At 31.8% G+C, this 57,671-nt stretch carries 58 protein-coding genes (1 of these 58 running past the window's edge); 6 read left to right on the forward strand and 52 right to left on the reverse strand.

Annotation, left to right across the window (positions count from 1 at the left end; translation table 11 throughout):
- Positions 1–51 precede the first annotated feature (51 nt).
- The gene (locus RWZ86_RS00390; protein ID WP_314679045.1) at positions 52–681 is read left to right on the forward strand and encodes a 1-acyl-sn-glycerol-3-phosphate acyltransferase; all 630 of its coding nucleotides are present in this window, start codon (positions 52–54) and stop codon (positions 679–681) included.
- Between the two features lie 207 nt (positions 682–888).
- Here RWZ86_RS00390 and RWZ86_RS00395 read toward each other — a convergent pair whose 3' ends face one another.
- The 6 genes from RWZ86_RS00395 to RWZ86_RS00420 form a co-directional block, all read right to left on the reverse strand.
- Complete coding sequence (locus RWZ86_RS00395) at positions 889–1,743, reverse strand: nucleotidyl transferase AbiEii/AbiGii toxin family protein (protein WP_314679047.1); 855 nt, start codon at positions 1,741–1,743, stop codon at positions 889–891.
- Positions 1,740–2,330 carry a type IV toxin-antitoxin system AbiEi family antitoxin domain-containing protein gene (locus tag RWZ86_RS00400; protein WP_314679049.1) on the reverse strand — a complete coding sequence of 197 codons (591 nt, stop codon included), beginning with the start codon at positions 2,328–2,330 and terminating at the stop codon, positions 1,740–1,742. The genes RWZ86_RS00395 and RWZ86_RS00400 overlap by 4 nt, the downstream gene beginning before the upstream one ends.
- Before the next feature lie 192 nt (positions 2,331–2,522).
- Positions 2,523–2,756, reverse strand: coding sequence for a YneF family protein (locus tag RWZ86_RS00405; protein WP_006702633.1), 234 nt, complete (start codon positions 2,754–2,756; stop codon positions 2,523–2,525).
- Between the two features lie 119 nt (positions 2,757–2,875).
- Complete coding sequence (locus RWZ86_RS00410) at positions 2,876–3,844, reverse strand: LD-carboxypeptidase (protein ID WP_314679051.1); 969 nt, start codon at positions 3,842–3,844, stop codon at positions 2,876–2,878.
- A 9-nt stretch (positions 3,845–3,853) separates the two neighbouring features.
- Positions 3,854–4,357 (reverse strand): hypothetical protein, encoded by a 504-nt coding sequence (locus RWZ86_RS00415; protein WP_314679053.1) that lies wholly within the window; start codon positions 4,355–4,357, stop codon positions 3,854–3,856.
- Positions 4,358–4,543: 186 nt separating this feature from the next.
- Positions 4,544–5,026, reverse strand: a complete 483-nt coding sequence (locus RWZ86_RS00420; RefSeq protein ID WP_314679056.1) for a prolyl-tRNA synthetase associated domain-containing protein — start codon at positions 5,024–5,026, stop codon at positions 4,544–4,546.
- A 129-nt stretch (positions 5,027–5,155) separates the two neighbouring features.
- Between RWZ86_RS00420 and hemH the strand changes: the two genes are divergently transcribed.
- A complete protein-coding gene (hemH, locus tag RWZ86_RS00425; RefSeq protein ID WP_314679058.1) occupies positions 5,156–6,253 on the forward strand; it encodes a ferrochelatase in 1,098 nt (365 codons plus the stop codon).
- A 57-nt stretch (positions 6,254–6,310) separates the two neighbouring features.
- Here the strand turns inward: hemH and RWZ86_RS00430 are convergent, their stop codons facing one another.
- The 9 genes from RWZ86_RS00430 to RWZ86_RS00470 all read right to left on the reverse strand — a co-directional run bounded on the left by RWZ86_RS00430 (position 6,311) and on the right by RWZ86_RS00470 (position 20,139).
- On the reverse strand, positions 6,311–6,679 hold the full coding sequence (locus tag RWZ86_RS00430) for a TIGR02328 family protein (protein WP_314679060.1): 369 nt from the start codon (positions 6,677–6,679) through the stop codon (positions 6,311–6,313).
- Positions 6,663–7,067 (reverse strand): YbgA family protein, encoded by a 405-nt coding sequence (locus RWZ86_RS00435; RefSeq protein ID WP_314679062.1) that lies wholly within the window; start codon positions 7,065–7,067, stop codon positions 6,663–6,665. Before RWZ86_RS00435 ends, RWZ86_RS00430 begins: the two co-directional genes overlap by 17 nt.
- A 256-nt stretch (positions 7,068–7,323) precedes the next feature.
- A complete protein-coding gene (locus RWZ86_RS00440; RefSeq protein ID WP_314679064.1) occupies positions 7,324–9,915 on the reverse strand; it encodes a TrlF family AAA-like ATPase in 2,592 nt (863 codons plus the stop codon).
- 533 nt (positions 9,916–10,448) lie between these two features.
- Complete coding sequence (locus RWZ86_RS00445) at positions 10,449–11,474, reverse strand: Eco57I restriction-modification methylase domain-containing protein (RefSeq protein WP_314679066.1); 1,026 nt, start codon at positions 11,472–11,474, stop codon at positions 10,449–10,451.
- Entirely contained in the window at positions 11,471–14,758 is a 3,288-nt protein-coding gene (locus tag RWZ86_RS00450) for a DEAD/DEAH box helicase family protein (RefSeq protein WP_314679068.1), read from the reverse strand. Before RWZ86_RS00450 ends, RWZ86_RS00445 begins: the two co-directional genes overlap by 4 nt.
- The gene (locus RWZ86_RS00455) at positions 14,758–15,657 is read right to left on the reverse strand and encodes a restriction endonuclease (protein WP_399544601.1); all 900 of its coding nucleotides are present in this window, start codon (positions 15,655–15,657) and stop codon (positions 14,758–14,760) included. The genes RWZ86_RS00450 and RWZ86_RS00455 overlap by 1 nt, the downstream gene beginning before the upstream one ends.
- A gap of 342 nt (positions 15,658–15,999) precedes the next feature.
- A complete protein-coding gene (locus tag RWZ86_RS00460; RefSeq protein WP_314679160.1) occupies positions 16,000–17,805 on the reverse strand; it encodes an ATP-binding protein in 1,806 nt (601 codons plus the stop codon).
- A gap of 47 nt (positions 17,806–17,852) precedes the next feature.
- A complete protein-coding gene (locus RWZ86_RS00465) occupies positions 17,853–18,842 on the reverse strand; it encodes an SIR2 family protein (protein WP_314679072.1) in 990 nt (329 codons plus the stop codon).
- Positions 18,843–19,011: 169 nt separating this feature from the next.
- Positions 19,012–20,139: a PD-(D/E)XK nuclease family protein gene (locus RWZ86_RS00470; RefSeq protein WP_314679075.1), complete on the reverse strand. Its 1,128-nt coding sequence runs from the start codon at positions 20,137–20,139 to the stop codon at positions 19,012–19,014.
- A 126-nt stretch (positions 20,140–20,265) separates the two neighbouring features.
- On the opposite strand from RWZ86_RS00470, the gene RWZ86_RS00475 reads away from it, so the two are divergent.
- Positions 20,266–20,568, forward strand: coding sequence for a hypothetical protein (locus RWZ86_RS00475; RefSeq protein WP_314679077.1), 303 nt, complete (start codon positions 20,266–20,268; stop codon positions 20,566–20,568).
- An 8-nt stretch (positions 20,569–20,576) separates the two neighbouring features.
- On the forward strand, positions 20,577–20,786 hold the full coding sequence (locus tag RWZ86_RS00480; protein ID WP_314679080.1) for a CPCC family cysteine-rich protein: 210 nt from the start codon (positions 20,577–20,579) through the stop codon (positions 20,784–20,786).
- 478 nt (positions 20,787–21,264) lie between these two features.
- On the opposite strand, the gene RWZ86_RS00485 is transcribed toward RWZ86_RS00480, so the two are convergent.
- The 4 genes from RWZ86_RS00485 to RWZ86_RS00500 form a co-directional block, all read right to left on the reverse strand.
- Positions 21,265–21,864 (reverse strand): abortive infection protein, encoded by a 600-nt coding sequence (locus tag RWZ86_RS00485; protein WP_314679082.1) that lies wholly within the window; start codon positions 21,862–21,864, stop codon positions 21,265–21,267.
- Positions 21,865–22,012: 148 nt separating this feature from the next.
- Entirely contained in the window at positions 22,013–22,621 is a 609-nt protein-coding gene (locus RWZ86_RS00490) for a hypothetical protein (RefSeq protein WP_314679084.1), read from the reverse strand.
- A gap of 11 nt (positions 22,622–22,632) precedes the next feature.
- Complete coding sequence (locus RWZ86_RS00495; RefSeq protein ID WP_314679086.1) at positions 22,633–23,079, reverse strand: hypothetical protein; 447 nt, start codon at positions 23,077–23,079, stop codon at positions 22,633–22,635.
- 57 nt (positions 23,080–23,136) lie between these two features.
- On the reverse strand, positions 23,137–23,322 hold the full coding sequence (locus RWZ86_RS00500) for a hypothetical protein (protein WP_314679088.1): 186 nt from the start codon (positions 23,320–23,322) through the stop codon (positions 23,137–23,139).
- Between the two features lie 194 nt (positions 23,323–23,516).
- Here RWZ86_RS00500 and RWZ86_RS00505 point away from each other — a divergent pair, with 194 nt between their 5' ends.
- Positions 23,517–24,032 carry a hypothetical protein gene (locus RWZ86_RS00505; protein WP_314679089.1) on the forward strand — a complete coding sequence of 172 codons (516 nt, stop codon included), beginning with the start codon at positions 23,517–23,519 and terminating at the stop codon, positions 24,030–24,032.
- A gap of 99 nt (positions 24,033–24,131) precedes the next feature.
- Here RWZ86_RS00505 and RWZ86_RS00510 read toward each other — a convergent pair whose 3' ends face one another.
- The 23 genes from RWZ86_RS00510 to truB all read right to left on the reverse strand — a co-directional run bounded on the left by RWZ86_RS00510 (position 24,132) and on the right by truB (position 47,537).
- Positions 24,132–24,773: an SdpI family protein gene (locus RWZ86_RS00510; RefSeq protein ID WP_314679092.1), complete on the reverse strand. Its 642-nt coding sequence runs from the start codon at positions 24,771–24,773 to the stop codon at positions 24,132–24,134.
- A gap of 1 nt (position 24,774) precedes the next feature.
- On the reverse strand, positions 24,775–25,041 hold the full coding sequence (locus RWZ86_RS00515; protein WP_314077617.1) for a metalloregulator ArsR/SmtB family transcription factor: 267 nt from the start codon (positions 25,039–25,041) through the stop codon (positions 24,775–24,777).
- A gap of 231 nt (positions 25,042–25,272) precedes the next feature.
- A complete protein-coding gene (locus RWZ86_RS00520) occupies positions 25,273–26,250 on the reverse strand; it encodes an Abi family protein (protein ID WP_314679096.1) in 978 nt (325 codons plus the stop codon).
- 456 nt (positions 26,251–26,706) lie between these two features.
- Positions 26,707–28,536 carry a translation elongation factor 4 gene (gene lepA, locus RWZ86_RS00525; RefSeq protein ID WP_314679098.1) on the reverse strand — a complete coding sequence of 610 codons (1,830 nt, stop codon included), beginning with the start codon at positions 28,534–28,536 and terminating at the stop codon, positions 26,707–26,709.
- Between the two features lie 18 nt (positions 28,537–28,554).
- Positions 28,555–29,886 (reverse strand): magnesium transporter, encoded by a 1,332-nt coding sequence (gene mgtE / locus RWZ86_RS00530; RefSeq protein ID WP_314679163.1) that lies wholly within the window; start codon positions 29,884–29,886, stop codon positions 28,555–28,557.
- Between the two features lie 418 nt (positions 29,887–30,304).
- Positions 30,305–30,880: a hypothetical protein gene (locus tag RWZ86_RS00535; protein ID WP_314679100.1), complete on the reverse strand. Its 576-nt coding sequence runs from the start codon at positions 30,878–30,880 to the stop codon at positions 30,305–30,307.
- A 156-nt stretch (positions 30,881–31,036) separates the two neighbouring features.
- Positions 31,037–32,122, reverse strand: coding sequence for a HAMP domain-containing sensor histidine kinase (locus RWZ86_RS00540; protein ID WP_314679102.1), 1,086 nt, complete (start codon positions 32,120–32,122; stop codon positions 31,037–31,039).
- Entirely contained in the window at positions 32,107–32,778 is a 672-nt protein-coding gene (locus RWZ86_RS00545; protein WP_314679104.1) for a response regulator transcription factor, read from the reverse strand. Before RWZ86_RS00545 ends, RWZ86_RS00540 begins: the two co-directional genes overlap by 16 nt.
- A 34-nt stretch (positions 32,779–32,812) precedes the next feature.
- A complete protein-coding gene (locus RWZ86_RS00550; protein WP_314679106.1) occupies positions 32,813–33,538 on the reverse strand; it encodes a hypothetical protein in 726 nt (241 codons plus the stop codon).
- Positions 33,538–34,311, reverse strand: a complete 774-nt coding sequence (locus tag RWZ86_RS00555; RefSeq protein WP_314679108.1) for a hypothetical protein — start codon at positions 34,309–34,311, stop codon at positions 33,538–33,540. The genes RWZ86_RS00550 and RWZ86_RS00555 overlap by 1 nt, the downstream gene beginning before the upstream one ends.
- On the reverse strand, positions 34,295–35,026 hold the full coding sequence (locus tag RWZ86_RS00560) for an ABC transporter ATP-binding protein (RefSeq protein WP_314679109.1): 732 nt from the start codon (positions 35,024–35,026) through the stop codon (positions 34,295–34,297). Before RWZ86_RS00560 ends, RWZ86_RS00555 begins: the two co-directional genes overlap by 17 nt.
- Positions 35,027–35,219: 193 nt before the next feature.
- Positions 35,220–35,783 (reverse strand): hypothetical protein, encoded by a 564-nt coding sequence (locus RWZ86_RS00565; RefSeq protein WP_314679111.1) that lies wholly within the window; start codon positions 35,781–35,783, stop codon positions 35,220–35,222.
- 420 nt (positions 35,784–36,203) lie between these two features.
- Positions 36,204–37,376, reverse strand: coding sequence for a molecular chaperone DnaJ (gene dnaJ, locus RWZ86_RS00570; RefSeq protein WP_314679112.1), 1,173 nt, complete (start codon positions 37,374–37,376; stop codon positions 36,204–36,206).
- A 71-nt stretch (positions 37,377–37,447) separates the two neighbouring features.
- Positions 37,448–39,283, reverse strand: coding sequence for a molecular chaperone DnaK (dnaK, locus tag RWZ86_RS00575; protein WP_314679113.1), 1,836 nt, complete (start codon positions 39,281–39,283; stop codon positions 37,448–37,450).
- Positions 39,284–39,328: 45 nt separating this feature from the next.
- Positions 39,329–39,892, reverse strand: coding sequence for a nucleotide exchange factor GrpE (gene grpE, locus RWZ86_RS00580; protein WP_314112624.1), 564 nt, complete (start codon positions 39,890–39,892; stop codon positions 39,329–39,331).
- Between the two features lie 14 nt (positions 39,893–39,906).
- Entirely contained in the window at positions 39,907–40,947 is a 1,041-nt protein-coding gene (hrcA, locus tag RWZ86_RS00585) for a heat-inducible transcriptional repressor HrcA (RefSeq protein ID WP_314112625.1), read from the reverse strand.
- 314 nt (positions 40,948–41,261) lie between these two features.
- A complete protein-coding gene (locus tag RWZ86_RS00590) occupies positions 41,262–41,912 on the reverse strand; it encodes an aspartate/glutamate racemase family protein (protein WP_314679115.1) in 651 nt (216 codons plus the stop codon).
- Positions 41,913–42,310: 398 nt separating this feature from the next.
- Positions 42,311–43,171 (reverse strand): helix-turn-helix domain-containing protein, encoded by an 861-nt coding sequence (locus tag RWZ86_RS00595; protein ID WP_314679117.1) that lies wholly within the window; start codon positions 43,169–43,171, stop codon positions 42,311–42,313.
- Positions 43,172–43,301: 130 nt separating this feature from the next.
- Complete coding sequence (gene efp, locus RWZ86_RS00600; protein ID WP_006702601.1) at positions 43,302–43,865, reverse strand: elongation factor P; 564 nt, start codon at positions 43,863–43,865, stop codon at positions 43,302–43,304.
- A gap of 61 nt (positions 43,866–43,926) precedes the next feature.
- Positions 43,927–45,222: an adenylosuccinate lyase gene (purB, locus tag RWZ86_RS00605; protein ID WP_314679119.1), complete on the reverse strand. Its 1,296-nt coding sequence runs from the start codon at positions 45,220–45,222 to the stop codon at positions 43,927–43,929.
- Positions 45,223–45,233: 11 nt separating this feature from the next.
- Positions 45,234–45,665, reverse strand: coding sequence for a GNAT family N-acetyltransferase (locus tag RWZ86_RS00610; RefSeq protein ID WP_314679121.1), 432 nt, complete (start codon positions 45,663–45,665; stop codon positions 45,234–45,236).
- Positions 45,666–45,677: 12 nt separating this feature from the next.
- Entirely contained in the window at positions 45,678–46,619 is a 942-nt protein-coding gene (gene ribF / locus RWZ86_RS00615) for a riboflavin biosynthesis protein RibF (protein ID WP_314679122.1), read from the reverse strand.
- Between the two features lie 15 nt (positions 46,620–46,634).
- A complete protein-coding gene (gene truB / locus RWZ86_RS00620; protein WP_314679124.1) occupies positions 46,635–47,537 on the reverse strand; it encodes a tRNA pseudouridine(55) synthase TruB in 903 nt (300 codons plus the stop codon).
- Positions 47,538–47,721: 184 nt separating this feature from the next.
- On the opposite strand from truB, the gene RWZ86_RS00625 reads away from it, so the two are divergent.
- Positions 47,722–48,567, forward strand: coding sequence for a DegV family protein (locus RWZ86_RS00625; protein WP_314679126.1), 846 nt, complete (start codon positions 47,722–47,724; stop codon positions 48,565–48,567).
- A gap of 208 nt (positions 48,568–48,775) precedes the next feature.
- On the opposite strand, the gene RWZ86_RS00630 is transcribed toward RWZ86_RS00625, so the two are convergent.
- From RWZ86_RS00630 to RWZ86_RS00675, 10 genes are all read right to left on the reverse strand, one after another.
- The gene (locus RWZ86_RS00630) at positions 48,776–49,927 is read right to left on the reverse strand and encodes a DUF819 family protein (protein ID WP_314679127.1); all 1,152 of its coding nucleotides are present in this window, start codon (positions 49,925–49,927) and stop codon (positions 48,776–48,778) included.
- A 430-nt stretch (positions 49,928–50,357) separates the two neighbouring features.
- A complete protein-coding gene (gene rbfA, locus RWZ86_RS00635; protein WP_227931372.1) occupies positions 50,358–50,717 on the reverse strand; it encodes a 30S ribosome-binding factor RbfA in 360 nt (119 codons plus the stop codon).
- A gap of 36 nt (positions 50,718–50,753) precedes the next feature.
- Positions 50,754–53,123 (reverse strand): translation initiation factor IF-2, encoded by a 2,370-nt coding sequence (gene infB / locus RWZ86_RS00640; protein ID WP_314679129.1) that lies wholly within the window; start codon positions 53,121–53,123, stop codon positions 50,754–50,756.
- A gap of 12 nt (positions 53,124–53,135) precedes the next feature.
- Complete coding sequence (locus RWZ86_RS00645) at positions 53,136–53,462, reverse strand: ribosomal L7Ae/L30e/S12e/Gadd45 family protein (RefSeq protein ID WP_314679131.1); 327 nt, start codon at positions 53,460–53,462, stop codon at positions 53,136–53,138.
- Positions 53,449–53,751 carry an RNase P modulator RnpM gene (rnpM, locus tag RWZ86_RS00650; RefSeq protein WP_314679132.1) on the reverse strand — a complete coding sequence of 101 codons (303 nt, stop codon included), beginning with the start codon at positions 53,749–53,751 and terminating at the stop codon, positions 53,449–53,451. The genes RWZ86_RS00645 and rnpM overlap by 14 nt, the downstream gene beginning before the upstream one ends.
- An 18-nt stretch (positions 53,752–53,769) precedes the next feature.
- Entirely contained in the window at positions 53,770–54,879 is a 1,110-nt protein-coding gene (gene nusA / locus RWZ86_RS00655) for a transcription termination factor NusA (RefSeq protein ID WP_314679134.1), read from the reverse strand.
- Between the two features lie 38 nt (positions 54,880–54,917).
- A complete protein-coding gene (gene rimP, locus RWZ86_RS00660; protein ID WP_006702587.1) occupies positions 54,918–55,391 on the reverse strand; it encodes a ribosome maturation factor RimP in 474 nt (157 codons plus the stop codon).
- 431 nt (positions 55,392–55,822) lie between these two features.
- Positions 55,823–56,581 carry an RNA methyltransferase gene (locus tag RWZ86_RS00665; protein ID WP_314679136.1) on the reverse strand — a complete coding sequence of 253 codons (759 nt, stop codon included), beginning with the start codon at positions 56,579–56,581 and terminating at the stop codon, positions 55,823–55,825.
- An 11-nt stretch (positions 56,582–56,592) separates the two neighbouring features.
- Positions 56,593–56,955 carry a hypothetical protein gene (locus RWZ86_RS00670; RefSeq protein ID WP_314679138.1) on the reverse strand — a complete coding sequence of 121 codons (363 nt, stop codon included), beginning with the start codon at positions 56,953–56,955 and terminating at the stop codon, positions 56,593–56,595.
- 15 nt (positions 56,956–56,970) lie between these two features.
- Positions 56,971–57,671, reverse strand: the 3' portion of a protein-coding gene (locus tag RWZ86_RS00675; RefSeq protein ID WP_314679139.1) for a DEAD/DEAH box helicase. Its footprint extends 520 nt past the window's final position; the window shows 701 of its 1,221 coding nt (coding positions 521–1,221); the start codon falls outside the window, past its right edge; it ends in the stop codon at positions 56,971–56,973.

The following is a 57,671-nucleotide window of genomic DNA, read 5'->3' on the forward strand; positions in this document are numbered from 1 at the left end:
ATGAATTTCTACTTCATACTGTTTGAGTAATCAACTTTTAAGGAGTTTCATATGATTTATAAAATAACTATATTTATTGTTCGTTTATTGATTATTCTTTTAAATGGATTTACGAAAGTAACGGGATTGGAAAATCTGCCAAAGGATTCTGGCTATGTAATTGTTGCTCCGCACCGTTCATGGTTAGATCCAGTACTAATTGCGATTGCGGTATATCCAAAGTCATTAGTATTGATGGCAAAGCAAGAATTGTTTAAGCCGAAACCTTTTGCATGGTTCATCCGTCAGTTAGGTGCGTTTCCGGTTAATCGTGAGAAACCTGGTCCGAGTGCGATTAAACATCCGGTTACTCAGATTAAGGAACATCAGAAAGCTTTAGTGATTTTTCCAACAGGTACTCGTTACTCTAATGAAATGAAAGGTGGGGCTGTAACAATTGCTCGTATGGCAAAAGCTCCGATTGTACCGATTGTTTATCAAGGACCTTTTACTTTTATGAACATTTTGAAACGTCAAAAGATGTTTGTAAAAATTGGGGAGCCAATTCATTTACCAGAGGGACGTTTATCTAAAGAAGAGTTATCGCAATATGATGATTTATTAATCCAAAAATTCGATGAATTAGATAAAGAGATTAATCCTAACTTTGTTTATGTGATTCCGGAGAAAAAAAGTAAATAATGTTCTTATGAATTCAAAGCAAGAATCTCCACTGCTACAGTGAGGACGGCAGCAGACCTTTGGTCTCATGCCTAAAATTTGAGCCTCGGTCTCAAATTTTCCTTTGTGATAATCATAGCTGATTATCACTGCCACTGTAGAGTGGAGATTCTTGCTTTTTTTATGCGTATATTTCGATTCTTAAGTACCGTTCATCTTTAACACAACTCATTTTATTCTATTTTCTAATTGTATTTCGGATAAAATTTTTATAATTAATGTACATATGTCTTCTAATTTAATATCTTTTGCATACTGATAAGTATTTTGATACCTTTTCCAATCCTCATGAATTTTTGGACTTATCTGAATTGAATTCACCGTCTCTTTATAAATTTTTAATAATGAATACGAATTTCGTTTTAGAGATGTTTGTATCAATGCTTCTAATAAATCAACTTTAGATATGTAACCAGCATGTAGTTTCCATATGATATATACATCATAAAAATCTCTTGATCGTGTCGTTTGATCCCCTCTTGATAAAATTGTTTCTAATTTTTCAGCTAAAACTGTTTCAAGATTGTATGCCAACACAGAAATTTTACTTTCACTGAACATCATCGGAAATTGATATTGTATTTCTTTTGGAGTAATTTGATCCCCTGTTGTAATATCAATTTTTAAAGGCGATGCAATCACTTCATAGTTAGCTATTAAATGAATTCTATACCCATTGTATTCATCATTTTCCCTAATTTCATGAATTGATTTTATTTCAAATTGAATATTATCTTCTATTGGTATATCTATAATTTCTTTAAACATTAACAATAAATGTTCTTCAGTTAAAGGTTGTCCCTTAATTGTTACATCCATATCCATTGTAGTACGTGTATCTAATCCGACAATTGATGCAATTAGAAATCCGCCTTTAAGAATTAAATGATTCTTGTAACTAGAATAAGAAATTCGTTCTAAAAAACGTTCTAGAAAATAATTTTGTAACACTAGTTGAGCAGTTATTCCCTTATCTTTAGCAATATTTTTTACTATTGCTTTTAAAGACATTGCATTCTTCATAATAACACCTCTAAATAGCTACTGACTTTTTCTTCTACTTTCATGATTTTTGAGTATTCTGATAACAATGGGATATTTTTATCTTTTCTTTTTACATATCGTTTAAATGCTTCTGCTGTTATTCCTATTTCTACTCCACTTCTTAGTCTTAGAATATCGCATAATGTTCTTTCAGCATTGTATGCTATTACACTATTACCAGAAGGTGTTAAGATTTCTTCTTGTCCTAATTCATACAATTCATTTTTGGTTCGGCTAGCGATGACTCCTTCTTTTTTTACAGTAGTTAAATTATAATCTTCAGGAAATGTCATTGAATATTGGATTGGTGTTCTATCTGTTAAATCGTACAAATACAATGCTGTTTCTTTAGAATAAATTCCTTTTTTAAAACGTATCTGTAAATGTTGCATTTCATCTTCCCATATATGGGGAAAGATGTATATTCCTCTTGAAGTTCTTTCTAGTAATCCTTTATCAACTAATTTTTTTAAATATTGTCTTGCGATACCATGTTGATCAATCATTTTAGAGGTTACAGTTCCATTATTCTTTTCAGCCATTTGTAAAATTATTTCTTCCGTCATGTTGAATCACCTACCTTTTACATTTACACCCTCTATTTTACAACTAAAGGGCATAATTGTAAAATATTTAGTAATTTTCTTTTAGGTATAAAAGATAGAATCTCTACTGCTGCCGTCCTCACTGAAGCAATGGTAATTATTGCTTTTTTTGACGTAAAAAAAAGAGCAGACATTGTCTACTCTTCTACTCAATTATTTTTTAGCATTTTTCTTTGCTTGTGCTTTCATTGAAGCAGCAATTTGACGAACTTTTTGTTCGGATGGTTTTTGACCCATTTGAGTCATCATACTACGAATCATACTTTCATCAAATGGAGGATTTTCTAGAAAGTAATTCATCATTGTTTTACGTGCGATAAAGAATCCACCGATTGCTCCTAAGATAGCAGCTACAACGACGATTAAAATCCATACACCTGTACTCATGCAAGTTCTCTCCCTTCATTGATCTACATTGCTATTGTACTAAATTATAACAATAATGAAAAGGCTTTTTGAAAATTTTGTAAAATTTGTACTTTTCTTCGTTTCTTTTACTGTATATTTTATAATCCTTCTTCATCCATAATAATAGACATTTTCTCTGTATCCACCGTTACTTTTGCTCCAATAGTAATCGTAAATAATGGTTGTGTATGTGCAAAGTCTAAGTCGTACATCACTGGGATTTGTTTTAAGACTGGATATTTGTCTAATATATACAATAATAATTCTTCAGTCATACAACATTCTTTTGGGAATCTTCCGATTAGAACTGCTTTTGGATTCGGATAAGCTTGTAATAACGCTGCTAAATTTCGGTCAAAATCAAAGTAGTCGCTATCCTCTGATTTCTCAATAAAAAAGGCATACTCCTCTGGAGTTGGAGCATAAGGAGTTCCTCTTAATAATGAAAAAGTTGATAAGTTTCCACCAATTGCTGTAGCTGTAGCTGTAGCTTTACCATGATTGTATATTTTCCATTTTGTCGGTTGAAACGTTAATGTTGCATCTGGTAAATACCATGCATTACTACCCCATTTTTCACTTGGTGTTAATTCATAGTGTGTATGACTTATTGCTTTAAGCCATGATGCAGTTTGATATTCTTGGAGTTCCTTCATTTTAAAGCTTGTATAAGAAGGTCCCATATAGGTCAACATGCCTGTTTTTGCATAGATTGCATTTAAAATAGCAGTTGTATCGGAATATCCGCAAATAATTTTAGGATGTTTGGCGATTAATTCATAGTCTAAATACGGAAGTAATTCATTCGAATTAAATCCTCCAATAGTTGCTAGAATGACATCTACTGAAGGATCTAAAAAGGCTTCATGTAAATCCTCAACACGGCTCTGAATACTTGCGGAACCAAGAATATCATTTTCAAAATAATGCTTGGAATAAGACAGTTTAAATCCTAATTCTTCTAATCTTTCTTTAGCATCCCTATTCGCTTCAAATCCTCCAACTCTTTCAATCGATGAAGAAGGACTAAGTACACGAATATGCATACCTTTTTCTAATTTTTTCATACAATCACCTCATTCTAATTCAAACATTGGGTAAATATTCATTACATTTTCACCACGTAAAAACGGAATAAGTCCTTGAATAATGTAACTTGGAAATACTGAAGGATAAAACTTTCCTTGTTCCAAAGCTTGTACTATCTGTAAGAAATCTTGCTCCGTATAGGGTGGAACTAACATAAATGGTGGCATAATAAATTGGAAGTCATTCAAATCCACAAACATTGGATTATAAATTCTTGGGAAATCAACTTCAATAATGACATAATCATCAGATAAAAATCTCTTCCATAATCCTTTAACGGCGTCTTTATGTTCTCTCATATAAGTTACAAATTCTTCATAGGTCTTGAAAAATGAAACACCTGTTTCTGTTCCTCTTGCAAAGGCAAATAATACTCCTTCTAATTCAATATCATTCAATCGATTAAAGGAATCTGTTATAAAGTCATATAACTCCGTCATTTCTTCGTTGCCTTGTACATATTCACTTAATTGACGTTTCGGAATATACATCCCTGTTTCCTGAATTGATTTTAAAATTTCTCTTTTTTGAATGGTCTAAAATTTATACGTCATTTATTTCTCCTATTCTTATTAGTAGTACTTTTATATTTTTTTAGTAAATAGTTTTACTGTCTAGTTCTAAGTAGAAGCATTCTCGATGATCACGTTAACGAACCTTCTTTTAAACAATTGGGTTTACAACTCAATAACGTGAGGTTCATATCCAATTACTTTTAAGAAGGTAAATAAATCTTCCGTATTGACAAAAATCGTCTTCTCATTTGTATTTGGATGGAAGCTCATTCGTTCTTCAGATACGATTTCTTGATCAAAAAAGACTTGAATATCTTTGTCTTCATTATTTAATAAGCCAAATGGAGATACTACTCCTGGTGGGAGCATCATTTTGTCGTTTAGAGTTTCTGCTGATGCCATTTTAATTTGCTTTTCTTCCACGATATCTTTAAATACATCCATATCTAAACGTTTTGCATCATCCATAATGACTAAATAAAAATTTCTTTTCTTTTTATTCGTTAAGAACATCGTTTTAGTACGAACACCTTCAATGCCTTCGATAAAACTGTCAGCTTGTTCCGTTGTTAGAGCAGGTTCATGTTCCACAATTTGAAATGGAATGCCTAATTCATTTAATTGATCTACTACTTTTTGATACATATAAAAGACCCCTTATTGATTGTTTTCTTTATTATAAACTCTTAGTATACTGCTTTTCAATGTATACTACTATGCAGATGAACTAAATCATGTTATGATGAGAAAAAATTCACATAGGAAAGTGGTTATATGACAAAAAAAGCAATTTTACTAATGACCTTTGGGTCACCTGAAGGATATACTTTTGAAGATATCGCAAGATTTTTTACAAATATTAGACGTGGCGTTCGACCAACGGATCAAGAAATCCAACATTTACATGACAATTACCAAAAAATTGGTGGAAGTCCCTTACAAGAAATTTCAAAACAGCAAGCAGCAAAATTACAAGAACGAGTACAAGGAGAATATACCGTCTATTTTGCCAATAAATTCTCTTCTCCATTCGTTCCTGAAGTCGTTAGACAAATGGAACAAGACGGAATCGAAGAATGCCTCTGCTTAGCGCTTGAACCGCACTACTCTTACTACTCCATTTATGGATATGAAAAATTTATCGAAAGCAAAACTATTCCTTTCCACATAGTAAAAGATTGGTATCATAATCCAAACCTACTACAATTTTGGGAACAGGAAATTAAAAAGATTTTAACCGAAGAAGTCAAAGATGACACTTTTAAAGTATTCTTCTCCGCACATAGCGTACCCGTTATTGCATTGGAATTCGAAGATCCTTATATCGACCAAATTTATAAGAATGGGCAAATCATTGCAGAAAGATTAGGGTTAGAAAAACATCAGTATACTCATACATGGCAAAGCGAAAGTGATATTGGACTACCATGGATGAAACCGGATGTATTAGAATACTTACGAGAACAAACGGAACATCCTGAACATTATATTTTCATTCCAATTAGCTTTATTAGCGAACATATTGAAGTCTTATATGACAATGATATTGAATGTAAGGACTTATGTGATGAATTTGGTATACACTATCACAGACCACCAATGCCGGATGCTCATCCACTATTAGTAGAAGCCTTATACGAAACGGTTCGAGCGCACGAAACAGAATGCTTCACTCTTAAAACAAATGAGGAAGAAACACTAGATGAAATGTTACCACCGGAAACCTCAAAAGACATTCTAGAACAAGAATCTGATATTCAAATGCCGGAATTCGTGAAGAAATTAATCGCTAAAAAAGGCAGAGAGAATGTAAAAATGCCGGAATTCGTCAAACGAATGTTAGAACAACGAGCGAAACAGAAAAAACAATAAGACAGAAAGAACCCTGCACCCAAAACTCTATACTTTTGGGTGCAGGGTTTAATTAATCTATAGGTCTATTTCAATCCCTTTTAGTCGTAAATTCTCAATACATTCCTGTAAGTATACTTCATTATGCTCTTTATAAATTGGTGTATTTATTTCCATTTCCTCAAGATTATCGTAGCTTTCTGCAATCTTTCCACGATAATTCTTATCTCCCCACTCAGTTGCTACTTTGTAGCCTCTACGAGTCATCTCATCCATAATGAATGTATGATAGCAAAATAGGTGATAAGGAGAATATAAAAATACATAATCGACTGTTTTATGTTTCTTATTCCAACCATTTCCCCTAAGTGCACAACATTCTCTATGTTGACCTAATAATTGATTTTTAGGTAATTTTGGTATCATTTGCTCATGCCATAATCTCATCTTTTTCTCCTGTTATTAACGTTGATTGTTGTAAATAGTGATTGGGGTATTTCTCTAATAAAGTATGGATATAATGAATGATAGAACTTTGATCACTTTCTCCAGTTCTATACTCCTCTAGTAAACGAAACAATTCTTCTTTTTCGATATTTTCAGCTGTATTTTTAAAATAGCCCCATACATGAAGAATTGCATTATGAAAGTCCTTTTTACTTTCTTGTATTTCATTCACTTGTCTGATTTTTTGAAGTAACACATTTAAGTCAACTTCCGATTCTTTTAAATATTCTCTGATTTCCAAATAAACTTTATGGGATTTACTCAGCACGTAATATTTATTTCTTGCCCATAGCTGTTCACATTGTTTTCTGATATGTTTTTGATTCACTTTACACCTTCTTTTAAACTAGAAAATAATCTAGCGGATGACTTCTTGCATCATTATAGCATTGAAAGTAGGATTCACGAAATTTATGAACTTTTTTATATAATTATTTCTGATTTAACAAAAAACTCGCCCAATCGTATGATGCTACGATTGGGCGAGTTTTTCAATAATAGTCATTTAATTTATACTTTTTATGGAGAAGAAGATGAAATCAAGATAATATCTAAAACTATTTTTAATACATTAGAATTACTACTCAATTAGAAAAATTATACTTATTCTCTCTATTTTTAAATGCGTCTTCTCCTCCCTCTAATATTTCACATACATGAGTTCTAATACTTTGTTTTTGAAGTAAATATTCAGAGTCAGATATACTAATATCATTTTCTAAAGAACCATTTACATAATCAAATTTTTCTCCATCTTGATTTGGTGATTCATCAGAATGTTGGTTAGCAATAATAATATTTTCAGCATCCCCAGATACAACTAAGTTTGGATTATGAGTAACTATTATTATTTGACGTTTTAATTTAGTTTCCTTTATATATTTTGTCAACTCATTATAAATAGCTCTATTATCTAAATTATCTTCTGGTTGGTCAATCAAAACAGGAACTTTGCTATCTGAAAACTCTAAAATCAACTTTAAAACAATGAAAGCTTTTTTACCTGGAGACATTTGTCTAAATTTGTCCCCTTGATACTCAATCTCAAATTGATAATCAAAGAAATTGGTAGTGAAAAATTTTTCGATATGATGTAATTTATTTTTATTATTTTTAAATGTTAAAGACTCATCTTCAAATATTGAAGGTATAATATTATCAAAATCACCAATTATTTTATCAAAAAAATTTTGTTTCGAATGACCTCGAGAATCAATATAGTCAAATTCACTGTCTAAATCTTTTAAAGAGAAGTTAATAGAAATTTTCAAGTTATCCCCATCTTCTATTTTGAATGAATTGGATAGTTCAGATCTATACCTAGTATACTCTTTATACTTTGTGATTAAATCCGTTCTAATTTGCTTATTTTCTTTATGAAGTTGTTCTAACCTAGATTCGTATTCATTAATCTTTTGTAACATATCGTTTTCTTTTTCTATTAAAGAATCCAACTTAGCTATTTCTGAATTTGTCTTTGTTGCCTCTAGACATTTTTTATAAATATCATTATTTTCAATTTGTAAAATTTCTTGTTCTGTTTTTTGTTTCAATCCCTCTAATTGTAACTTAGCTACCCTAATTTCGTGTTTTTGTTGTGCCCTGACATTATTATATAAACGTTCGATAATTTCACCTAGTTTTATACGTAAGCCTACAGAGGGAGATAGTGATTTATCATAACTTTTTAAATCAAAAGTAATAGGCGGAATTGAGTTAATATACAGTATGTCAGACTCATGATTAATCATTTCTGATTGTAAACGAATCAATTCCGTATTTTTAAGTTCAAAAATATTTCTTTCTTCATCAGTTATTTTACTATCTTTTAATAACTCTTGTTTCTTAAGTTGATAATCTCTTATCCGATTTTCTGTACCTTGCTTATCTGCTTCAGGTTTTATCAACTCAGAATTAGATTTTATGTTAGAAAAATAATTTCGTAGTAAATCACTAATTTCTACCTGTAAATTATTACATTTATTCTCATAATTCTTTAAGTCAAAATCTCTTTCCTTTGAGCGAATTATATCACTCAATAGATTATTTAATTTACTATTATTTCTAGATAAAGTGAACATATATTCTTGAGGTATATATTCAATTTTCCTTGAATTATCTTCTTGTCCATCTCTCCATAAAACATGAAAATCATCTAGATTTTCAAAAGAAAACATACCATCCTCTATACTTCTTCCTAATTTTTTAGCAATAGAATTTAATAAAGTTGATTTACCAGTTGAACGACCACCAATAATTGTATTCAAATACTCTGAGAGGTAGATATCTTTATTTTTAAAATGAATTCTATCAATTATCAATTCATCTTTTTCATGGCAAGGCTTTTCTTTTTCAATACTAATGCGGTACTCAGGTTCAAATTTTATTTGTTTTAAGCCTTCAAAAGTTAAATCCGCTTTTATCCAAGAGTACTTAGTACCGATTTGTTCAAGCGAATGAGCATCAGATGATTGAAGAACTGGTCTAACATATTTAGAACGTTTAAGCCAATATTCTCTATCTTTTTCAAGGTTATTATGCTTACATTTTTTATCATTACAAGATGAAGCATCATTACAACTTGAATGAATTACAAAGTCTGAGTTAAGACAAATTTGCTCATACACAGCCATATTTTTAGGGTCAGAGTCACTAGTAGCACTTCCATGGCCTCTTGACAGAAAACCTTTCAAATAACGTCCATTTAGCTCTTCATCAGATTCTAAAGATTCAATTAATTTTTCAAAAGAGGTATTTGCGAATTGCTCAATTTCAGAAGAGGTAAGGTTATTAAATGCCTTCTCTTTGGCACCTATATTGGCTTTTAGTTGCCCAAGCAAATTTTTTATAATCTTATCAGGTAGTTTATTATCAAATATTATATGATAATCAAAGAAATGACCAGATTTATTGATATTGGATAACCTTAATTCAAGATTCAAAAATGTGACTATTCCTTCTTGTTCCAACTTGCTTTTTAAGCTAAAATCTTCATCATTAAAATTGAAATAATTTGTTAATCCTATTGCTGAAATACCTGCATTTTTTATATTTTCAATAAACTTATCTACATTCGGTTCTCCTCCTGACAGCTTTTCAAATTGATTATTAACTACTGTAAAGGGCGAATGTATATGTAGATCCCATTTTCTAAACTCCGAACCTCTTTGAATCATAAACTAAAAACTCCTCTCTCATCCTAGAATTCTTTCATAATATTTTTTCACTATCCTTTTTATTTTAAATGTTTATTTATGAAACTTACAAACTGGCCTCACTATAAAACACTCTAAAAAGACAGTTTCAAGTATTAATTTTATAATTTTTTAGAGTCTTACTTATCTTGAAAAGCTAGAATACGTTAAATATCATTGATTAATACATTTTTACAAGGTTAATTTATTTCTTTTTTATATTTTAGATTCCTATATCTTCCTTTTTTAGTTCTTACTTATGAATCGTTTGTAAACTCACTCCCGTTATCTGCTTAAATAATTCTAATAGTAAGTACAAATTTTTCTTTTTCATTTACTTACAATCTTAATTATACTCTTTAAATTAAATAATACTAGATTTTTTAGTGACTATTCCTATTTCTTGTATATCGTCATCATTCCATTTTTTATTTAACTTCTTATAAAAGAGAATAAAAAAATCGACCTAAAATCTTAAGTCGATTCTTATCACAATAACTTATTGAGTTTAAACACTATTCCATTGCTCTTACTTTCTCTTCAATAAAGGTAATCTCATTTTTATCTAAACCATATTTTTTATACAATTGTTGGTCTATTTCAGAAATACTTTTAGACCAATCAATATCAGAATTTTCTGTAAAATCTTGAATGGGAACATATTTCCATTTAGAAGCGGGATTATCCTGAGTTATTTTTAATACACCTAACATAGTTCGAGCAAATTTAGTTTTTATATACTTCATAGTATTAATTGCATGTAATTCACTTGTATATTTACCAATTGAAATAAATGTTTGTGTAAAACCGATTAGGGGTTCCCCTATTAGGGGTGTTGATAAAACTTCACCAATTGCACCAGAACCGTTTGCTTTTGGTAAAATAACTTTAAATTTATCATGAACTTCTGGTTCATTTATATAATCTTTTCTAATCCAATGTTTTACTCTATTCCCCTTAAATCTTCCTAAAACTAAACAATATTCAAAATTATCATTAGGTTTTTCTTCAAAAAAAAGAATATTATTTAGAGATTCCAAAACACCTGTACCTACATCATTAGGATGACTTTTAGATAGAATATTTCTTACATTTGGATTTTCATTATGCATTTTTGATGTAAAACGATAAATACCTTGACCGGTAATTATTGAATCAAGTGTTTCTTTAGTTTTTAACATTACTTTATTAATTATTGAATTTAATTCCCTATATACAGTAAATATACCAATTTTGTTAAATTCTTTGGTAATATCTCTATATACTATTGCAACTCCACCTTTAATATCAGTGTTTGGAAAAACTAAAGAAGAATTTTGTTCATAATATGTTACTTTTAAGTGAGAATCATTTAACATTTTTTCATTCCATTTTTTATCAGTACTACCTGCATTAAATAAAAATCTACCTGGTGATATTAGTATATAAATTGGAGAAATAGTTTCTGCTAAATCATAAAAATAATTATAAATTGAATCATCTCTAGTATCAACTTTCGATTCTTGAAACGGTGGATTACCTACTACAACATCAAATTTCATTTTTCTTTCCCTCCAAATAATTCATCACATTTTTCTTCAAAGTTACCCTGTCCCATTGCATAAGGCGTAGTATCTAAATGTACTATATGAGAATCATTAAATTGTTTTGCAACTTTATCAAATCCAAAAATAAAGTTTCTTGCTATATTGTATATAATTTCAGTTGGAGCAAAACCATATACCTGATTTTCTAAAATATGTTTTATTCTATCATTTTCATTTGGAATTTCAGATTCAAGACCTTTAAATAGTCTTTTTACAATTTCAGTGATATATAATCCTGATTTCATATATAAATCTGCAAATGTCTTACTTGAATCCTTAAAAATTGACGGATTTTCTTCTTCTAATTTATCAACCATCATTTTAACTACATTTTTAGGAGTAAAAATTTGATTTGTTTTTTGTGGTGGAATATAGTCAAAAATATCTTCCTCTTGAGATTCATCGAAGTAATTTGCTAATTCCTCACGTTTTCTTAAAAATTCTTGTACAGATTCATCAAATACAATCGGATCAAAGAATTGATACGTATCTCTTAAAATACGAAATTGTTCTAATGAAATACCTGTAACATCTTTGAACACCTCATCCTTAATGGTAACGTCAAATGTACTTAATGTTGTCGTTTCTTCACCATAAGCCATTAAGAACGAAGGAATTGTACGTGTGAATCCTCTCAATCTTGCACGAATCTCATCTTCAACTGTATCTTTTTTCTTTTCTTCTGCACGTTGAATTATTTGTTGAGTCGTTTGTTGTGGAATTTCTTTTGTTTTTTCTTCCACAGTCTGTTTCACAGTTTCTTTGAACTGTTCATTAGCTTCTTGACGTTTTACTTCGTACGATTGAATAATTTCTTCAATTTTCTCTGGTTGATGGGCAAACTTTTTCTTTTCTTGATTCATTTCTGCAATTAATTCATTTTGCTTAATACGATGATTTTCTTCAATAACACGTACTTCTTGTGCAATTTCAAAAGCTTGTTTTTTAACAATTTGTTCTGCAACTTTTGCACTTAAACCAACTTCTTGAGCAATTGTTTTTGCAGCTTCTTGTGTGGTTTCTTGAATGGTGTTTTCAATTACTTTTGATAATTCAGATGTTGTTTTGTTTTTTGTCACTTCATCATTAGTAGATGTTAAGTCGTCTAATGATTCAACGATATCAGTATAAACTTTCGTACCAAAGTGCGCATTTGTTTTTGCAATTACAATTTCTGTATCAGCAACTGCATTTCCCTCTTCGTCTACTTGAACATTTTTTAGATTAATCTCAGACTTCTTATGATTTGGCATACTTTCGCCTTTTCCAGATGGATTCATTTGCTCAAGGATTTCTCTTGCTGCTGGTGAAGTAAAGATACCAGAAATATTTTGGAATAATAAGTTAGACATAAATCCACGCTTAACAACTTCTTTTGCTTTTATAGATTTTGGAATTGTTAATACTTTATCAACATCTAATGGAATCATTTTACCATCAGTATCTTCAGCGATAACTGGGAAGAAGTTAAGAAGTTCTCGAATATTCTCTCTTCGTTCTTCTGTCGTTCCATTTCCATTTGCAGTACTAATCGCAAGATTATTCGCAAATTCATCATAAATCATTAATGTACGTTCTGGAGCAAAATCAAACACATAGGCATTCTCTTTTCTACGAACTTCTCCATTTACTTCATATTCCCATGGATTTTGAGCACGAAAAGCTGCTTGCATATAAAGACTTGAAGATTGCATATTGGACAACATTAATACTGCCGTCCATTCTGGAATCGTAACGCCTGTTGTTAATTGTCCTACAGATAATGTAATAGTTTTATCATGAATTTCAATCGCTTTTTTCACACGATTAAATGATTTCTCATTCTTTTTATCTTCATCATCAAATGATTTACCATCCCCTGCAGCAAGTACTACCTCATATTGTTCAAATACAGGGTGATTATTTAAGAGTTTCTTCAATGCTCTTACACTATCTACTCGATTCAATAACCAAAATGTATGTTTTAATTCTTGTCTTAACTCTTTTGTCGAAAAAGGATATTTCTCATTACGAGCTAGAGTGTCTAACCATTTTAGAATATCTTTTTCATGAACAAACTTTCCGGTTTCATTCGTTTCAAAAAATTCATTTAAATCAAAAGCATAATCAATATTTGTACCATCTAATTGAGCTCCTTGATTTACTTCATCCGTTATCATTGCACTCATTTGATAAGAGAACATATTTAATTTTGGTAACTTAATATAAGGATTGTTTTGTTCTAATCCAGAATCCCATTCAGTTTTTGCTTTTTGTTCATCTGAATATGTCCAATTATAAATTTGTTCTTCACTAAATTGTCCTGAACCAAGTTGTTTGAATGGTGTTCCTGATAAATGAAGCGTATGATTTCTTTGAATATTTCTAAACGCCACATCTGTTTTTAATGTATCTACACCTTCATGTGCTTCATCAATTACTAGTAAATCCCACTTAGTATCTTTTACCCATTTTAATTTTGAATATCCTCCACCAAAATGAATTGATCCTTTTAGATCTTGAAGTGAAATAAATGATATAAGTTTAGCTTTCTCATCTTTTTTTGCTATATCAATAAATTCATCATGACTTAATGTTTTTCGATCCTTTAATGATTCTGATGTTGATACAAATAGAAAATCAGATTGCCAAGAAATAAATTTTTCAAAATCATCAAACCATGAATTCGCAATAGCTGGACGATTGGTTACAATTAATATACTACTAAATTCCATTTGTCTAATTAAATCATAAGTGGTCAAAGTTTTTCCAAAACGTGGTTTTGCATTCCATAAAAACTCTGATTTTGAATTCTCTTTAAAATAATTAATTGTTTTTTCTACTGCATCTTTTTGTTCCTTACGTAACTCATAATCAGTTGTATCTTTTTCTTGATTGTAATCATGATTTCTAAAATCATTAAAATCCATATATGCTTTTTCTGGAGTACCATTATAATAAAACCATTCTGAATTTGGTTCTCTTTTAACTTCTTTAAATTTCGTTAAATAAGCATGTAGTTGATGATCTGTAAAGTATTTATTTTCTTGAGAAAACTTAGCAGGTTCTGCCCATAATTTTTCATACTGTAGTCTTATAGCTGCAGTATGAACTTGTTCTTTAATTCTCTCATCAACATCTTGTCTAGTCGTATAACCAATTTTAATCCAACCATCTTTTTCAGGAATAGTTGGTAATGTATATGCATAAATTTGAGGATAAATTTCTTTGGTTGTTTGTATTTTAGTGTTATCAATCATTATTTTAACCCCTTGTCAAAGTATTCCATTTTATTTGTTTCCCAATTCATGATTTTTACACGTTTACCAGGAATTACTTCAAATTCTCCACTTATTTCATCATCAAATAATGATAGTTGATAATTCTCAATTCGTTCAATTCTTTCAGATAGAGGAATAATATATTTTAATCCATCCATTTGAAAAACATTATAACTAATAATATTTGCAATTCGTAAAAATAGACTTAGTAAAGGTTCTTCATTCCACTTATCTACGTAATAATCTCGATAAGTGTATAACAAGTTTTCTCTAGCTAATAATAAAGAATCTCCACTCCACTCAAACCCATAACTAGATTGAAAAGCTAACTCGACAAGTCTTTGCCACTCCGCTTTATCTGAAACTTCTTTATTAATCCTTCTTAATTTTCTATCAACAAAACCTACTCTATCTTCCAGTGGAATTAGTTCTCCAGTTTCCATTTCATAACGAGATACCATATAAGGAGCTTCACCACAAGTAATTTCTAACCATTTTCTTGAAACGTATTTTTCTAAAGAATCATCCGTATAGTTTTCATCCACTGCATCATTTTGCTTTTTTACAATCCAACTTGGAGTAAAAACTTCAGCTTTAGACTTTGTACGTTCTTTCTTTAAATCATTTGATTTTAGTGCTCTAGGTTTAATCAAATCATCCATAGTTCCTGTAATTAAATCAGCAGTAATTTGTGCTGTTGGTGCATATTGTTTGAAACCATATTTTTGATAGTTGTCATTTGCCCATATGATATTGTTTATTTTTTTAGGAGTTGAAGTTGTTCTATCGATTAATAGAATATCTAGAATTTCAGGCATAGAATTTCTAATATTTTCTTCAGAAATATCTATCATAAAATCTAACTTTTTTTCATCCAAAATGTTCACTCCTTCTTAGGTTTACTCATAGTTATTATAGCATATTTAACAGAATAAGTTATGGGTGGAATGTATATCAAAATAGATTTACAAAAAAATCAGTTAAAGCAATCTATAACTTTAACTGATTTTGGAAATTTGATTCAAAGATGAATTGTAAAATGAAGTACAATAAAAACATAACTATCTGATACACTTAAATAGACTTAATCAAAGTCGATTTTAAGTGACATAACCTTTTATTATTTGTAACATTTAAGATTGTCAATTCACATAATAAAATTATATCATAGAGATTTCTTTTTAAACCAATATTTATAAAAAATACTAAAATTCTATTATTCAATCTGTTACTTGAGTATCATTTGCCCAAATATCTGTTAAAACAACATCATCACTAGTTGGTCTAATTTTTTTCTCTCTATCAATTTTAACAAATACTGGAACCATCATAGATTGTCCTGTAATAATAGTTTCCCCTTTTCCTAGACTAGATATCATCTGATATGAATTTCTATCTAAAGTTGGCATAGCATTTTCAAGCATTCTCAAGTCTTTTTCATTTACAATTCGATGAATCAGATAGTTATGAATCTGAGACATTATTGTTGGAGAAATATCGGAGGGACGTTGACTTGATAGAGTTAGATAAAAACCAAATTTTCGTCCTTCTTTAATAATTTCCTCGAAAATTGACAAACGATAATCTTGCCAATCATCTCCAATATTACTATAAACAGAATTCAGGATATTGTGTGCTTCGTCAATAATGAGATGCTTAGTTTTAGTCACATTTTTACCTGCTACACTTGATTTATGTTCATCATAAATCATTTTTGAAAGTAACATTGGTATTAAACGTCTAATTTCTTGGTTAGAATGAACAAGTGATATAATATTAAATGTTTTATAGTAAGATGAAATATCTGGAACCACTTCTACTACTTTACTTAAACTATTTAATGATGTATTTATTCTATTAAATAATGGTATTATATGCTCACGATTAACCTTATCCCATGCTGTTCGATGCTCTTTATTAAAATCCAAAAACATTTCAAGTCTATCAATAGGACTTTCGACATGATTATATGCTTCATTTAAACCAGTACTAATTTCAGATAATTTTATTTCCTCCAATAATTCATTGACAACAGCTCCGGTTGCACCTACATTAAAAAAATTTCCTTTAGCTGTAAAATAACATTGATTTTTTGAATGGTATTGTATTTTCTCAATTTCCGAAAATACTTCATAACTACCTTTAAAATATTTTTTTGAAGTCTCTATCCAACTCTCTAAACTACTTTGATTAGTAGAGTTTCCTGTTGTTAAAATCTTCTTTAGTGTTCCAGTCACAAACTCTCCGAAATTAAAATTAAGTTTTTTGGATTTTTCCATGTATAATTTTAAAGCTTGTCTCAAAAAAGGTACTTGAGTAGCAGGTCTAGCATCAAAAAGTATTGATAAAATATCAGAATTAAATAGATATTCTTCTTTGATTGGTAATTTGATACCTTTATTATTTCTTGTGTCTATTTCGATAATTAACTTATTTTCATTCTGAAGTCCGAACATTTCACCTCCAGTATATTCACCATTAAAATCAATAAGGAAAAATTGAGATTTTTTTAAAATTGAATATTTAAATTCACTCTTAAATAGTTCTAAATACAATTTATGTAATGTATTCGACTTACCACTCCCAGTATTCCCAAAGATTCCGATATGAGAAGCAAAAAAATTATTTATTGGGATTCGAAGATGCTCTCCTTCAATAATTGATTTTCCAATGTAGATTGAATTTGATTCGGAATCAACCCCATAAATTATTTTTAATTCTTCTTTTGTAGTTAATGTTATTTCATTTCCTATCATTGGACAATATTTACTTGTTAATGTAAATTTATTTCCTTCTATAACTCCTTTTGTCTTTAATGTTAAAATTCTTTTTACTGTTCCCTTGCTAAATCTATTATCAAAAACTTCACTTTTAACATTATTTTGAGTATCAATTATTTTTTCACTAGTTACTGAAGCGATAATCTTTATATCATTCTGGTTAATAGTTAAATACGCACCCACTCTTGGTCCTGTTAAAATTTCACCCCTCCAGATATACTCAACATCATTGATTAAACTATACATACCAACTTGTGATGAATCTCCATCAACAGCAAATTTTTTTTGAAATTTCAATCATTAAAATCAGCCTCATTTTCTTCGATATTTAGTAGAGTTGTTAAATTTTTTATTGTAAAATATGGAACAGAATTAGTATCTAATGAAAAAATTTCTTTTCCAAAATCTTTAGGAATTAAAATTTTACAATTTAAATTTTCGGAAATATTCTTCAAATTACCCATAATTCTCTCTTTATCCTCGGTATTATAGGCAAAAATATATATCATTAACTCAGGATTCAAACATGCTCTTCGTATCATTTTAGCAATATGACTATCTTGAAATGAAAATCCAATAACAAATAAAACAGATTGAGGTTTATCAAGTTCCAATTGAAATACTCTTAACATCTCATGAAAATGATCATTTAAAAAAGTTTCTTGTTGTTCATATCCGGTAGGGGGTACAACAACTGGATTATCTAAAACAAAATTATTTACTTTAATAAAATTCGAATTTTTAAATTCAATTTTTTCCCAATTTACAGATCCATGGGGCTTAATTAACAAAATACAAGGGATTTCATTGATATAATTATCATTTAATCCTTTATAGGAAGCAGTGCTATTATAATTTGAACTATCTAATATACGATTAAAATATCCTCGACTTCCGTCATTAAAAATGAAATAGTTTTTTTGTTGTTGAATATCTATCGCTTTTTCAATAAATAAGTCATAGTTTGTTGTAAATATATTTATATTTTTTGGAGTTTGACGTGAATTTGAATAATTTAGTAATTGTATAATACTCAATATAAAACGTTCATAATTTTGAATGGTTTCTAAGATATCAGTATCTTTTTGTATTGCTTCCTCACCATTTAAAATTATATTACTCTTTTCTTTAACTCTCTTCAGTAATGCATCATTCCTATTTTCTTCACTATAATCACTCATTAATGAAATAGCTGGTAATGAAGCTCCCGATCCAATTAAAAAATTAAGTTGTTTAGTAATTGCTAATTTACGAATAGTTTTTACTATATCTTTTTCACCCATATGTCACCTACTTAAATTTTATATTTTTACACAAACATCATAAGTTATATTGTTTTATTTTTCAACAAAAACACAATATATTGTGTTTTTGAAAACTAATTATCTATTATAATAAATAATCAACTAATCAATCCAATTTTCACATAAAAAAACGGCTTACGCCGTTCCTTTACTCCCCAAACGTCAAGCCGCCCTTAATCTTCTCTTCCGCTATTTTCATCTGCTTTATCAACTCATCGATAATAGCATCATAGCTAAAGTCTTCAATCTTCCAATATTGGTAACAATGGCAATACTTTGCTGCAACGTTACCATATTTGCAATAATTATTTCTCATTTTAGAAGTGAGATTTTGCTTTTCGATTTCTTCTGCGAAGTTTCTCTTGAAGTAATTACATTCGTATAATTTCTCAATCACTACTTTCTCATGATAATTGCCTTCTTGCGAAGCTCCTCCATAAATTCTGAATTGGTCGCCTTCTATTTGTACGCCAATCATCCCAATTTCTTTTGTTGGATCCCCATCGATTCTTTGTGAGAACACGATACTTAGAGTTGGTTTCTTATGGTTAAAACTGAGTCCACAGACTGGTTTTGCCCAATCTTTGTAAGGTTTGAATGTTAGTCGTTTATTAATTTCTTCCATGAATTCTGAACCTTTTAGTTTGACATAAATATCTGAATAACGGATTTTTTCTAAGTCTTTGTCTCCAATAATGTATTCCCCTTTATTTTGCTCCATTTTGCTTTGGAATAAGTCATAGAGTACTTCGATGTCTTCTGCATATTGCTTAATATAGTCTGCAAAATCCATTGTAGCGTGTTGTTGTTGGATATTTTGAATTCGTGTTGCTATTTCTTGGTAACTTAAGAATGACCATGTACCTAACTCTTGAATATCTAATGAGGCATATAAACCTGTTAGTATTCCTGTGATGGCTATGTCTTGTTTTCCTAATTCTTCTTCATATCTCATCAATTGTTCTTTTGTTGGAATGGACTTGATTTTATTTTCGATAATGAGTACTTCAGTAATATTGGCTTTGTTTTTATACGTAATCGTTAAATCCACATGTTTCTTTTCTCGTTCGACTGAGACGAATGTACATCCTTTTTGATAAAAATCAGGGATAAATACTTCGATAAATGGATGTTTTCCTTCTACTTCTTGTTCGAGTAACCATGCCCAAAAATTAGAATGAGATAATTCCTTCCCACTTAATGAAATCGCAAATAATGGGGAACGATTTAGTCTTTGTAATTGTTCTTCTATGATGCTCGTTGTTTTCTTTTTCATGTTATTATCCTTTAACTTTGTTAGTACCTTAACGTTAACATAGTCGATATTTGATTTCAATGCATGATGCAAAGATTAGATTCCAGTAATATTTCTTATTTTCCTCTTTATGAGTGATGTCAAAGTATGGTTTATAGTTATTATTCAACTAGTACTACAACTTTCCCAAATTTCTTCTGTGCATATTCCGACTATTTACGATACAATAAACGTGAAAATACCAATGGAGGTAGTGTTAATATGAAAATAGAAGAATTTGATACTGTTCTTTTAAAAGACGGTCAAACGGCAGCAATTGTAGATAAGTTAAGTGAAGATACGTTTATAGCTGACATTGGAGACACTCCAGAAAACTGGGATACGATTACTATTACAATCGATGAAATTGAAAAAGTAGTTTATAGAAGTAATAAATCTACTGCTAGGTGATAATGATTATGAACAAGAGTGTAAAAGATAATTTAATAATCATTAATGATGATGAATATGTACATTGTCCAGTATGTGGAATTATTACTGCGGTATATGATATATGTGATACGTGCCAATGGCAGAATACAGGTGAAACGAATATTGACGGAGGTCCTAATATTATGACTTTAGCGGAAGCTAAAGAAGCATACACAAAAGGCTTACCGATAACATAAACAAGCCCCTAGTTGATTCTAGGAGCTTGTTTTATATATAATCCATTTTTTATTTAACAGTATTTACCTTTATTGCTACCAGTAGCATTAGTATGATTCATTTTGTTTCTTCTTTTCTTTCAATCTAAAATACCCATAAATTAAATATTAAAACTAAATGAAGCAGCAATCTAATAATATGATGCGACATATGTACTTTCTTAAGACTTTCCTTTCTATCCACATAAAACATGAACGAAATCAATAACAACAAACAGGAAATTGCTACTTTAATAATGATATTAGTATAAAAGAGATGAATCCCTGCAAAGAATGTTAACAATACAACTAGTAGAATTGAAGGAATAGATATTCCTAACTCATTTTTATAAGCAAAAAATGCTAACATACATAACATTAAACTGTAGACACAAAGTGTGATGTTCATAACTACTTACCTCCATTTTTTCAATAATTTTCAAGATTTGTTCTGATGTCTTCATAACAACACCTCGGTATAAGCTCTTAACTCATTTTCCATTCCTAGTTGCATAGCATAAGTTGATAAACGTAAAATATTTTTATCTTTACTTGAAAAGTAGGTTTTTATGCTTTCAGTAAACACTTGGGTATCCACTCTATCTTTGTCTTTTATAAGATCCAATATCGTACGTTCTTTATCATATACTACAATTTCTCTACCAAATGGACTAAGGGAAGTGCTTTTTCCAATTTTATAAAATTCTTTATTAACATACTTGAATAGTATATTACTTTTTACTGATTTTACACGACTGACATTATCCCCTACGGCTACTGTCATAACATAACTGAATGGCAATCTTGTAGTAAATCCATGTAAATAAGCTGCGGTTTCATGAGAAAATATTCCTTTCGGAATTCGATGTGTAAAGTATAAATATTCATCAATACTTTCTCCAGGAAGTCCATATAGTCCATTAGCAATTTTTTCCAGTTCTTCTTTAATAACCATATTTTTTAATACGTCTTTATGAATACCATACTCAATAACTTGTTTAGTAGTAATGACTCCATTGTTTTTCTTTATTTTTTCAAGTAATAATTCTTTTTTACTCATACTGACACCACCTTTTCGTGCTTAAAATATACTGTTTTTAAGAACAAAAGTCAAGAGTTAATACTAATAATTTCCTCAAAGAACTTTATAGTGCAAACAAGCCCCTAGCACTTACTAGGAGCTTATGGTTGTCATATTACTATTATTCTCATTCAAATTCAACATAATGGATTTCTGAGTTTTCGTTTCGGAATGTTTCGCCTTTTGGAATTTCTTTTGTATCTTTCTTGAAGGCTATCCATGCCATTCCTTTTTCAGATAAGAATACCATGCTTCCATCATAGTCATATTCATTATGATGCTGTAAGTCAATCAAACGAAAAGGTGTTTTGTAGCGTCCTGATTCAGTTTCAGTTGCTGAATAACTCATGAATCCAAGGTGATTTTGTTGAATAAATCCTGTGCTTGCATATCCATAGACCCAATCATATTTCTTCTCTTCTTGATTAACATGGTAAATGGTTCCACTCTTCAAATCTGTTCCTAGTGAAACATATAATTCGTGCTTATCAATCAATAATTGATTTAAATGCTCTGTTGCACTTTGATGCGTCAAGGTCACTTTCTTGTCCCCATTCTTCCTATCATATTGAACAACTTCTGAATGGTTATTGGTTGCATCATAGCGAATATAATAGAGTTTTCCATCGAAAAGAATCGGTGAAAATGTGTTTTGATCAATGACTTGCTCTTTCATCGTTGTTGGTTCCAATAGATGAAGAGTATTTGAAGAAGTATCTTTTTTACTATCCTTCACAATATTAAATACTAACTGTGCATCTTCGGTTTTGAGTCATTAAATTCTTCAAAAAATACCCAATTCTTATCGACTGCTCGAACCCATTGCTGGGAAACTGTTGCATCGCTCACTTCATGAACTAACTGATGCTGATTTGTTTTTAAATCAATTTCTAAAATTCCAACATGATCCACACTTCCGTATAATTTTCCATCCTCTGACAACACTTGCGGAATAAAGTCTGGATACTCGTCAGCATATTGAGCGACTACACTCTTGTCCTTAAACGTTTCATTAAATGAAACAGTATTAAACTGATTACTTCCCTTTCCTAATTGAAAATTAGTGGATTTACTTTGTTCCACTGTAGTAATACTTTCTTGAACCGTTGTTTCTTGTGTATTATTTTGCTGACCACAAGAAGCTAAACAAATACTTAACAATACAATACTTACGACTCTACATTTTCCTAACATAAAGATTCCCCCAATTACTGTTAAATATATGAACGTGACACAATCATTCTACCCTCCTTAACTTTTTTGATTTCTAATTCCGAAAATAACGGAGATGATGCAAAGAATAACACCTACAACAAACATAGGGATTTCAAAATTCTTAACTTCTTCAATAAAAGGAATAACATACATACTTAATTCAATACAGATGACACCTACTAAAATGGAAATTCCCAATAATATCTTTTGCTCTTTTCTCATCATTATCTCCTACTCTCAAAATGTTATCGTTTTCAAAGATAGTATACTACTTATTTCAATAAGAAAAAAGACTTTTCTCCGTAGCATTGAAGAATAATGCCTAAAAACTTAAAGAAGCAGTTGTCAAAACAATAAACAGATTTATTTTTCTCTGATATAATGAAGTTATAAAACTTTAGTAAAGGATGATATTTATGAATATACCATTCGCCTCTTCTGATTTAAAACATAATTATACGCTTCCGAAAAATCATATTGCCTATTTCATACATCTGTTTGTAAGCTCTATACCAGAGTCAATTATTGTTTCCGAATCACATTCTATATTGAATCACGACCCACAATTATTATTGAAAATGATTCTATTTGCCTATCATCGTGATACGTTTAGTGGGAAAGAAATTGTAATATTAAACGAAGATAATTTACCAATGATGTGTCTTTCTCAACAAACAGATATCTCTTATGAGGAGTTCAATGCTTTTAGAAAAAATGAATATTATTCTGACCTAATTAAACAAGTTTTTATCCTTTTGAACTTATTACTTCAAGAGCATCCAAACTTACAAGATGAAGAAATTCCAGAATTACTCAAATGGAATCATGCGATTGAAAATTATGATAAAGCTTTGTATGAAAAAATGAGTCAAGACTATGATCAAATCATTCAAAAACAAGTAGATATTGCAATAGAAAAAGAACAAGTCTAGCATTACATTTTTCATGGATATTCAAAATAAAATGACTTTTCCCTATAGCACAAACTGACCAAAGTCTAAATGCTAGAACAGAGAAAAGTCATTCATCATTTATTTGCTAGTTTTATATGAATACACTGCAGTAATGCCGATTGTTAGCACTAAAACGATACTCACAAGAATCATTACTAATTGATTCAATACAAATAACGAAATTACAATAAAGATTACACCAGAAATCGTACTCGCAAATCCGAAGAATCGTTGTGTTTTACGAAATGCTTCATCATTGTTCATAATCCATGGCACACGGAAACCAAAGTGCTTATTCGTTTCTTTAATTTTAGGACTAACATTTCCAATGAATATCATAAACACTCCAATTAGAAATGCCATCAAACGTCCCATTTGGGATACCATACTATACCCCGTTAAAATTAAGAAAAATTGGAAAAAGGCGATAGCGTTAAACAATAGTAATGTAACTCTAAAAATATAACGGCTAATTTCCTTGTTTTGACTTCCGACCAATCCTTTACAATCAATCCATTTGATCAAGCCAGATAATAATAAAATGAAGATTGGTAAGATTAAAATCGTCCAACGGGAAGCTGTTGCAACAACATTTCCTTCTAAGTCAAAACGAGATACGATAGTCTCAGGTGCATACCAAACAACGCATAAAGCAAGTGAAATAGGTAAAAACGTCAAAATGACATCTAATAAATAAATCTTTCTTTGTTCTACTAACATATTAATTTCCTCCAATAATTGAATTCATCCAAACAATTGCCTCTTCTAAAACGGTTAAATTTAATTCATAATATATGAAGTTTTTTTCCTTTGTTTCATAAATTAAATCCGCCTGTTTTAACTTCTTTAAATGATACGACAATGCTTGCGGTGTGATTTGTAAGCTATTTGCTAAGTCTCCAGTATTCGTTCGCCCCTGTCGTAAAATTTCTAAAATCTTGCGACGGTTTTCATCCGATAATGCAGACAAAATATCATTAACTGACATATACTCATCTCTTTCTATTTAAAATTTTCTTTAAATAGATAATACTCCTACTGTAACTAAAATGCAAGAGTTATTTAAAAATATTTTTAAATAGATGTTCTATTTTTAGGCAATAAAAAAACACCGGTGTTTTAAGTCCGGTGTTTTAGATAAGTTCCGAAAAACTTTATCGCTATTAGTGTATTTATATTAACAAAAAAAAACTTTATTTACAAGTAAAACTATTAATCTTTACAAATTATTTAACAATTGATTAATTTTCGACAAACTATCAACTCCAAGAATTAAATGAACATTATGAGGATCTTTAATCGATTGAGAATAATCTTTAATTATTTTTTTATAACGACTAATAAAATTCTTTATTTCTTTTTTTGAAAATCTAAGTATTTTCAGATAGTACGCAATGAGTATAATATAATCAGTAATTGTAGTAAAATTAATATTCTTCACCTTAGTATGTTTTTCTAGATGTGTAATTACCATATTTTTAATTTTAAAAGTATTAAAACGACAATCAAAAACAACATTATTATGAGCAATTGCGTTACGCAAATCTTTTAAAATAAAGATATGCTTTGATAGCAATTCCACTTTTGTATCCAAACTAGTATCCGAACAGCCTATATCTTGTTGAATTTTTAATCTAGTATTATTATTCAATCTCTCAATTATACTCCCTAAATCCCCCATTGTCGTATGTTCAAAAATAGCCCAAATGGGTATTGGTTTATTTTGATGTACATAATGTTGAATAATAGAACTTTTAGTATAATTATTTGCTATCGTACCTTCTAAATTACGACGAAGATTTAAAAATTTTGCCATTTCCTTCTTATATTCTACAGAATTTTTAGAAAAATCATCAAAATGATTAAGTTTCTCTTTAAATATTGAATCCATATCTATTGCTGAATCTGTAACCAAAACTTCAAGGATATAATTAGAAATGGCGGTTTCAATTTTCATTACTTCTGAGTATAATAACGACTTTAAGGCATTATCAAAATTATAGGTTCCCCTAATTTCATCAAATGTAGTAAAACTTAACGGATTATTCTTTTTATGAACAAATTTATAAGCTTTATATCCATGAAAATAACCAATATTTCTTAGAGTTCTTTTATGCTTACTACCATTTATTAAAACGTTATGATTATTTCTAATATGTCTCATCAAGCCATCAATACTTTTCCCTTTTTCTCCCATACTTCCTCCTTCCTACCTTTCTCTATCCAGAAAAGCTTTAAATCAAAACCTTATTTATTTCATTATAACATAACAATTTCATACTATTCACTAGAAAGTGTTTTTTTACTATTATTAATTTTTCAAATAATCAATCTTGTTAGAATATAATACAAATGACTTTTTACCATAGTTTTAGCAATGAAATTCGCTTTAGCGAAGCTGATAACGTAATTTCATTAATGAATGAAAACACAAAAAACTTTCCACTGTAGCACGAGTAAAAGAAGTCATCTATACGCCAATTCATAAAAGAATGGCAAAACACAAATAACTTTTTACCGTAGTATCAGTAATATAAGCCTTTCAGGCTTATATTACAGGAAAACTTGAGACCTTAGGCTCAAGTTTTAGCAATGAGATTCGCTCTAGCGAAGCTGCTTGCGTCCATACTACAGTAAAAAGTCATTTAAAAAACTACTTCTCTTCTTCGTTAAGGTTAAGCACCGACATGAATGCTTCTTGTGGTACTTCAACAGATCCCACTTGTTTCATACGTTTCTTACCTTCTTTTTGTTTCTCTAATAACTTACGTTTACGAGAAACGTCACCACCATAACATTTCGCCAATACGTTTTTACGTAATGCTTTAATATTTGTACGAGATAAAATTTTGTTTCCAATTGCTGCTTGAATTGGCACTTCAAATTGTTGACGAGGAATTAATGTTCTTAATTTCTCAGTAATAGCTTTACCACGATTATAAGCAAAATCTTTATGAACGATAATACTTAAGGCATCGACTACTTCACCATTTAACATAATATCCATCTTCACTAGTTTACTTTCACGATAGCCGATTAAATCATAATCTAATGATGCATATCCTTTAGTACTTGATTTCAATGAATCAAAGAAATCAAAAATAATTTCAGATAAAGGCATTTCGTAAATCACATTGACACGATATTCATCTAAGTAATCCATTGTGACAAAAGTACCACGTTTACGTTGGCAAATATCCATTACACTTCCAACATACTCATTCGGTACCATAATTGAGGCTTTTACATAAGGTTCTTGAATGGATTGAACGCTAGACTGATCTGGCATTTCAGCAGGGTTAGAAACTACTACTTCTGTTCCATCTGTCTTTTGAACATGGTAAATTACCGATGGAGCTGTTGTAATTAAATCTAAATCAAATTCACGTTCTAAACGTTCTTGAATAACATCCATATGAAGCAATCCTAAAAATCCACAACGGAAACCAAAGCCTAATGCTTGAGAAGTTTCTGCTTCGAATTGCAACGCAGCATCATTTAATTGTAATTTTTCTAATGCATCACGTAAATCATTATATTTAGAAGAATCAATTGGATATAAACCGCAGTATACCATTGGATTCATTTTACGGTAACCTGATAAAGGTTCACTTGCTGGATTGTTCGCTAATGTAACAGTATCCCCTACACGAGTATCCTGGATTGTTTTAATAGAAGCAGTAATATACCCTACATCTCCAACCATTAAGTAATCACGACTAATTGGTTTAGGAGAGAAAATACCAACATCAACTACATCAAATGTTTTTCCATTACTCATTAATTGAATCTTATCACCAGGTTTTACAATTCCGTTTTGAATACGAACATTCAAGACTACTCCACGGTAAGCATCATAAACTGAGTCGAAAATCAACGCTTGTAAAGGAGCTTCTAAGTCTCCAGTAGGTGCTGGAATCTTATGAACGATTTGTTCTAAAATTTCTGGAATACCAATTCCTACTTTAGCACTTGCTAGAACCGCTTCACTAGCATCAATTCCAATAACGTCTTCAATTTCTGTACGAACACGTTCAGGATCAGCAGCAGGTAAGTCAATTTTATTAATAACTGGAACAATTTCTAAGTCATTATCAATTGCTAAATACACATTCGCTAATGTTTGAGCTTCAATCCCTTGAGCAGCATCTACTACAAGAATTGCTCCTTCACAGGCTGCCAAGCTACGGCTCACTTCATACGTAAAGTCCACGTGCCCTGGAGTGTCAATTAAGTGGAAAATGTACTCTGTTCCATCATTGGCATCATACGTTAATTCCACCGCATTTAATTTAATTGTAATTCCACGTTCACGTTCTAAGTCCATAGAGTCTAATAATTGGTCTTGCATTTCACGGTCTGCTACAGTATCTGTTGCTTGTAAAATACGGTCTGCTAAAGTTGACTTTCCATGGTCAATATGCGCAATAATCGAGAAGTTTCTGATGCGCTCTTGTCGTTTTCTCATTTCTTCTAAATTCATTCATAATCTCCTTCATATCTAAATTAATAACGGTAAAAAGACTTGTGCAATTCCTAGGAAAAAGAAAAATCCTAGAACGTCTGTTGCCGTTGTTACAAAGATGGTCGATGAAATGGCTGGGTCTAATTTCATAGCTTTTAATACTAAAGGTACAAAGAATCCAAAAATTGCTCCCACCATTAAATTCATAGCCATCGCTAAAACTACAATAATCGATAAATAAAAGTTTTGATAAGGAATATATAGCGCAATCGCAGCTACAACTCCGGTAATAAGTCCATTCATACAGCCTAAAACAATTTCATTCCAAACATACTTTTTATCTTTTTCCAATGATAATTGTCCTAATGCAATTTCTTGAATTGCTAGTGCTAGAGTTTGAGAAGCTGAGTTTCCTCCCATCCCCGTAATAATCGGCATGGCAACCGCAAGAACAACGACTTGTTCGATGGTTGATTGAAACATCCCAACAACAGCTGAAGCCATAAAGGCTGTAATTAAATTAATTAATAACCAAGGAGTCCGTTTCTTAATGGATTCCATAAATGGACCACCAATTCTTTCAGACCCTTCAACCCCACTAATTAAAAGCATATCTTCATGATGCTCTTCTTGAAGAACGTGGACGATATCATCAATTGTAATAATCCCAATTAAAAGGCCCTTTGTACTAACTACGGGTACAACTGATAAGTCATATTTTGAAGATAGACGAGCTACTTCTTCTTGGTCTTCTTCAGGAACTACAGAAATAATATTTGTATGCATTAAATCATGTAAACTGACATCTAATTCATTTGTAAATAAGTCACGAATATCAATCCAACCAATTAATTGATTTTGGAATGTTGTCACAAAAATTGTATGAATGACTTCTGTATTTGGAGAAATTTCTCTTAACTTCGTCAATGTTTCTTCAACGGTTAAATGTTCCTTCACGGAAATAAATTCTGTCGTCATAATCCCTCCGGCAGAATCTTGAGGATATTTTAACATCGTTTGAATTTCATCTTGAGAAGAACCCTTCATCATATTCAAATATTTTTTACGAATTCCAATTGGCAGATTTCCTAAAATATCCACGACATCGTCATTGGACATTTGTTGGAATAATAATCCTACACGGCGGAATGGTAATTTTTCTAACATTCGAATTTGAAGTTCGGGATCACTTACTTCCAAAATGGAAGCTAATCGTGTATTGGAAATGGTATACATGAAGTTTTTAAGCACTTCATCGGTTACTTCTTCCAATCCTAGAGCAATATCGATTGGATAATTCTGGTTGAATAATTCCCTAATTCTTTTGACATCTTTAGATTCCACCATTTGTTCAATAATTTTGGACATATCCATCGTTTATCACTCCATTCTGTAAACATACTATTGATAGTATACCATATTATATCGATATAAAAAAAGAGATACCCTCAAGATATCTCTGTTGTTTGATAGATTATTTCGCATGAAAAAAACAAAGAAGAACAAGAAGACTCCCTATAATAGTATGCTTAGGCATGAGAGCCACATTCACGAGCATACAGTCGTTCTTTACTACTATGACAGAAAGTCATGCGACTTTATATACGGGCTCTCATTAGGTCACGTAAATCAAGAAGACTTCCCATAGTAGTATGAGTAAGATAAGCCTGTTTGGCTTATCTTACAGGAAACTTTGAGACCTAAGGCTCAAAGTTTAGTAATGAGACAGCGAATGCTGTCTGCTTACGTCCTAATACTACTATAACAGGAAGTCATTCGAAATATATTAAAGTTCTGTTGGATCAAAAGTATAAACTACGTTATTCAAATTCCCATATTCTTTATTAGAATCATACTTCACAGATTCAATATGAAATCCATTATCAACTGATGTAAAACGATAACACCCATGTTTCATCGGAAATCTATTTGGGAAAGATTTAGCTTCCATAAATGAGGTTGCAAAACTACCGCTACTATTTTTGTCTAAAATACCAATATGAGCATAAGGTTTTTCATCAACATAAACCGTAAAGTGAAGAGCTACTTTATTAAAATCGTCATTTGGAGAAAAAAGAGTATACGGTTCACGAATTGTTATCGTCTTATCCACTAATTGTTCCTTTTCTTCTTTAGGATAGTGAGTTAAAAATACATTCTTAGCTTCTTCTAAATAATCTGCATCAACTTCTTTTAAACGTTCAAACAATAATTCATCACTCTCATCATTTTCAGAATCCACCGTTAGATTAACGTAAGGATTTATAGAATATTTTATTTCTTTTGAACAACTTGATAACAGGGCAACGGAACAGACAAGTAATGCCAATAAAATAAATTTTACATTTTTACACCATTTCATTGTTAACTCCCCCTAATCATTCTCTTGATAAGTAATTCTTAAAACAAATTTTGAAAACGCTACCCTCCTTCTAATTATAATTATATGGAAATTTTAGGGAAATACAACATGTTTGTGAAAAAAATAATTTTAAATTAACCTCAATAATTTACCTTACTACTTTTTACTCAATCCTGTATGAATACTAATCGTTACTTTCACTCCATCATCTTCATTTTTAATTTCTAATATTCCATGATGTAATTCTGACACCCTTTTAACAAAAGCTAGTCCTATTCCAAAATGTGCATCATTCAGATTGCGATTTTTATCATTTCGGTAAAATAATGAATCTGCATGTTGTAATGTTTCTTCAGTTAAATGTGCACCATTATTCCAAACGCTTATCAGTAATTGCTGATGAGTGTATTGTAAATACACTTTGATTGATTTTTTATCTGCCTGACTATATTCCAGTGCATTTTGCATCATATTCATTACTGCTCTTAATACATAATTCAAATGAAGATATACTGTAGTATTTTTATCTATCTGTTCATCATATTGGAATGTAACAATACTTTTGTCTTTTAGCAAATAATGGATTTCTTGATCAATAGATTCAATCACATCTTCTAAGGAATACTCTTTCCATTCATTTTCATTCTCATAGTAAGTTTTCGAATACAAGAGTAATCGATTTATATATTCAATTATACGATTGCTTGCTATATGAATATCTTGAATATAGGGAAGATATTTTCCTTCAATAGCTGATTGAGATAAGAGTTCAGAATTTCCTTGAATGACTGTTAATGGTGTTTTTAAATCGTGGGAAGCTGCTGACACTTTAAAAGCTAATGCTTCCTTTTGTTTGCGTTCATTTTCAAGCATTCCTTCAATTTGATGTTGCATTTGATTAATCTTTTGATTTGTCTCAAGAAATTCTCTAATTGTTAATGATTCTGTTAAATCTGTAGATTCTAGCCACATGGATTGATGGTAAACGATGTTCATCTCTTTATGAATTTTTAATAGTAATTGTCGTATATTCAAACTAACAATCACTAATAAAGCAATACAGATATAAATCCAAGAAAAAATATTCAAAAATACAGGATAAGCTGTTTCTTCACCTGGCACTTTAATAGAAATAGACAATAATGGAAGCAGGTATAACACTAAAATAGCAATCAAAAACTCCACTATAATTTTAAGACAAGTCTTTTGAACAAGTTGTTTAAAGCTTATTTTATTTTCCATTTATACCCGCCTCCTCTCATTGTTTCTATCGGATTTAAATGATACGGTTTGAATTTTGAACGTATTTGATACATATATTCAGAAATAGAACGAAATTGAGTATTAGAACTGTTAGGATATACTACTTGATAGATTTCTTCAATTGTAAATATTCTGGATGTTTGACTAGCTAATAACTGTATTATCATAAATTCACGGTTAGTTAGTTTGATTTCATTTTCCTCAACAAAAATTGTTTTTAAATTCATATCAATTGAAATCGAACCAAATTCTAATCGTTTGACCGTTTGTCTATTTCGTTCTTCACGTCTAAGATGCATTTTAATTCTTGCTAAAAACTCATTTACTGAGAAGGGTTTAGTAATATAGTCATCTGCTCCCGCTAATAATCCATTAATTAAATCTTCCTCCATATCTTTAGCTGTGATAAAAATAATTGGAGCTTTAATCTGTTCTCTAATTTCATTACAAATCGTTATTCCATCTAGTGGCATCATAATATCTAGTAATATTAAATCAAAGTCAACAAAGTCACAGATATTTACATCTTCAATACCATTCCTAGTAGTAACATCATAATCATTTAACAATAATATATTTTTGATTAATCTTAGTACACTTTCGTCATCATCAATTACTAGTATTTTATACGACATACCCCAACACTCCTATCTTAGACTAATTTTGCTTTCATTTTACACTCTTTCGATGCAAATGGTAATAGGCTAATCCGATAAAAACAATTGTCCATAATGATTGAATGAAAATCCCTTCTGTAACGTTTGGATAAATAGAAATTGGTTCAATTGAAAAACTATTCATAGTAGCTAATACAGGGAGTACATTCATCCTAGAAGAATATTGTAATAATAGCTGCCCTAGTCCTAACAACATGGATAATACAATTGTTAAAGAAGATACCATCGATTCCATGAGTATTGTTAGGCATAATGTAATCATACTAATTTGAATCGTTGCTAACATAGGTGGAATAAGTTTCAACAATAGCTGACGAACAAATTCAAGATTCAATTGAAATTTAAAATAGAATGCTACTAAACCAATCCCTATTCCAATAGCTATACATAAACAACATAAAATAAAGAACAAAGTTACAACTGACTTCATACAAAAGAATTTCAAACGATTAGGATTTGCTAATAAACTAGTTCTTAACGTACTTTTTAGAAACTCTCTTCCCCAAAAAAACGCAGAAAAAACTGCAAAAATCGTTTGAACTAAATAAATACTTTGTAAAAACTGTGTCAGTATAAAATCTCCATTAATTATTGAAGCAGATGGATTTAATGCCAGTAACATTGTTAATAGAAATAAAATAGAAAATACTAAAGTAAGTAATAATCCTTTATGATAGATCATTTTGAAAAATTCACTTTTTATCCGATTTCGTAGCATTAATATTTCCCTCCTACATCACTTTTTTCAAATTGAAAATATACTATTACTCCAAAAATGAACACCCAAATACATAATAAAGTGAGAGTCAAAATTGGATGAGTTGAAAATCTAGTATCCGATGATGCAATTAAATGATTTCCAAGTGCAACTGGAAGAATCTTTCCCCATTGAAAATGAGTAGAGAGAAACTCCCCAACATTATAAACTTGAGGAATTAAAAATAATAAGGGAACAATGGCAGTGCGAAACAAAAAAGCTATAAAGTAAGATAAAACCGTAAGACTTGTCCATGCTAGTGTCGCAAATAAAATAAAGTACCAAACTTTTAAACTTAATAAAACACTTAGTCCTAAATTCCCTAATGTAACATGAGTCACTTCAATCGTGACTATAATCGATAGAAATGAAAGGACAAGTGATAAAAGTGTTAATGTCATCAATTTAAAAAAGTATAAACTCTTCTTATCACTATTGGCTAGTAAAGTTGTTCGCAATTGATGGTTTTTAAACTCACTTCCACCATAAACAGCTCCCAAAATAATCATCGGCATCAGCCCTAGCATAATTGCATCAAATCCTAAATATTCAATTGGAGGTATTGCTTCTGCTAATATAGGTGTATTCTCGGGAGTTGCTTGTAAACCAAACTCTAAGACAGCCTTTGTTCCGAGATAAGCGAAAAATGGTTGAACAATAAAGATTAATAACAAAACAATCTTGAAAAGTTTTGAATAGCTAATCTTTAATAATTCACTATAAAATAACTTCATCTTCTTTTCCTCCTTCTTGAATCAAGTTGAAAAAGACTTCTTCTAAAGTTGCAGCATTCTTCATGATGTTTTTTAATTCACCATTCGCAATAATTTTCCCTTTATGAATGAACACTACATCATCTGTCACTGCTTCAACTTCTGACAATATATGTGAGGATAATAAGATCGTCTTTCCTGCTTCAGATTGTTCCTTTAAAAAATTTCTTAGCCAACGAATACCGCTAGGATCTAACCCATTTGTTGGTTCATCCAATATTAAAAATTGTGGATTTCCAAGTAATGCTGTAGCAAGACTAACCCTTTGTGTTTCACCAAGAGATAAATGTCCAATGGATTCATTCTTTTTGTGGGCAATATCCGTTATTGTTAGTACTTCGCTAATTCTACTTTTCTCAATTCCATTGCTGGCAGCTACGATTCTTAAATGTTGATAAACCGTTCGATCACTTGGTGAACCTAATCCATCAAAAGTTGCTCCGACAACAAATAATGGTTGTCGGATATCCTTATAGTTTTTCCCTGCAATGGTTGCTCTACCAGAAGTGGCTTGATCTAATCCTAATAATATTCGTAAGGTAGAACTTTTTCCTGCTCCATTCGGACCTAAAAATGCAGTAACTCTCCCTTCTTTTGCCACAAAATTGATATCGTCCAATATAGACGTATTTCCATATACTTTACATAAATTCTTAATTTCAATACTATTTTCCATAAAATCACTCCTCGTACTCTTTATAAATGTATTGTAGAGTAACAACTTCAGAATAATTTCAGAAAATCAATGAAAAAGAAAATTTATGCAAAAAAAAGAAGACTTCCTATAGTAGCATGCTTAGGCATGAGACTCGTTCCACGAGGCTGCTGCCGTCCAAATACTACTATGTTAGGAAGTCATTCGTAAACTATTACAATTCTGTTGGATCAAAAGTATAAACAACATGATTCAAATTCCCATATTCCTTTGTAGAATCATACTTCACAGATTCAATATACATTCCATTATCAATCGCTGTAAAACGATAACATCCATGTTTCATCGGAAATCTCTCAGGTAGATATTTCGCTTGCATAAATGAGGTAGCAAACTTATCTTTATCAACTTTTCTTAAACCAATATAAGCATACGGTTCATCATCTACATAAACCGTAAAGTGATAAGAAGCGATCTCATTATTATTAAAAAGAGTATACGGTTCACGAATTGTTATCGCCTTATCCACTAATTGTTCCTTTTCTTCTTTTGGATAGTCTACTAAAAATACTTGCTTAGCTCTTTCTAGATAAGTTGAATCTATTTCACCTTCTCGTTCAAATAACAATTCATCGCTCTCATCATTTTCAGAGTCAACTGTTAGGTTCGTATAAGGATTTATAGAATATTTTCTTTCTTTTGAACAACTTGATAACAGAGCAACAGAACAGACAAGTAATGCTAATAAAATAAATTTTAAATTTTTACACCATTTCATTGTTAACTCCCCCTAATCATCTTCTTGTTTCATAATTCTTAAAATAAAATTTGAAAACGCTACACACCTTCTAATTGTAATTATATGGATTATTTAGAGAAATACAATAACTTTGTGAAAAAGTTATCCAAAAAAATAAAAAAAGACTCCCTATAGTAGTATACTCAAACATAAGACTCGTTCCACAATGCTGCTGCCATCCAAATACTACTATAACAGGAAGTCATTCACATCATATACGGACTCACATCAGGTCACGTAAAAAAAGAAGACTTCCTATAGTAGTATGAGTAATATAAGCCAAAAAGGCTTATATTACAGGAAACTTTGAGACCTTAGGCTCAAAGTTTAGGCATGAGACCGTAGGTCTGCTGCCGTCCTAATACTACAATGACAGGAAGTCATTCGAATATTTTGTAATTATTTAAAACTGTCCTTAAATGCATCCTTCATTTTATCGAAGAAATTGCCTTCACTCTCAACATGAGTACCCGCTTCTTTAGCGAAAATCTGCATCGCCTCACGTTGTTTATCCGTTAAATGCTTAGGAGTTACAACACGTACTGTAACATGTTGATCACCCATTCCGCCACCACGAAGTCTAGGCGCACCTTTTCCTCTTAAACGAAGAACCGTACCAGATTGAGTTCCCGCAGGAACTTTTAATTTCACTTTGCCGTGAACCGTTGGAACATCTACTTCATCTCCTAATGCAGCTTGAGCAAAGTTGATTGGAAGTTCATAGAAAATATCTGCTCCTTCACGTTCAAATGTATCGCTCTTACCAACACGGAAAATCACATATAAGTCACCATAAGGGCCGCCATTTACTCCAGCTTCCCCTTGTCCACGTAATGGCATTTGGTTTCCATTTTCAACACCGGCAGGGACTTTCACTTTCACTTTATGCGTTTCTTCTACATGTTTGTGACCATGACAAGTTTCACATTTTTCTTTGATTTCTTGACCAGTACCACCACAGACATCACATGTTGTTTGAGACATCATTCTACCAAATGGTGTGGCTCTTTCAACATTGATTACACCTGCGCCATGACATTTAGAACAGGTTACAGGCTCTGTACCAGGTTTTGCACCAGAACCATGGCAAGTTTCACATTCTGCATTACGATGGTAATGAATCACTTCTTCTTTACCAAAAATCGCTTCTTCAAATGTTAAGTCCATGACATATTGTAAATCTGCCCCTTGGCGTGGCATATTGGCACGATTTCCACGACGAGCTCCGCCGCCACCAAAGAAAGAATCGAAAATATCTTCGAATCCACCTGTATAACTTCCAGAGAATCCTTGTCCTCCAAAGCCACCAAAGCCACCAAAACCGCCACCAGAAAATCCTGAGTTTGGATCGTATGAAGCATGACCATACTGATCATACGCCGCACGTTTTTGACTATCGCTTAAAATTTCATAAGCTTCTGCTATTTCTTTAAATTTTTCTTCTGCTCCAGCTTCTTTATTAATATCTGGATGGTATTGTTTGGATAATTTACGATAAGCTCGTTTAATATCTGCATCGGAGGCATCTTTGGAGACTCCGAGTACTTCATATAAATCACGTTTTGCCACCATTATCCCTCCTTATCATATCATTCTACAAAAGAGCGAGTGGAAGAAGTTCTCCCACTCTTACTTACTCTATATTAGTCTTTTACTTCTTCGAAGTCAGCATCTACTACGCCATCTTGTGGTTGAGAGCTTGCTTGTTCAGCTCCTGCTGCTCCTTGAGCTGCTTGGCTAGCTGCTGCTGCTTGTTCATATAATTTTACAGATAAGTTTTGAACAACTTCATTTAAAGCGTCACGTTTAGCTTTCATTGCTTCTAAATCATTTGCTTCTACAGCTGCTTTTAATTCATCACGAGCTGTTTCAGCTTTTTTAACATCTTCAGCATCTACTTTGCCTTCTAAGTCTTTCAATGTTTTATCTACTGTGAAGATTAATTGATCTACTTCATTACGTAAATCTACTTCTTCTTTACGTTTTTTATCTGCTTCAGCATTCGCTTCAGCATCTTTTACCATGCGTTCGATTTCTTCGTCTGATAAACCTGATGAAGATTTAATCGTGATTGTTTGTTCTTTACCAGTACCTAAGTCTTTTGCACGAACATTTACAATACCGTTTTTATCGATATCGAATGTTACTTCAATTTGAGGCACACCACGAGGTGCAGCTGGGATATCTGTTAATTGGAAGCGACCTAAAGTTTTGTTGTCTGCTGCCATTGGACGTTCCCCTTGTAATACGTGAACATCTACTGCTGGTTGATTATCTGCAGCTGTTGAGAACACTTGTGATTTACTTGTTGGGATTGTTGTATTACGATCGATTAATTTAGTAAATACACCACCCATTGTTTCAATCCCTAATGATAATGGAGTAACGTCTAATAATACGATATCTTTCACATCACCTGAGATAACTCCACCTTGGATTGCAGCACCCATTGCTACTACTTCGTCAGGGTTTACTGATTTGTTTGGTTCTTTACCAGTTTCTTTACGAACAGCTTCTACAACTGCTGGAATACGAGTTGATCCACCAACTAAGATTACTTGGTCGATTTCGCTTGCTGATAATCCTGCATCGCTTAATGCACGACGTACTGGTTCTTTTGTACGTTCAACTAAATCTAATGTTAATTGATCAAATTTAGCACGAGTTAATGTTACTTCTAAGTGTAATGGTCCAGCTTCACCTGCAGTGATGAATGGTAAGCTGATTTGTGTTGAAGTTACACCTGATAAATCTTTTTTAGCTTTTTCAGCAGCATCTTTCAAACGTTGCATTGCCATTTTATCTTGTGATAAATCAATTCCGTTGTCACGTTTAAATTCAGCAACTAAGAATTCAATAATTTTGTTATCGAAGTCGTCTCCACCTAAGTGGTTGTCTCCTGCTGTTGATAATACATCGAATACGCCGTCTCCTAACTCTAAGATAGATACGTCGAATGTACCACCACCTAAGTCGAATACTAAGATTTTTTCTTCGTGGTCTACTTTATCTAAACCATATGCTAAAGCTGCAGCAGTTGGTTCGTTAACGATACGTTCTACTTCTAAACCTGCGATACGTCCTGCATCTTTAGTTGCTTGACGTTGAGCGTCATTGAAGTAAGCTGGTACAGTAATAACTGCTTTTTCAACTTTTTCACCTAAATATTCTTCAGCATAACCTTTTAAGTATTGTAAGATCATAGCTGAAATTTCTTGTGGTGTATATTGTTTGCCTTCGATTTCAACTTTATATGATGCGTCACCCATATGACGTTTAATAGATGAAATTGTATTTAAGTTTGTTACAGCTTGACGTTTTGCAACTTCACCTACTTGAATTTCACCATTTTTGAAGGCTACAACAGATGGTGTTGTACGGTTTCCTTCTGGGTTTGGAATAATTTTAGATTCATTTCCTTCTAATACAGCAACTGCTGAGTTTGTAGTTCCTAAGTCAATACCAATAATTTTACTCATAATTCATACACTCCTATAATTTTAATTTTAAATTTTTTAATTGGCTTATTGAGAGACGATAACCATCGCTGGTCTTAAGACACGGTCTTTCAACATATAGCCTTTTTGAAATACTTGAACAACAACATCACTTTCTTGTCCTTCTTCAGCTGGAATCGCTTGAACAGCGTGATGTTTATTAGGGTCAAATGGTTGATTTAATGCTTCAATTTCTTCAATACCTTCTTCTTTTAGGGCATATAAGAAACCTTCATATACCATTTCAATCCCTTTTTTAAGATTTTTCGCTTCTTCTGATTCACTAGGTGAGGCAATCGCTCTTTCTAGATTATCAATGACATTCAATAAGTTTTGTGCTAGAGATTGACTACGATACTTCGCTGCATCTTGTCTTTCTTTTGCATTTCTTTTTTGAATATTCGCAATTTCTGCAGATAAGCGATATACTTGGTCATTTAATTGAGAAACTTCTTGTTGTAATTTTTCTTCAACAGAAGGTTCTTCCTCAACGGTTTCTTCGACAGTTTCTTGAAACTCTTCTGTTTCAGGAGATTTCTCTTCTTCTACTTCTTGAGTTTGTTGAACGTCTTTTTCTTCATTTGTTTCCAAGCTTCCATCTCCTTTTATAAATTTTTATAATATTGCTCCATTGTTGTTGTGAGCTCTTCTTGTAATCCTTTGACAATCGATAGGACATTCGAATACGGCATATTTTTAGGTCCTAATAAAGCAATAATTCCTTTATCGTGTTTTGGAGTTTCATAGCTTGCTGTAATAATACTAAATTCTCCTAATAATGGATCATTCATCTCAGACCCTAAACGAATTTGGATATCTCGGTTAGAAGGCATCACTAATTCGTGCATCTTCGATTGGTCATCCATTAATCGATAGATTTCTTTTAAATGATGGACATTAGCATGTGAGTCGAAGTAGTTTAATAAATATCTTCTTCCTGCAACATGGAGTCTATCTTGTTCAAATTGGTTCATCATATCTTGAATCACTTTAACAATTTGAATTTGAGAATTCATATATCGATTCATTAAAGCTGGTAAATCAGACTTCAAACGTTGGAGAACTGTTTCTAGTGGCAAGCCAATCAATTCCTCATTAATAATTCGAACGACTTTATCTAAGTCGGAATCATCAATCGCACTTGGAATCGAGTACACTTTATTTTCAACTAAACCATTGCTCATGACTAAAATCGCCATTACTTGGTTTAGCCCTAGTCGAACAAGTCGAAATCCAGATAATGTAGCACTCCTTACTTCGGGTCCAATGGAAATCGTTGTGTAATTCGTGAGTGTCGACAAAATATCTGCCGAAACTTTAAAAACATCTTGAATTTCCATGGTCGATTGTTGGAAAGTTTCACGGATTTGATTACGAATACTTAATGAAACTGGACTGTTTTGAACAGGTAAAATATTATCTAAATAATATCGATACCCCTGATTCGATGGAACACGTCCTGAAGAGGTATGGTTCTTTTCAAGATATCCCATCTCTTCTAGCTTCATCATTTCATTTCGAATGGTTGCAGAGCTAACTGCTAAACCCGTTTGCTGCATCAACTTTTTTGATCCAACTGGTTCTAATGTTTCCGTATATAGTTGAATAATCGATTGTAAGATTAGCAATTGTCTATCGGTTAACATTTTGGTCACCTCTCTTTAGCACTTGACTAAGACGAGTGCTAACCACATGTATAATTTATCATATTGGTCAAATTAAGTCAATAATAAAACACTCAGACTTTAGTCTGATTTTAAAAATAATTTATATAGAACAAAAAAGGCTATGTATCGGGATTTCTCCTTTACATAGCCTAAAATAAATAGACTGTAATATGTAGTAGCAAGGTCGCAAGCAGCCAGCTAAAGCTGTCTCATTGCTAAAAATTAAGCCTAAGGTCTTAATTTTTCCCTATAGTCTGCTACTACATAATAGTCTTATATTTATAATTTTAACTTTATACTAATTTCTCTTTTAATGTTCTGACCATATATTCTCCTACGTCAATAATTGGGAGTTTGGTCAAACTTTCTAATTCTTCTTTGATATAAGGAAAATGAGTACATCCTAAAATGACTGCTTCTACATTGCTTCCATTAAAAAATGAAAACAAACTGCTAAAGTCAAACTTTGTTGCAATTTCTTTTGGAGTTAGATTAGCTTCAATAGATTTGACTAATTCAAGTAACGTAATTCCGATGACTTGTAAACTTGGATTTGCTTTATATAAATTATTCTCCACTCCCATTAATCCATGAGAGTTTGCTGCCATAACAGCCACTTGTTGATAATCCATTGCTAATTGACGATACATTTGCATTGGCGTAATCATTGGCATCTCATACTCCTGAGATAATTGATCAAAATCTACTACCGAACTAAGAGAATTACAATATACAAAAATGGCATCATATTCGGCTCTAAGTTCTTCAACCTTTTCTCTCATAAAAGCCATTCGATATTCACTAGATGAAGATTGAAAAGTTGTTTGTTCAATCGGATTATTCGAAATAGGAACGGGCAAAATATCGACAAAGCCATGCTTTTCTAATAATTCCTTTCCTAATCTTGAATCAACAGGAGTTCCACCCATTACTGCAATTTTCATCTCTATCACCTCTTTAACACTTTTTGCTAGTGTAACATAGGATAGTAGAAATGGAAACAGAAGCGAATTTCTTTTATTTTAAGAAACTATTTTTTATTATTTTGTTTACTTTTCTCTTTGTTTAATCTATACAGCTCAAAACCTGTATAAAAAATTTGAAAATAAATTTGATGAGGAATTCGATTCTTAAAGTATTCAGTAAAATATGCTAAGAAAACGATAATGATATTTGTAACTGTTATAAGTAAGAACCTTTTAGAATGTAACAATAATGATGCATACTCTTTAAAATTTCCCATATAATAACTCTTCTTTCTTATAAGGATTTTATTTACAATTAAATTTTAACAGTTATTAAAATAAAGAGTATAATACAATCAAATTTATGGATAAACAACTTAAGCATTCTCTTCCGTAAACTTCTTCAATACTTTCTGATGTTCAATAGCTTTTGAAATATCATTCATGAAATAGAAATATTCGATACACTTCTTACATAATTTCTCTCCTTCATCTCTATTTTTTGTACCAATTAAATAGAGTCCTTTGAAAAATTTACATTGATTCTTTTCATAATATAATTCTGTATCATTTAAATGCTTTTCAATGATATCTATGACTTCTATTGCAGAATTAAAATTATTATCCTTCAAATCTGCATAACAAACATTCAATAAAATTCGAGAAAAAATCTCAGTATAATTTTTATCCGAATAAAATAATTGACTCTTTCGATTTATCATTTTCACTAATTTGTGTCTCATATCTGATGACATAAATCCTACAAAATTACCAATTAAACTAATTTCATAACGTCCACATTCATCAACAGTTAAGATATAATGAATAATTTCCTGAATATCATGATGATTAAATGGAGTGTTAGAAAATTTATCAATATAAGCCTTTAATAGAATGACATTATGTTTATGTCGAATATTATTTGATTTACTTTTTAATTCAATTTCCCGAGTTAATAATTCGTTTAATAAGTACAAATCATTATTGGCTACTGCAATAGATAAGTCTTTTAAAAAAGTAGATTGGTTATTTTGCGTCTTATCTAAGAGTAATTCAAATTCAAAAAGTGAAATATTTAATCTATCTAATAGTTTCAATAAAGTTTGAAAAGATACATCATTTTCACCACGTTCAATTTTTGATAAATGATTTTTGGATAAAATTCCATCTGATAAATCAGATTGGGAAACTCCTTTTTCTTTTCTTAAAGATTTTAGTAAATAACCGTATTGATTCATAACTTCACATCCACTACTCATATTTGATTACATTTTCATCATTTTATCACAAACAGAAGGAAATTCTACATCTATTTCAATAAAAAAATAACAGTTCGCAAATGCAAACTGTTATTCTTCATTTTATTCATTATTTAGTTGCACGACGTACGTATGTACCTTCTGAAGTGTTAACTTCTAAGTACTCGCCAGCTTCGATGAAGTCTGGAACGTTTACGACTAAACCTGTTTCCATAGTTGCTGGTTTACCAGAACCTGTAACAGTAGCACCTTTAATTGATGGTTGAGTTTCTGTTACTTGTAACACAACTGTTGAAGGTAATGAAACCCCAATAACTTCTGTTCCGTAGAATTGGATTTTAACTTCCATGTTTTCCAAAATGTATTTCAATTCGTTTTCGATTGTTTCTTCTGGAATTTCATATTGTTCATAGCTTTCTAAGTCCATGAATACACCAACGTTATCTTGGCTGTATAAGTATTGAACGTCTTTAGTATCAATGTGTGCACGTTCTACTTTTTCATCAGGTCTCATTGTAGTATCTACTGTTGATCCGTTACGAACGTCACGGATTTTCATACGCATTACAGTATTTCCTTTACCTGGTTTGTGGTGGCTGATTTCCAACACTTTAATTAATTTTCCATCAAGAATGAAAGTCATTCCTGCTTTTAAATCACTTACGTTAATCATGTTAACTCTCCTTCATATTTTGTTTACTATACGTTTATACCATATTTTTTAGAAAAATGCACTAGTCAAGTCCAACTCTATGGAAAATTTCATCAACTTGTCGAATATGATAGTAATAATCAAAGGCATCATTCAACTCTTCTGCACTTAAATGTGACATAATTTCTTCGTGGTTCTCAATAATTTCTCTAAAGGAACGTTGTTCATCCCAAGCTAATGCTGTACATGGTTGTACTAAGTCATAAGCTTTTTCACGGCTTAATCCTTTATCGATTAATTTTAATAGAACACGTTGGCTATAAATTAATCCAAATGTTGCATCCATATTTTTAAGCATTCGATCAGGAAAAACCGTTAAGTTTTTAACAATATTACCAAAACGATTTAACATATAATTTAATAAAATCGTGCTATCTGGAATAATGATTCGTTCGGCTGAAGAATGCGAAATATCTCTTTCATGCCATAAATTAACATTTTCATACGCTGTTACCATATGTCCACGAATCACTCTTGATAAGCCAGCCATATTTTCTGAACCAATTGGGTTTCTCTTGTGCGGCATTGCTGAAGATCCTTTTTGACCTTTTGCAAAAAATTCTTCCACTTCACGTGTTTCTGATTTTTGCAAGCCTCGAATTTCAGTCGCAAATTTTTCAATACTAGTTGCAATTAAAGCAATCGTTGAAATGTAATCTGCATGTAAATCTCTCGATAAGATTTGTGTTGAAATTTCTTGTGGACGAATTTGTAACTGCCCACATACATATGCTTCTACTGAAGTTGGAATATTGGCAAAAGTTCCAACGGCTCCACTAATTTTACCAGCTTCTACCCCTTGGGCAGCACGCTCAAATCGTTCAATATTGCGTTTCATTTCTGAATACCAAAGTGCTAATTTTAACCCAAAAGTCGTAGGCTCTGCATGTACACCATGCGTTCTTCCCATACATACCGTATATTTATGTTCCAGCGCTTTTTGTTGAATAATTTCTAGGAAATGTCTTAAATCTTTTCTTAAAATATCATTCGCTTGTTTTAATTGATAACCATAGGCAGTATCCACTACATCCGTACTTGTTAAACCATAGTGAACCCATTTACGTTCTTCTCCTAAAGTTTCACTAACCGCACGAGTAAAGGCTACAACATCGTGTCTTGTTTCTTCTTCAATTTCTAAAATTCTGTCCACTGAAAAACTAGCATGGTCACGAATTTTTTGAACATCATCTTTAGGAATCTCTCCTAACTCTGCCCAAGCTTCGCAAGCTAAAATCTCAACTTCTAACCAACAACGATAACGATTTTCATCTGACCAAATATTAGCCATTTCTGGTCTGGTGTAACGAGTAATCATACAAATGCCTCCTATTTTAAAATCATATCCATATGTTCAATTCCAACTAGCTGATAAGGTTGTGACCACACTTCGAAGCCTAATGACTCATAGAATTGTTGTAAATACGTTTGTGCATGAATCATAATTGGTTGATCGACATACCATTCTTGACAAATTTCTATCGCTCTTTCCATTAGAGCTGTCCCTTTTCCTTGTCTACGATAAGCTTCATCAACAAGGACACGTCCGATATGAGCGCCATCTACTTCTTGGAAAATTCGTAAATAAGCAATCACTTTTCCAGATTCATCAGTTTCAAATAAATGCCACGCTCTTTTATCAATTTCATCCACTTCTTGATAATTTAATTGTTGTTCCACAATAAAGGTCTGAATTCTTGCTTTATAAATTTCAATGACTTCTGTTTTCGATAATTCGTCAAAATTTTTCAAGTACCACATATTTTTCCCCTATTATTTTTCAAAATATTTTTTAGTATTTAATTCATCCTCTTTTAATTGAGCAATCAGTGCCTCTACTCCATCGAATTTTAATTCGTCTCGTAAATAATGCAACCATTTTACTCTTACTGGGAATTCATAAATATCTCTTTGGAAATCTAAAATATAGACTTCAATCGTAATTTTTGTGACATCATTAAAAGTTGGATTCACACCAATTGAAGCCATCGCAGGATACCATTTGTCTTCAACTTGAATTTCTACAATGTAAACACCATTTTTCAATAAATACGTATCCGTTGAAACATCAATATTTGCTGTTGGAAATCCTAATAAGGCACTTCCACGTCCAAAACCATGAACCACTTTTCCAATCATCGTATATTCATAGCCTAATAGTGCATTTGCTTCTTCAATTTGACCTGTTTCTAAATATTGTCGAATAGCGGTTGACCCAATTTTTTCTTCTTCAGTATGTTGTTCTGAGATTGTTACAATCGAGAATCTTTCTTTTGCATATGTCGGTAATAATTCCATATTCGCAATATCTTTTTTCCCATAAGTGTAATCAAATCCTGCTACAACTGCTACAGCATTTAGCCCAACCATATATTGATTCACAAACTCTTGCGGACTTAATGAAGCAAATTCTTTTGTAAAATCAATAACGTAAAAAATATCTACTCCAAATTCTTCTAATAATTCTACCTTTCTTTCAAAAGGAGAAAGATATTGTAATTCGTCTGGGTGTGCTCCTTGGAATATAATCGAAGGATGATGGTCAAATGACATTAACGCTAATTTAACGCCTAGTTCTTGAGCTTTTTCCTTTGCTTGTTGAATCACTTCCTGATGTCCTAAATGAATGCCATCAAAAAATCCAAGTGCCAACACAATCGGTTCTTGAACAATTTGAGAAGACTCATAAGGATGGGTGATTTTTATAATTTGCATGTTATCTCTCTTTCCTTAAAACATTTTAATCGGTTTTAATAGTCCTTTTTTTTCAGGATGAGGTCCATATAAGGCTATTAATTCACCTTCAATATAAAAAGTTGAAGGTTCTATCACTTGTGGTAATTCTGCTATTGTTAAAATGGCTCCATTTTTTACTTTTGTAATAAACTCCTCTGGAACATCTACCCTAGGGTATGTTTCAAACACTTCTTCTAAAGGACGAAGAATGGATTGTGCTTGATTTTGTTCTACAAAAGCTTCTAATTGTGATAAGGTCACACATTGTTCTGAAACAAATGGTCCACTTTTAATACGAGTTAATTGAGACATATGAGCAGGAACGCCTAGTTTTTCTCCTAAATCAACTGCTAATGTTCGAACATAAGTCCCTTTACTGCAGCTAACTTCAAATGTCCATTTTTGTGTTTTAGTAACTTCATCATAAACAGGAGTCGAAGTTCGTTTAAACTCGTAAATTTTCACTCTTCTTTCTGGACGTTCTACAGGTACCCCTTTACGAGCATATTCGTACAGTCTTTTACCATTGACTTTTACAGCAGAATACATTGGTGGGATTTGAATAATTTCTCCCTTGAAAGTTTCCATCATGGCATCAATTTCTTCAATTGTAAATGGAGAAATAATCTCTTCTTGCTTCACGATTTCTCCATGTGCATCTTCTGTTTCAGTTGCGATTCCTAAACAGATTTCTCCTTGATAGACTTTATTAGATTCTAATAAATACTCTACCACTTTTGTTGCTTTTCCAATACAAATTGGTAAAACACCATCTACTTCTGGATCTAAAGTTCCTGAATGCCCTACTTTTTTCGTTTGTAATAAGCGTCTCACTTTAAAGACACAGTCGAATGAAGTCATTCCTTTTTCTTTCCATAATGGTAAAATTCCGTCCATTGATTTCTTCCTTTTTCAATAAATTTAACTTAATAACCTTTCATATTTTATCATAGATTTCCTTAAAAACAAACAAATCCTATGCTAGAACAAGTTGCTATTCTCAGTAAAAAATATTAATGCTAGGCGTTTGATAAAAAAATATGCTATGATAGAAATACATTAAGTTAAAAGGAGTGACAACATGTCTCGTATAATGATAGTGACAGATTCAACTGCTGATTTAACCGAACAAGAAATCCAAGATTTCAATATTCATGTAGTTCCATTAAATATTACAATTCAAGAGGAACATTATTTAGACGGTGAAACTATTACAAAAGAAGAATTCAAAAATAAAATGATTACAAGTTCTGAATTACCAATGACTGCTCAACCTTCTATTGGTCGTTTTGTAGAACTTTATGATGAATTAGGAAAAGATGGATCGCAAATTATTTCGATTCACTTAATGAATTCGATTAGTGGAACTGTGAATGCTGCAAGACAAGCAGCTGACATTACGGAATCAACTGTAACGGTTGTTGATTCAGACTTCACTTCTCGTTCAATGGGAATTATTGTTCGTGAAGCTGCTCAAGCTGCAAAAGAAGGTAAGAGTGCTGAAGAAGTTTTAGCAGTTATTGAAAGTACTCGTCAACGTACGAAATTATATTTAACTGTTTTAAATTTAGATAATTTAATTAAGGGTGGCCGTATTAGTCGTGTCATGGGAGCTTTCTCTAATTTATTAAATATCAAACTGTTCTTAGAAGTTATTAATGGTAAAATTGAGATTGTTCAAAAAGGGAGAGGTTTAAAGTCTCTTCAGAAGAAATATGATGAAGTTTTTGAGGAAATGAAAGCTTGCCCTACTGGGATTCAAGAAATTGGCATTATGCATGCTGGATTAAATGAGTTTAATCAGTCTCAAATTGATACTTTACGTGAGTTATTCCCAGAGGCTAAACTTACAATTGTAATGACTTCCCCAATTATTATGAGCCATACAGGTGTAGATGCGATGGCGGTTACTTACCTAGAAAAATAAATTTAAATTGACTTTCAAATAGTAGCAAGGACGGCAGCAGCTTCGCGTAGCGAATCTCATGCCTAAATTTTGAGCCTTAGGTCTCAAAATTTCCTGAAAGATAAGCCTCTGGCTTATCTTTCCCATACTACTATAGGAAGTCTTTTTCATTAAAATAAGACAAACATCTTCTTAGTTTTTTCTTCTAAGTTGATGTTTGTCTTTTCTGTTACATGAGGAAGTTTCCTACTAATATTCCTATATACGTTCCTAATATATATCCTAATGTTCCTACTAACATAGTTGGTGCTACGAAGCGGTGCCAGCCTTTTGATACTGCCATGGCTGCTGCCGTTGTTGGACCACCAATGTTTGCATTGGATGCTAAAATAGCTTCTTCAATCGTAAAGCCAAATACTTTTGCCCCTAAGAAAGTTACGAACATATTTACAAAAACCATAATAGCACAGAACACTAAAAGTAATGGAGATTTTGCAATAATCGCCTCAATTGAAGCTGGAATCCCAATTACGACAAAGAATAAGTAAATTAAGAAAGTTCCAATTTCATTTGCTCCATGAATTTTCTTGAAAAATGAAGAAAATAACGTTGAAGCTGCTACTGTTAAAGTTGTTAGAATCAAATATTTATTAGAAATAAATTGAACCACACTATTTTGTCCAAGAGTGGCAATTCCTTTTGATAAACTAAAGCTTACTGTTACAATCACTACTGCTATCGCAAATACAAAAGCAATATCTTGTAAAGTCACAAGCGTTTTAGATTGAAATTCTTTTGAATCCTCTACCTCTTCATTTGAATAAGCAGATTTAAAATGTTTTTTGAAAAATGCCATAGATGGAATCATTAATAAAATTAAGAAATAAAACACCATTAATAAATTATCCGCTACAGTAGCTGCAGAAATTAATTCCTTTGGAATATCAAAAGCAGTTGCTACTGCGACAAAGTTAACTCCTCCACCGATATAACTTCCAACCATCATTCCGGCAATATGATTCAACACCGGAATCATTTTTCCTAAGAAAGCATATCCTACTAAAGCCCCTAAAACAGTTCCGACAGAACTAATTAAGAAAATCATTAATAGACGTCCGCTTTCCTTCCAAATTTGTTTTAAATCACATGTAAATAGCAACATTGGAATGGCTAATGGAACGACAATATCCCAGACTTGATCATAAACAGGAGATTCAACAGGGATGATACCAACATTACTTAAAGTTGCTGCTGCTAATAAACCAATAATTGGACCACTAATTTTTGAAGCCCACTTATAATGATTTTCTAAATAAATACTTGCTGTTGCAATGACAATAATAATGGACCAAAGAATCCAAGTTTCATTTGCAGAAATCATAGCACACCTCTTTTATTCATAGTGTATTTATTATACCACAGATAGAAATTTTTTCACGATGTTATTGAAATAAATAAATACACTCTCTGTAGTAGCTTGGGACGCAAGCAGCCTCGCTTTTGCGAGTCTCATTGCTAAAATTTGAGCCTAAGGTCTCAATTTTTCCCGTAATGAAATCCTTCATCAGGATTCCATTACACTAGCTACTACGGAGAGTATTTTTTGTTATAATTTTTTACGTTTCCTACTTAGAAGTATTAAATCTTAAGGTAAATGCAAATAAAAAAATTCTATAGTAATATGCGTAAAAGTAGCCATCTGGCTACTTTTACTAGGAAAATTTGAGACTATGGCTCAAATTTTAGCCAAGAGACCCCATAGGGGGCTACTGGCGTCCTATATTACTATAGAAAAACTTTTTTATTTGTATTTAACGCTCTTCGTCCTCTTGTTGGATACTCTTCAACAATTCTTCAATATGGTTTCCATAATCAACAGACTCATCACGTTTAAAAATTAATTCAGGCGTTTTATAGAGAGATAAACGTTTCCCTAATTCACGACGAATTAAACCTTTAGATTTTTCCAATCCACGTTCAGTTGCTTGGCGCTCACTCGCTAAAGTTTGCAAAGTAGTATAATAAACCGTCGCAATTTGTAAATCGCCCGTTACATCTACCTCAGTAATTGTAATTTCTTGCACACGAGGATCACGAACTTTTTTAGACAAAATATCATTCACTTCTCTCAAAATCTCTTGAGAAACACGACCAACACGGAAATTCGCCATTTGATACTCTCCTCTCTTCATTCCATCATTTAATGATTATTTTCTTTTAATTTCAACCATTTCAAATGCTTCGATGATGTCATCTACTTTAATATCATTGTAGCCTTCAATCATAATTCCACATTCAAATCCAAGTTTAACTTCTTTAGCATCGTCTTTGAAGCGTTTCAAGCTTGCTAATTCACCTTCGTAAATAACAATGTTATCACGGATTAAACGAACTTGACTAGAACGTTTAACAACCCCTTCAGTTACATATGAACCAGCAATTGTACCTAATTTAGATACTGTATAAGTTTCACGAACGATAGCAGAACCAGTAATTTTCTCTTCAAATTCAGGATCTAACATACCTTTCATCGCTGTTTCAATTTCATCAATAACATTATAAATAATACGGTGTAAACGAATATCTACTTGATCAGATTCAGCTTGAATTTTCGCTTGAGGTGTAGGTCTAACGTTGAAACCAATAATAATCGCATTACTTGCTGTTGCTAAAGTAATATCACTTTCATTAATTGCCCCAACAGCTGTATGGATAATTTTCACACGTACGCCTTCAACTTCAATTTTTTGTAAACTTGAAGCTAAAGCTTCTACAGAACCTTGCACGTCTGCTTTAATAATAACGTTAACTTCTTTCATTTCTCCATCTTTTAATGTTGAGAATAAGTTATCTAATGTAATACGGCTTGATGCATTACGTTGTTCAATTAAAGCACGTTTCGCACGTTCTTCACCGGCAGCACGAGCTGATTTTTCATCTTCAAATACTACGAAGCGGTCTCCTGCTTGCGGAGATGCATTTAACCCTGTAATTTCTACTGGAGTTGCTGGAACAGCTGTTTTCACACGACGTCCTTGGTCATTTACCATTACACGGACACGTCCGAATGTATTACCAACAACGATTGGATCCCCAACTTTAAGAGTTCCTTCTTGAACTAATAATGTTGCGATAGGTCCTTTTGTTTTATCTAAACGAGCTTCAATAACTGTACCTAATGCTAAACGATTAGCATTTGCACTTAATTCTTGCATTTCAGCTACTAATAAAATCATTTCTAATAATTCTTCGATATTTTGATTAAATTTAGCAGAGATTTCAACAAAGATTGTATCTCCACCCCATGCTTCAGGAACTAAACCTAAATCAGATAATTCTTGCATTACACGACCTGGGTTAGCAGCTGGTTTATCAATTTTGTTTACAGCAACAATAATTGGAACATCTGCAGCTTTTGCATGGTTAATCGCTTCGATTGTTTGTGGCATTACACCGTCATCAGCAGCAACTACAATAATAGTAATATCTGTGATATCCGCACCACGAGCACGCATTGTTGTAAATGCCGCGTGACCTGGTGTATCTAAGAATGTAATTGGTTTGCCATCAATTTTAATTTGGTAAGCACCAATATGTTGTGTAATTCCTCCAGCTTCTCCAGCTACTACAGAAGAATTTCTTAATTGGTCAAGTAAAGTTGTTTTACCATGGTCAACGTGTCCCATGATTGTAACTACTGGAGGACGAACGGCATGTGAGTCGCTCTCAGTAGCTGCTTCTTCAAAGTATACATCTAAATCAGAAATATCTTTTTCGATTTTTTCTTCAGCATCCATACCATAGTCTGCTGCTAATAATTCAATCGCATCTTTTGATAATCCTTGATTTAATGTTGCCATTACTCCTAATAAGAATAATTTTTTAATAATTTCTGCTGGTTCACGTTTAATCTTTTTAGCTAATTCAGCAACTGTCATTCCATCTGTATACACTAATACATCTGGTAATTCATGGAATTTACGTGCTGGAACTGCTGGTTTTTGTTCAGCATTCTTTTGTTGTTTACGGTTATTTTTTTGATGACGATTTTTCTTGTTAAAGTTTTCTTGTTGATTACGTTCGCCACCACGTTTTTGATTTCCACGTTTGAAATCATTATTCTTCTTAGAATCACGATGATTTGAATATGATTCTTCATCATGAGATTGATGTTTTGGTCCTTTGTTTGCTACTTTTTCTTGTTTTTGCATAAATTCCTTCTTATGTCCATTTTTATTTTGATTTGGTTGATGATTTTTATCCTGTTGTTTTGGTGAATGTGCTGGTTTATGTTCCACTTTTTTCACTTCTTCTTTTTTTGCAGTTTCCTTCTTAGGTTCCGCTGCTTCTTTTTTTGCCTCTACTTTTTTAGGCGCAGGAGTTTCTTTCTTTTCAACTACTTTCTTTGGAGCTTCTTTTTTTGTTGAAATAGAAGCTTTAATCTTTGAAACTTCTCCATCTTCCATTGTTGACATATGACTGTTATAAGTAATGCCTAATTGTTTTGCTTTTTCGATAATGTCCTTACTAGGTAGTTTTAACTCTTTTGCAAGTTCATATACACGTGTTTTTGACATACGTTCACCTTCCTATTCGTTCATATCGTTAAATCCTTTCATCTTCATCAGACTTTTTGTAAAACCTTGATCAGCAATTGCGATAATTGAACGTTGTTTTCCAATCGCATTTGAAACTTCTTCTGTTGTAAATTGCTGAATAAAAGGGATTTCATAATATTCACATTTATTTTTGATTTTCTTTACGGTATTCTCACTACTATTTGTTGTACAAATAACGAGATTCACTTTTTCTTTTTGAATACTTTGCAGTACTTGCTCTTCTCCAGATATTAGTTTACGAGCGCGAGTCGCCATTCCTAATAAATTGAGAGCTTTCTTTTTATCAATGCTTTCCATCACTAAATAACTCTTTTCTAGCTTTTTGGTGATCCACATATTGCAATAGTTCTTCATAGAAACTATTTGGGATTTCGATTTCTAATTGACGTTCAAATAAATGATTCTTCCACGCTTTTTCAACAAGAGTCGGTTCTAATGTAATATAAGCTCCTCTTCCATTGACTTTTCCAGTAGGATCAATTTGAGCGACACCTTCACTGTTACGAACAATCCGTACCAATTCTTTCTTAGGCATCATTTCTCCAGAAGCTATACAACGACGCATTGGAACTTTTCTTTTTTTCATAAGATGCCTCCTTAATAATTATTCTTCAGTTTGAACTTCTTCACTTGAAGCTTCTTCAACTGTAGGTAATTCTGAATCTAATTGGTCTAAATATTCTTGATAAGCTGATTCTGATTTAATATCAATACGGAATCCTGTTAATTTAGCTGCTAAACGAGCATTTTGTCCACGTTTCCCAATTGCTAATGATAATTGATGATCCGGAACTACAACGATGCAGCTATTACGATCTGAATCAAAATCTACTTTCACAACTTGTGCAGGATTTAATGCATTCGCAATGTATACTGATGGATCTTCGTTCCATTCAACGATATCCATATTTTCTCCGTTTAATTCATTTACGATATTTTGAACACGTTGACCACGAGGTCCTACGCAAGTACCAACTGGATCTAAGTTCGTATCTCTAGAACGTACCGCAACTTTCGCACGATCTCCTGCTTCACGAGCGATAGAAACAATTTCTACAACTCCTTCGTAAATTTCAGGAACTTCTTGTTCAAATAAACGTTTTAATAAATCTGGATGTGTACGACTTACGAAAATTAATGGACCTTTAGTTGTGTTATCAACTTTAGAAACTAATACTTTAATACGTTGATCTGGTAAATATTCTTCTGTAGGAATTTGATCTTGTTTCGTCATTCCTGCAACAATTTTACCTAAATTCACATATACATAACGGAAATCTTGACGGTCAACAACACCTGTCATAATTTCATTTTCGTATTCGATAAATTCATTATAAATATTTGTACGTTCAGCATCTCTTAAACGTTGCATAATCACTTGTTTCGCTGTTTGAGCAGCAATACGTCCAAAATCTTTTGGAGTTACTTCAAAACGAATTTTATCTCCAACTTCATAAGCTTTATGTAATTCATGAGCTTCTTCAATACTCACTTCAAGTGTTGAATCAAATACATATTCCACAACTTCTTTTACTGCGTATACATGCATTTTTCCTTTTTTAGCATCAAATTCAACTTCAACATTTTGTGCTTGTCCATAGTTTTTCTTATAAGCAGAAACAAGAGCCGCTTCTAAAGCTGTAATGACAACTTCTTTAGAAATCCCTTTTTCTTCTTCAAGAATATTTAATGCTTTAATCATTTCTTTACTCATAATGTGACTCCTTTGTCAAAAATGTTTCTAATTGATTCCTAGAATTGAATCGCTAATCGAGCTTTTGCAATATTTTCACGTACAATCGTAACTGATTTTTTACGTGTTTTAATTTTCACTTCTAAAGTCACTGACTCATCAGTTACTTCCGTTAAAAATCCTTCTAAAAACTTCTCGCCTTCAACTTGTTGATAGAATGATAAATGAACATATTGTCCAATCGCTTCTTTCAAATCTTTCTCAGTTTTCAGAGGACGTTCAGCACCAGGAGAAGATACTTCAAGGAAATACGCTTGAGGAATCGGATCTGGATCTTGTGCATCTAATAATTCACTAAATTTTTCACTCATAAACGCACAATCATCTAAATCAATTCCACCTGGTTTGTCAAGGTAAAAACGTAAAAACCAATTTTTCCCTTCTTTTACAAACTCTAAATCGACTAATTCAAACCCTTCTGCTTCAATAACTGGCAAAGCGAGTGTTGAAACTAATTCTGCTACTTTACTCATAGATAACCTCCTTTACATAACTGCGTAAAAAGAGTGAGCATTCCTGCTCACTCTCCTTTCCACGTCATCTTAATTCATAAATAGTATAGCACAGATGAAAATATCAATCAAACAAAACGCTCATAACTAATAAGAGCCACTACACTAAGGCTAACAATAAACCCCAAAATAGCACCCCTTCAGGCAAACAGCAAAGCGCATTTGCCACACGTCAGCACGTAAAAGATACTTCCGTACCCCACATCCTAAACGTACCCTAATATTATGCCCGAAAAAACATGGGATTGGGCGCCGTTGTGTAAATGAAAGTACTCTGTTCCAGAGTACTTTCATAGGTAATTTTTGAGACCCTAGGCTCAAAAATTAGCCATGAGACTTGCTTCGCAAGGCTGCTGGCAGCCTCACAACCCCAAGCGCAATCCCAAACCAATTTAAATTCTCGTTTGGTACATAAGTACCCCACTAGCAATCGCTACATTCAACGATTCCGCTTGACCAAACATAGGAATCTGAATGATACAATCCGCAGAATCAATCAATTCGTCACGAACGCCATTTCCTTCATTTCCAACCACAATTGCAACAGACTCTCTGCCATTTAACCATTGAAAATCCTTTGCGTCACGATGAAGTGCCGTTACAGCGATTGGAATATCATTTTCTTTTAACTTTCCATACACATCTGTTAAATTTTCATGATAAATTGCTACGTGAAATTGGCTTCCTTGCATGGAACGAACGACTTTGTCATTATATAAATCCACACAGCCTTCTCCTAAAACAACTGCATCAAAACCTGCTGCATCAGCAGTACGAATAATTGTTCCTAAATTACCTGGATCTTGAACCGCATCTGCTAAAAGGTAACGCCCCTGAGGAACTTCGACCAATGTTTTCTTTTCTAATGGTACAATCGCTAAAATACCTTGATTCGTTTGAGTCATCGATAACTTTTCAAACACTTCTTTAGAAACAAACATTGTTGGATAGATTTTTGTCCATTTTTCATAAAGATGAATCGTGTCCTCACTGACTACTAAGCGTTGAATGGAAATATTTGATTGAATGGCTTCTTCAACTAAATGTTCCCCTTCAATCAAATACGCTTCCGCTTTTTTTCTACCTTTAGAAGTTTGTAACTTTTGATAATTTTTAACCATTGCATTTTGGTGCGAACGAATAATTTCCATGTCCGTCTCCTTTATTGTTCCATCATTACTCGGAACAGTTTTAATTGTTCTTTTTGATTTGAAAAATATTTAGAACGATGAGGGATTTCAAATTGAAACTTTTCTCCCTCTACTTCAAAACTTAATTCATCATTTGATAAAAATTTCTTTTGATATTGTACTTTCTCTACTCGTTCAACAGGAAAAAGTAGCGGTCTTGTATCAGAAAAAGTCGCATCATCTTTTAATTCAAAAAATACACATCCCATTGAAGACCAATAACAAATAGCATTTTCTTCATGGATTAATCTTTTAACTTGAATCAACACTGATTTCTCTTCATAGGGTAAATGATATTCTTCTAAATGATTTTTCAAAAACTCCAATGTAAGCATCTAAGAAACTCCTTTTTACTTTTTCTTCCCTAACGATTTTTTAGATTTAAAGGATTTTTTATCTTTTGATGGATAAGCTTTTTTAGCGGATCCTTTTTTATCTTTTGGTTTATAAGGTTTCTTTTCCACTATTTTTTTCTTTTGAGCAACTTGTAGTTGACTCGAATGAACTTGGAATGCTTCTAGTTTTGCATCAGCTGGAATGAGTTTTTTCAAGTCTCTCACTTCTTTTTCTGTTACAAAACTAATGATTAAACCATCTTTCCCCATTCTTCCAGTTCTTCCTGAACGGTGGGTATATACTTCTTTATTTTCAGGTAAATCATAATGAATCACGACTGGTAAATCTTCAATATCTAATCCACGTGCTGCCACATCCGTTGTTAATAAAATAGGAACTTCTCCTTTTTTAAAGGCATGAATGGCAGCTTTACGATTGATTTGATTTTCATTACTCGTTAATAAAGCGCAAGGAATATTGTGGTATTGTAATTTCTCAGCTAAAATTCCTGCATTTGCCAATGAATTTACAAATACTAAGGCTTGATATTCCTTCATATTGGCAAACTTTCTTAACAATTCATCTTTTTTTCGAACAGGGGATTCAATATACACATGTTTTACATTCCCATTTCCTGCCATCTTTTGTTCATTTTCTACCCATTTTGGTGTCATATTAATCCATTGATGAATAGATTCTAATATTTCATTTTTAG

The organism is uncultured Granulicatella sp. (assembly GCF_963545075.1).
Lineage (GTDB): Bacteria > Bacillota > Bacilli > Lactobacillales > Aerococcaceae > Granulicatella.

What these genes read in the sequence shown, in the direction of transcription:
- RWZ86_RS00390 (WP_314679045.1), top strand. Translation starts at nt 52, where the DNA reads ATGATTTATAAAATAACTATATTTATTGTTCGTTTATTGATTATTCTT.
- RWZ86_RS00395 (WP_314679047.1), bottom strand. Translation starts at nt 1,743, where the DNA reads ATGAAGAATGCAATGTCTTTAAAAGCAATAGTAAAAAATATTGCTAAA.
- RWZ86_RS00400 (WP_314679049.1), bottom strand. Translation starts at nt 2,330, where the DNA reads ATGACGGAAGAAATAATTTTACAAATGGCTGAAAAGAATAATGGAACT.
- RWZ86_RS00405 (WP_006702633.1), bottom strand. Translation starts at nt 2,756, where the DNA reads ATGAGTACAGGTGTATGGATTTTAATCGTCGTTGTAGCTGCTATCTTA.
- RWZ86_RS00410 (WP_314679051.1), bottom strand. Translation starts at nt 3,844, where the DNA reads ATGAAAAAATTAGAAAAAGGTATGCATATTCGTGTACTTAGTCCTTCT.
- RWZ86_RS00415 (WP_314679053.1), bottom strand. Translation starts at nt 4,357, where the DNA reads ATGTATATTCCGAAACGTCAATTAAGTGAATATGTACAAGGCAACGAA.
- RWZ86_RS00420 (WP_314679056.1), bottom strand. Translation starts at nt 5,026, where the DNA reads ATGTATCAAAAAGTAGTAGATCAATTAAATGAATTAGGCATTCCATTT.
- hemH (WP_314679058.1), top strand. Translation starts at nt 5,156, where the DNA reads ATGACAAAAAAAGCAATTTTACTAATGACCTTTGGGTCACCTGAAGGA.
- RWZ86_RS00430 (WP_314679060.1), bottom strand. Translation starts at nt 6,679, where the DNA reads ATGAGATTATGGCATGAGCAAATGATACCAAAATTACCTAAAAATCAA.
- RWZ86_RS00440 (WP_314679064.1), bottom strand. Translation starts at nt 9,915, where the DNA reads ATGATTCAAAGAGGTTCGGAGTTTAGAAAATGGGATCTACATATACAT.
- RWZ86_RS00445 (WP_314679066.1), bottom strand. Translation starts at nt 11,474, where the DNA reads ATGAAATTTGATGTTGTAGTAGGTAATCCACCGTTTCAAGAATCGAAA.
- RWZ86_RS00450 (WP_314679068.1), bottom strand. Translation starts at nt 14,758, where the DNA reads ATGATTGATAACACTAAAATACAAACAACCAAAGAAATTTATCCTCAA.
- RWZ86_RS00460 (WP_314679160.1), bottom strand. Translation starts at nt 17,805, where the DNA reads ATGTATAGTTTAATCAATGATGTTGAGTATATCTGGAGGGGTGAAATT.
- RWZ86_RS00465 (WP_314679072.1), bottom strand. Translation starts at nt 18,842, where the DNA reads ATGGGTGAAAAAGATATAGTAAAAACTATTCGTAAATTAGCAATTACT.
- RWZ86_RS00470 (WP_314679075.1), bottom strand. Translation starts at nt 20,139, where the DNA reads ATGAAAAAGAAAACAACGAGCATCATAGAAGAACAATTACAAAGACTA.
- RWZ86_RS00475 (WP_314679077.1), top strand. Translation starts at nt 20,266, where the DNA reads ATGGTTTATAGTTATTATTCAACTAGTACTACAACTTTCCCAAATTTC.
- RWZ86_RS00480 (WP_314679080.1), top strand. Translation starts at nt 20,577, where the DNA reads ATGAACAAGAGTGTAAAAGATAATTTAATAATCATTAATGATGATGAA.
- RWZ86_RS00485 (WP_314679082.1), bottom strand. Translation starts at nt 21,864, where the DNA reads ATGAGTAAAAAAGAATTATTACTTGAAAAAATAAAGAAAAACAATGGA.
- RWZ86_RS00495 (WP_314679086.1), bottom strand. Translation starts at nt 23,079, where the DNA reads ATGTTAGGAAAATGTAGAGTCGTAAGTATTGTATTGTTAAGTATTTGT.
- RWZ86_RS00500 (WP_314679088.1), bottom strand. Translation starts at nt 23,322, where the DNA reads ATGAGAAAAGAGCAAAAGATATTATTGGGAATTTCCATTTTAGTAGGT.
- RWZ86_RS00505 (WP_314679089.1), top strand. Translation starts at nt 23,517, where the DNA reads ATGAATATACCATTCGCCTCTTCTGATTTAAAACATAATTATACGCTT.
- RWZ86_RS00510 (WP_314679092.1), bottom strand. Translation starts at nt 24,773, where the DNA reads ATGTTAGTAGAACAAAGAAAGATTTATTTATTAGATGTCATTTTGACG.
- RWZ86_RS00515 (WP_314077617.1), bottom strand. Translation starts at nt 25,041, where the DNA reads ATGTCAGTTAATGATATTTTGTCTGCATTATCGGATGAAAACCGTCGC.
- RWZ86_RS00520 (WP_314679096.1), bottom strand. Translation starts at nt 26,250, where the DNA reads ATGGGAGAAAAAGGGAAAAGTATTGATGGCTTGATGAGACATATTAGA.
- lepA (WP_314679098.1), bottom strand. Translation starts at nt 28,536, where the DNA reads ATGAATTTAGAAGAAATGAGAAAACGACAAGAGCGCATCAGAAACTTC.
- mgtE (WP_314679163.1), bottom strand. Translation starts at nt 29,886, where the DNA reads ATGTCCAAAATTATTGAACAAATGGTGGAATCTAAAGATGTCAAAAGA.
- RWZ86_RS00535 (WP_314679100.1), bottom strand. Translation starts at nt 30,880, where the DNA reads ATGAAATGGTGTAAAAATGTAAAATTTATTTTATTGGCATTACTTGTC.
- RWZ86_RS00540 (WP_314679102.1), bottom strand. Translation starts at nt 32,122, where the DNA reads ATGGAAAATAAAATAAGCTTTAAACAACTTGTTCAAAAGACTTGTCTT.
- RWZ86_RS00545 (WP_314679104.1), bottom strand. Translation starts at nt 32,778, where the DNA reads ATGTCGTATAAAATACTAGTAATTGATGATGACGAAAGTGTACTAAGA.
- RWZ86_RS00550 (WP_314679106.1), bottom strand. Translation starts at nt 33,538, where the DNA reads ATGCTACGAAATCGGATAAAAAGTGAATTTTTCAAAATGATCTATCAT.
- RWZ86_RS00555 (WP_314679108.1), bottom strand. Translation starts at nt 34,311, where the DNA reads ATGAAGTTATTTTATAGTGAATTATTAAAGATTAGCTATTCAAAACTT.
- RWZ86_RS00560 (WP_314679109.1), bottom strand. Translation starts at nt 35,026, where the DNA reads ATGGAAAATAGTATTGAAATTAAGAATTTATGTAAAGTATATGGAAAT.
- RWZ86_RS00565 (WP_314679111.1), bottom strand. Translation starts at nt 35,783, where the DNA reads ATGAAATGGTGTAAAAATTTAAAATTTATTTTATTAGCATTACTTGTC.
- dnaJ (WP_314679112.1), bottom strand. Translation starts at nt 37,376, where the DNA reads ATGGTGGCAAAACGTGATTTATATGAAGTACTCGGAGTCTCCAAAGAT.
- dnaK (WP_314679113.1), bottom strand. Translation starts at nt 39,283, where the DNA reads ATGAGTAAAATTATTGGTATTGACTTAGGAACTACAAACTCAGCAGTT.
- hrcA (WP_314112625.1), bottom strand. Translation starts at nt 40,947, where the DNA reads ATGTTAACCGATAGACAATTGCTAATCTTACAATCGATTATTCAACTA.
- RWZ86_RS00590 (WP_314679115.1), bottom strand. Translation starts at nt 41,912, where the DNA reads ATGAAAATTGCAGTAATGGGTGGAACTCCTGTTGATTCAAGATTAGGA.
- RWZ86_RS00595 (WP_314679117.1), bottom strand. Translation starts at nt 43,171, where the DNA reads ATGAATCAATACGGTTATTTACTAAAATCTTTAAGAAAAGAAAAAGGA.
- efp (WP_006702601.1), bottom strand. Translation starts at nt 43,865, where the DNA reads ATGATTAACGTAAGTGATTTAAAAGCAGGAATGACTTTCATTCTTGAT.
- purB (WP_314679119.1), bottom strand. Translation starts at nt 45,222, where the DNA reads ATGATTACTCGTTACACCAGACCAGAAATGGCTAATATTTGGTCAGAT.
- RWZ86_RS00610 (WP_314679121.1), bottom strand. Translation starts at nt 45,665, where the DNA reads ATGTGGTACTTGAAAAATTTTGACGAATTATCGAAAACAGAAGTCATT.
- ribF (WP_314679122.1), bottom strand. Translation starts at nt 46,619, where the DNA reads ATGCAAATTATAAAAATCACCCATCCTTATGAGTCTTCTCAAATTGTT.
- truB (WP_314679124.1), bottom strand. Translation starts at nt 47,537, where the DNA reads ATGGACGGAATTTTACCATTATGGAAAGAAAAAGGAATGACTTCATTC.
- RWZ86_RS00625 (WP_314679126.1), top strand. Translation starts at nt 47,722, where the DNA reads ATGTCTCGTATAATGATAGTGACAGATTCAACTGCTGATTTAACCGAA.
- RWZ86_RS00630 (WP_314679127.1), bottom strand. Translation starts at nt 49,927, where the DNA reads ATGATTTCTGCAAATGAAACTTGGATTCTTTGGTCCATTATTATTGTC.
- rbfA (WP_227931372.1), bottom strand. Translation starts at nt 50,717, where the DNA reads ATGGCGAATTTCCGTGTTGGTCGTGTTTCTCAAGAGATTTTGAGAGAA.
- infB (WP_314679129.1), bottom strand. Translation starts at nt 53,123, where the DNA reads ATGTCAAAAACACGTGTATATGAACTTGCAAAAGAGTTAAAACTACCT.
- RWZ86_RS00645 (WP_314679131.1), bottom strand. Translation starts at nt 53,462, where the DNA reads ATGGAAAGCATTGATAAAAAGAAAGCTCTCAATTTATTAGGAATGGCG.
- rnpM (WP_314679132.1), bottom strand. Translation starts at nt 53,751, where the DNA reads ATGAAAAAAAGAAAAGTTCCAATGCGTCGTTGTATAGCTTCTGGAGAA.
- nusA (WP_314679134.1), bottom strand. Translation starts at nt 54,879, where the DNA reads ATGAGTAAAGAAATGATTAAAGCATTAAATATTCTTGAAGAAGAAAAA.
- rimP (WP_006702587.1), bottom strand. Translation starts at nt 55,391, where the DNA reads ATGAGTAAAGTAGCAGAATTAGTTTCAACACTCGCTTTGCCAGTTATT.
- RWZ86_RS00665 (WP_314679136.1), bottom strand. Translation starts at nt 56,581, where the DNA reads ATGGAAATTATTCGTTCGCACCAAAATGCAATGGTTAAAAATTATCAA.
- RWZ86_RS00670 (WP_314679138.1), bottom strand. Translation starts at nt 56,955, where the DNA reads ATGCTTACATTGGAGTTTTTGAAAAATCATTTAGAAGAATATCATTTA.